The sequence below is a fragment of the Mycobacteroides sp. PCS013 genome (assembly GCF_049532645.1).
GTDB lineage: Bacteria > Actinomycetota > Actinomycetes > Mycobacteriales > Mycobacteriaceae > Mycobacterium > Mycobacterium gwanakae.
Window position 1 is genome coordinate 2405593 of the sequence record NZ_CP150131.1, and the last position, 57671, is coordinate 2463263.

General features: G+C 64.3%; 57 protein-coding genes, 2 tRNA genes and 2 pseudogenes (2 of these 61 only partly in view). 19 read left to right on the plus strand and 42 right to left on the minus strand.

The genetic code is table 11. The features are described 5' to 3' along the window. The 19 genes from kdpB to RHO23_RS11905 form a co-directional block, all read right to left on the minus strand. On the minus strand, positions 1-108 hold the 5' portion of the coding sequence (kdpB, locus tag RHO23_RS11815) for a potassium-transporting ATPase subunit KdpB (RefSeq protein WP_423489115.1). It extends 1968 nt beyond the left edge of the window; 108 of the gene's 2076 nt are visible here — the first part of the coding sequence; the start codon lies at positions 106-108; its stop codon lies beyond the left edge, outside the window. Then, positions 105-1823: a potassium-transporting ATPase subunit KdpA gene (kdpA, locus tag RHO23_RS11820; protein ID WP_423489116.1), complete on the minus strand. Its 1719-nt coding sequence runs from the start codon at positions 1821-1823 to the stop codon at positions 105-107. Before kdpA ends, kdpB begins: the two co-directional genes overlap by 4 nt. 2 nt (positions 1824-1825) lie before the next feature. Continuing rightward, entirely contained in the window at positions 1826-1924 is a 99-nt protein-coding gene (gene kdpF / locus RHO23_RS11825; protein ID WP_070933331.1) for a K(+)-transporting ATPase subunit F, read from the minus strand. A gap of 163 nt (positions 1925-2087) precedes the next feature. Then, positions 2088-2939: a bifunctional DNA-formamidopyrimidine glycosylase/DNA-(apurinic or apyrimidinic site) lyase gene (gene mutM, locus RHO23_RS11830; protein WP_064409199.1), complete on the minus strand. Its 852-nt coding sequence runs from the start codon at positions 2937-2939 to the stop codon at positions 2088-2090. Then, positions 2932-3642: a ribonuclease III gene (gene rnc, locus RHO23_RS11835; RefSeq protein ID WP_070917336.1), complete on the minus strand. Its 711-nt coding sequence runs from the start codon at positions 3640-3642 to the stop codon at positions 2932-2934. Before rnc ends, mutM begins: the two co-directional genes overlap by 8 nt. Beyond that, entirely contained in the window at positions 3639-4175 is a 537-nt protein-coding gene (locus tag RHO23_RS11840; protein ID WP_101312515.1) for a YceD family protein, read from the minus strand. Before RHO23_RS11840 ends, rnc begins: the two co-directional genes overlap by 4 nt. Before the next feature lie 10 nt (positions 4176-4185). After that, a complete protein-coding gene (gene sepIVA, locus RHO23_RS11845) occupies positions 4186-4923 on the minus strand; it encodes a cell division protein SepIVA (RefSeq protein WP_030094066.1) in 738 nt (245 codons plus the stop codon). A 106-nt stretch (positions 4924-5029) separates the two neighbouring features. Beyond that, positions 5030-5515, minus strand: a complete 486-nt coding sequence (coaD, locus tag RHO23_RS11850) for a pantetheine-phosphate adenylyltransferase (protein ID WP_030094067.1) — start codon at positions 5513-5515, stop codon at positions 5030-5032. Next, positions 5512-6072 (minus strand): HdeD family acid-resistance protein, encoded by a 561-nt coding sequence (locus tag RHO23_RS11855; RefSeq protein WP_423489117.1) that lies wholly within the window; start codon positions 6070-6072, stop codon positions 5512-5514. The genes coaD and RHO23_RS11855 overlap by 4 nt, the downstream gene beginning before the upstream one ends. A 74-nt stretch (positions 6073-6146) precedes the next feature. Further along, complete coding sequence (locus RHO23_RS11860; protein ID WP_070920182.1) at positions 6147-6617, minus strand: lipoprotein LpqH; 471 nt, start codon at positions 6615-6617, stop codon at positions 6147-6149. A gap of 56 nt (positions 6618-6673) precedes the next feature. After that, on the minus strand, positions 6674-7573 hold the full coding sequence (locus tag RHO23_RS11865; RefSeq protein ID WP_423489219.1) for a DUF4253 domain-containing protein: 900 nt from the start codon (positions 7571-7573) through the stop codon (positions 6674-6676). A gap of 61 nt (positions 7574-7634) precedes the next feature. Then, positions 7635-8708, minus strand: a complete 1074-nt coding sequence (locus RHO23_RS11870) for an oxygenase MpaB family protein (protein ID WP_217340510.1) — start codon at positions 8706-8708, stop codon at positions 7635-7637. Between the two features lie 215 nt (positions 8709-8923). Next, positions 8924-9457, minus strand: a complete 534-nt coding sequence (locus tag RHO23_RS11875; RefSeq protein ID WP_423489220.1) for a hypothetical protein — start codon at positions 9455-9457, stop codon at positions 8924-8926. Positions 9458-9497: 40 nt separating this feature from the next. Then, positions 9498-10400 carry a dienelactone hydrolase family protein gene (locus RHO23_RS11880; protein WP_423489118.1) on the minus strand — a complete coding sequence of 301 codons (903 nt, stop codon included), beginning with the start codon at positions 10398-10400 and terminating at the stop codon, positions 9498-9500. 53 nt (positions 10401-10453) lie between these two features. Further along, positions 10454-10954 carry a 16S rRNA (guanine(966)-N(2))-methyltransferase RsmD gene (rsmD, locus tag RHO23_RS11885; RefSeq protein ID WP_232783306.1) on the minus strand — a complete coding sequence of 167 codons (501 nt, stop codon included), beginning with the start codon at positions 10952-10954 and terminating at the stop codon, positions 10454-10456. 41 nt (positions 10955-10995) lie between these two features. Then, entirely contained in the window at positions 10996-14382 is a 3387-nt protein-coding gene (locus tag RHO23_RS11890; protein ID WP_070917331.1) for a pyruvate carboxylase, read from the minus strand. Positions 14383-14443: 61 nt separating this feature from the next. Beyond that, positions 14444-15013, minus strand: a complete 570-nt coding sequence (locus tag RHO23_RS11895; RefSeq protein ID WP_423489119.1) for a vitamin K epoxide reductase family protein — start codon at positions 15011-15013, stop codon at positions 14444-14446. Next, positions 15010-15783: a DsbA family protein gene (locus RHO23_RS11900; RefSeq protein WP_064409205.1), complete on the minus strand. Its 774-nt coding sequence runs from the start codon at positions 15781-15783 to the stop codon at positions 15010-15012. The genes RHO23_RS11895 and RHO23_RS11900 overlap by 4 nt, the downstream gene beginning before the upstream one ends. Before the next feature lie 22 nt (positions 15784-15805). After that, positions 15806-16852: an alpha/beta hydrolase gene (locus RHO23_RS11905; protein WP_057963687.1), complete on the minus strand. Its 1047-nt coding sequence runs from the start codon at positions 16850-16852 to the stop codon at positions 15806-15808. 35 nt (positions 16853-16887) lie between these two features. Here RHO23_RS11905 and RHO23_RS11910 point away from each other — a divergent pair, with 35 nt between their 5' ends. Then, positions 16888-17772, plus strand: coding sequence for an LLM class flavin-dependent oxidoreductase (locus RHO23_RS11910; protein WP_423489120.1), 885 nt, complete (start codon positions 16888-16890; stop codon positions 17770-17772). On the opposite strand, the gene RHO23_RS11915 is transcribed toward RHO23_RS11910, so the two are convergent. Then, positions 17756-18469 (minus strand): cutinase family protein, encoded by a 714-nt coding sequence (locus RHO23_RS11915; RefSeq protein ID WP_030094080.1) that lies wholly within the window; start codon positions 18467-18469, stop codon positions 17756-17758. The genes RHO23_RS11910 and RHO23_RS11915 overlap by 17 nt on opposite strands. A 184-nt stretch (positions 18470-18653) precedes the next feature. Further along, positions 18654-19280, minus strand: a complete 627-nt coding sequence (locus RHO23_RS11920) for a TetR/AcrR family transcriptional regulator (protein ID WP_064409206.1) — start codon at positions 19278-19280, stop codon at positions 18654-18656. Between the two features lie 58 nt (positions 19281-19338). Here RHO23_RS11920 and RHO23_RS11925 point away from each other — a divergent pair, with 58 nt between their 5' ends. From RHO23_RS11925 to RHO23_RS11935, 3 genes and pseudogenes are all read left to right on the plus strand, one after another. Beyond that, the gene (locus RHO23_RS11925; RefSeq protein ID WP_081347329.1) at positions 19339-19551 is read left to right on the plus strand and encodes a ferredoxin; all 213 of its coding nucleotides are present in this window, start codon (positions 19339-19341) and stop codon (positions 19549-19551) included. Between the two features lie 260 nt (positions 19552-19811). Next, a complete protein-coding gene (locus tag RHO23_RS11930; protein ID WP_064410383.1) occupies positions 19812-21110 on the plus strand; it encodes a cytochrome P450 in 1299 nt (432 codons plus the stop codon). A gap of 12 nt (positions 21111-21122) precedes the next feature. Beyond that, a pseudogene (locus RHO23_RS11935) lies at positions 21123-21918 on the plus strand (hypothetical protein); the annotation flags it as partial. Here RHO23_RS11935 and RHO23_RS11940 read toward each other — a convergent pair. Genes RHO23_RS11940 through RHO23_RS11950 form a run of 3 tightly spaced genes read right to left on the minus strand, consistent with a single transcriptional unit; the run spans position 21875 to position 26509 of the window. Continuing rightward, a complete protein-coding gene (locus RHO23_RS11940) occupies positions 21875-22600 on the minus strand; it encodes an HNH endonuclease family protein (protein ID WP_423489121.1) in 726 nt (241 codons plus the stop codon). The pseudogene RHO23_RS11935 and the gene RHO23_RS11940 overlap by 44 nt on opposite strands. Beyond that, complete coding sequence (gene recG / locus RHO23_RS11945; RefSeq protein WP_423489122.1) at positions 22597-24840, minus strand: ATP-dependent DNA helicase RecG; 2244 nt, start codon at positions 24838-24840, stop codon at positions 22597-22599. Before recG ends, RHO23_RS11940 begins: the two co-directional genes overlap by 4 nt. Before the next feature lie 10 nt (positions 24841-24850). After that, a complete protein-coding gene (locus RHO23_RS11950) occupies positions 24851-26509 on the minus strand; it encodes a DAK2 domain-containing protein (RefSeq protein WP_057967665.1) in 1659 nt (552 codons plus the stop codon). 169 nt (positions 26510-26678) lie between these two features. On the opposite strand from RHO23_RS11950, the gene rpmB reads away from it, so the two are divergent. Both rpmB and RHO23_RS11960 read left to right on the plus strand, forming a co-directional pair. Next, positions 26679-26876 (plus strand): 50S ribosomal protein L28, encoded by a 198-nt coding sequence (gene rpmB, locus RHO23_RS11955; protein ID WP_005056915.1) that lies wholly within the window; start codon positions 26679-26681, stop codon positions 26874-26876. An 18-nt stretch (positions 26877-26894) separates the two neighbouring features. Next, complete coding sequence (locus RHO23_RS11960) at positions 26895-27662, plus strand: enoyl-CoA hydratase/isomerase family protein (protein WP_057967666.1); 768 nt, start codon at positions 26895-26897, stop codon at positions 27660-27662. A 90-nt stretch (positions 27663-27752) separates the two neighbouring features. Here RHO23_RS11960 and RHO23_RS11965 read toward each other — a convergent pair whose 3' ends face one another. Genes RHO23_RS11965 through RHO23_RS11975 form a run of 3 tightly spaced genes read right to left on the minus strand, consistent with a single transcriptional unit; the run spans position 27753 to position 30637 of the window. Then, a complete protein-coding gene (locus RHO23_RS11965) occupies positions 27753-29003 on the minus strand; it encodes a lipase family protein (RefSeq protein ID WP_423489123.1) in 1251 nt (416 codons plus the stop codon). Further along, positions 29003-29683 carry a uracil-DNA glycosylase gene (locus RHO23_RS11970; protein ID WP_030094086.1) on the minus strand — a complete coding sequence of 227 codons (681 nt, stop codon included), beginning with the start codon at positions 29681-29683 and terminating at the stop codon, positions 29003-29005. The genes RHO23_RS11965 and RHO23_RS11970 overlap by 1 nt, the downstream gene beginning before the upstream one ends. Before the next feature lie 6 nt (positions 29684-29689). Beyond that, the gene (locus RHO23_RS11975) at positions 29690-30637 is read right to left on the minus strand and encodes a thiamine-phosphate kinase (protein WP_423489124.1); all 948 of its coding nucleotides are present in this window, start codon (positions 30635-30637) and stop codon (positions 29690-29692) included. 17 nt (positions 30638-30654) lie between these two features. Here RHO23_RS11975 and RHO23_RS11980 point away from each other — a divergent pair, with 17 nt between their 5' ends. Beyond that, complete coding sequence (locus RHO23_RS11980; RefSeq protein WP_064409214.1) at positions 30655-31197, plus strand: DUF3515 domain-containing protein; 543 nt, start codon at positions 30655-30657, stop codon at positions 31195-31197. Position 31198: 1 nt separating this feature from the next. On the opposite strand, the gene RHO23_RS11985 is transcribed toward RHO23_RS11980, so the two are convergent. From RHO23_RS11985 to RHO23_RS11995, 3 genes are read right to left on the minus strand one after another with little or no spacing between them, the layout of a single operon-like run. Beyond that, the gene (locus RHO23_RS11985; RefSeq protein WP_057963696.1) at positions 31199-32308 is read right to left on the minus strand and encodes a D-alanine--D-alanine ligase family protein; all 1110 of its coding nucleotides are present in this window, start codon (positions 32306-32308) and stop codon (positions 31199-31201) included. Between the two features lie 4 nt (positions 32309-32312). After that, the gene (locus RHO23_RS11990; protein WP_232783308.1) at positions 32313-33392 is read right to left on the minus strand and encodes a cystathionine gamma-lyase; all 1080 of its coding nucleotides are present in this window, start codon (positions 33390-33392) and stop codon (positions 32313-32315) included. A 37-nt stretch (positions 33393-33429) separates the two neighbouring features. Beyond that, positions 33430-34410 carry an NAD(P)H-dependent glycerol-3-phosphate dehydrogenase gene (locus RHO23_RS11995; RefSeq protein ID WP_030094091.1) on the minus strand — a complete coding sequence of 327 codons (981 nt, stop codon included), beginning with the start codon at positions 34408-34410 and terminating at the stop codon, positions 33430-33432. A 46-nt stretch (positions 34411-34456) separates the two neighbouring features. Here RHO23_RS11995 and cofC point away from each other — a divergent pair, with 46 nt between their 5' ends. Genes cofC through RHO23_RS12010 form a run of 3 tightly spaced genes read left to right on the plus strand, consistent with a single transcriptional unit; the run spans position 34457 to position 38203 of the window. Continuing rightward, positions 34457-35080, plus strand: a complete 624-nt coding sequence (gene cofC / locus RHO23_RS12000) for a 2-phospho-L-lactate guanylyltransferase (RefSeq protein ID WP_423489221.1) — start codon at positions 34457-34459, stop codon at positions 35078-35080. Continuing rightward, the gene (locus RHO23_RS12005; protein WP_256364554.1) at positions 35077-37233 is read left to right on the plus strand and encodes an RNA degradosome polyphosphate kinase; all 2157 of its coding nucleotides are present in this window, start codon (positions 35077-35079) and stop codon (positions 37231-37233) included. Before cofC ends, RHO23_RS12005 begins: the two co-directional genes overlap by 4 nt. Positions 37234-37282: 49 nt before the next feature. Next, positions 37283-38203 carry an NUDIX hydrolase gene (locus tag RHO23_RS12010; RefSeq protein WP_030094094.1) on the plus strand — a complete coding sequence of 307 codons (921 nt, stop codon included), beginning with the start codon at positions 37283-37285 and terminating at the stop codon, positions 38201-38203. A 68-nt stretch (positions 38204-38271) separates the two neighbouring features. Here RHO23_RS12010 and RHO23_RS12015 read toward each other — a convergent pair whose 3' ends face one another. The 3 genes from RHO23_RS12015 to leuC all read right to left on the minus strand — a co-directional run bounded on the left by RHO23_RS12015 (position 38272) and on the right by leuC (position 41134). Then, positions 38272-38907, minus strand: a complete 636-nt coding sequence (locus tag RHO23_RS12015; protein ID WP_057967672.1) for an HU family DNA-binding protein — start codon at positions 38905-38907, stop codon at positions 38272-38274. A gap of 161 nt (positions 38908-39068) precedes the next feature. Continuing rightward, positions 39069-39668, minus strand: a complete 600-nt coding sequence (leuD, locus tag RHO23_RS12020; protein WP_046254246.1) for a 3-isopropylmalate dehydratase small subunit — start codon at positions 39666-39668, stop codon at positions 39069-39071. 20 nt (positions 39669-39688) lie between these two features. Beyond that, positions 39689-41134 (minus strand): 3-isopropylmalate dehydratase large subunit, encoded by a 1446-nt coding sequence (gene leuC / locus RHO23_RS12025; RefSeq protein ID WP_030094097.1) that lies wholly within the window; start codon positions 41132-41134, stop codon positions 39689-39691. Positions 41135-41183: 49 nt separating this feature from the next. Here leuC and RHO23_RS12030 point away from each other — a divergent pair, with 49 nt between their 5' ends. Genes RHO23_RS12030 through RHO23_RS12040 form a run of 3 tightly spaced genes read left to right on the plus strand, consistent with a single transcriptional unit; the run spans position 41184 to position 42703 of the window. Then, complete coding sequence (locus RHO23_RS12030) at positions 41184-41885, plus strand: IclR family transcriptional regulator (RefSeq protein WP_030094098.1); 702 nt, start codon at positions 41184-41186, stop codon at positions 41883-41885. A gap of 9 nt (positions 41886-41894) precedes the next feature. After that, a complete protein-coding gene (locus RHO23_RS12035) occupies positions 41895-42392 on the plus strand; it encodes a pyridoxamine 5'-phosphate oxidase family protein (RefSeq protein ID WP_030094099.1) in 498 nt (165 codons plus the stop codon). An 8-nt stretch (positions 42393-42400) separates the two neighbouring features. Next, positions 42401-42703: a hypothetical protein gene (locus tag RHO23_RS12040; protein WP_423489125.1), complete on the plus strand. Its 303-nt coding sequence runs from the start codon at positions 42401-42403 to the stop codon at positions 42701-42703. A 14-nt stretch (positions 42704-42717) separates the two neighbouring features. Here the strand turns inward: RHO23_RS12040 and RHO23_RS12045 are convergent. The 5 genes from RHO23_RS12045 to RHO23_RS12065 all read right to left on the minus strand — a co-directional run bounded on the left by RHO23_RS12045 (position 42718) and on the right by RHO23_RS12065 (position 45992). Next, a tRNA-Glu gene (locus RHO23_RS12045) sits at positions 42718-42793 on the minus strand. 97 nt (positions 42794-42890) lie between these two features. Then, positions 42891-42962 (minus strand) — tRNA-Gln (locus tag RHO23_RS12050). Between the two features lie 78 nt (positions 42963-43040). Beyond that, positions 43041-44543: a glutamate--tRNA ligase gene (gene gltX, locus RHO23_RS12055; protein ID WP_423489126.1), complete on the minus strand. Its 1503-nt coding sequence runs from the start codon at positions 44541-44543 to the stop codon at positions 43041-43043. A 2-nt stretch (positions 44544-44545) separates the two neighbouring features. Continuing rightward, positions 44546-45322: a fumarylacetoacetate hydrolase family protein gene (locus tag RHO23_RS12060; RefSeq protein WP_423489127.1), complete on the minus strand. Its 777-nt coding sequence runs from the start codon at positions 45320-45322 to the stop codon at positions 44546-44548. 10 nt (positions 45323-45332) lie between these two features. After that, the gene (locus tag RHO23_RS12065) at positions 45333-45992 is read right to left on the minus strand and encodes a TetR/AcrR family transcriptional regulator (protein ID WP_030094103.1); all 660 of its coding nucleotides are present in this window, start codon (positions 45990-45992) and stop codon (positions 45333-45335) included. 114 nt (positions 45993-46106) lie between these two features. Between RHO23_RS12065 and RHO23_RS12070 the strand changes: the two genes are divergently transcribed. Continuing rightward, positions 46107-47324 carry an oxygenase MpaB family protein gene (locus tag RHO23_RS12070; RefSeq protein WP_264923317.1) on the plus strand — a complete coding sequence of 406 codons (1218 nt, stop codon included), beginning with the start codon at positions 46107-46109 and terminating at the stop codon, positions 47322-47324. Positions 47325-47377: 53 nt separating this feature from the next. Continuing rightward, positions 47378-48580: an MFS transporter gene (locus RHO23_RS12075; protein ID WP_046254252.1), complete on the plus strand. Its 1203-nt coding sequence runs from the start codon at positions 47378-47380 to the stop codon at positions 48578-48580. Positions 48581-48646: 66 nt separating this feature from the next. Here RHO23_RS12075 and RHO23_RS12080 read toward each other — a convergent pair whose 3' ends face one another. After that, the gene (locus RHO23_RS12080) at positions 48647-49660 is read right to left on the minus strand and encodes a 3-isopropylmalate dehydrogenase (RefSeq protein ID WP_030094106.1); all 1014 of its coding nucleotides are present in this window, start codon (positions 49658-49660) and stop codon (positions 48647-48649) included. Continuing rightward, positions 49657-51228 (minus strand): phosphoglycerate dehydrogenase, encoded by a 1572-nt coding sequence (serA, locus tag RHO23_RS12085; protein WP_030094107.1) that lies wholly within the window; start codon positions 51226-51228, stop codon positions 49657-49659. Before serA ends, RHO23_RS12080 begins: the two co-directional genes overlap by 4 nt. 147 nt (positions 51229-51375) lie before the next feature. Between serA and RHO23_RS12090 the strand changes: the two genes are divergently transcribed. Then, the gene (locus RHO23_RS12090; RefSeq protein WP_232783305.1) at positions 51376-52059 is read left to right on the plus strand and encodes a LysM peptidoglycan-binding domain-containing protein; all 684 of its coding nucleotides are present in this window, start codon (positions 51376-51378) and stop codon (positions 52057-52059) included. Position 52060: 1 nt separating this feature from the next. Here the strand turns inward: RHO23_RS12090 and RHO23_RS12095 are convergent, their stop codons facing one another. Beyond that, on the minus strand, positions 52061-53413 hold the full coding sequence (locus RHO23_RS12095) for an MFS transporter (protein WP_423489222.1): 1353 nt from the start codon (positions 53411-53413) through the stop codon (positions 52061-52063). A gap of 15 nt (positions 53414-53428) precedes the next feature. After that, complete coding sequence (locus tag RHO23_RS12100) at positions 53429-54025, minus strand: TetR/AcrR family transcriptional regulator (RefSeq protein WP_046254257.1); 597 nt, start codon at positions 54023-54025, stop codon at positions 53429-53431. Between the two features lie 79 nt (positions 54026-54104). Here RHO23_RS12100 and RHO23_RS12105 point away from each other — a divergent pair. The 3 genes and pseudogenes from RHO23_RS12105 to RHO23_RS12115 all read left to right on the plus strand — a co-directional run. Continuing rightward, positions 54105-55535 (plus strand): annotated as a pseudogene (locus tag RHO23_RS12105) (ABC1 kinase family protein). Then, positions 55532-56935: an ABC1 kinase family protein gene (locus RHO23_RS12110; RefSeq protein WP_423489128.1), complete on the plus strand. Its 1404-nt coding sequence runs from the start codon at positions 55532-55534 to the stop codon at positions 56933-56935. The pseudogene RHO23_RS12105 and the gene RHO23_RS12110 overlap by 4 nt, the downstream one beginning before the upstream one ends. After that, positions 56922-57671, plus strand: the 5' portion of a protein-coding gene (locus tag RHO23_RS12115; RefSeq protein WP_423489129.1) for a cytochrome P450. It continues 435 nt past the right edge of the window; 750 of the gene's 1185 nt are visible here — the first part of the coding sequence; the start codon lies at positions 56922-56924; its stop codon lies beyond the right edge, outside the window. Before RHO23_RS12110 ends, RHO23_RS12115 begins: the two co-directional genes overlap by 14 nt.

The following is a 57671-nucleotide window of genomic DNA, read 5'->3' on the forward strand; positions in this document are numbered from 1 at the left end:
CGGGTTGCGGGCCATATGCCGCGGATCTAGCTTGCGCACCGCAAGCGGTAGCGCCTTGACCAACTGGGTGGGGTCGAAGACTCCGGTACTTACTACGGTCTTGCTCACAGGACAGCCTCGGCGATCGGTCCCAGCGCCAGAGCCGGGAAGAAGGTGAGTGCGGCCACCAAGAGCACGGTGCCGGTATGCAATCCGGCGAACATGGGGCCGTGGGTATGCAGAGTTCCGGCCGACACCGGTGTCTTCTGCTGAGTGGCAAGCGATCCGGCCAGCGCCAGCGTGAAGATGATGGGCAGGAAGCGACCCAACAACATCGCCACGCCAAGGGATGCCTGGAACCAGTGGCTGGTCACCGTGAGCCCACCAAAGGCGCTGCCGTTGTTGTTGGCGGCCGAGGCGTAGGCATACAACACCTCGGAGAACCCGTGGATGGACTGCGCGGTCCCCGGATCTCCACTGTTGCCTTGATATCCCGGAGTTGTCGACAGGGCCACCGAGATTCCGGTGCCGATGAGTACGAGGGCGGGCATCACGAGCACGGACAGCGCGGCCATGGTGATCTCGCGTCGCCCAATCTTCTTGCCCAGGAATTCCGGTGTGCGGCCCACCAGCAGCCCACCGACGAACACCGCGATGATGGCCAGCACCAGAATCCCGTACAGGCCCGTGCCGACACCGCCCGGCGCGATCTCGCCGAACAGCATGTTCAGTATCAGTGCTCCACCGCCGGCGGCGGTGAAGCTGTCATGTGCGGCATCTACAGCGCCCGTGGAGGTTCCGGTGGTCGCCACCGCGAACAAGCTGGTCGCGGGAATGCCGAATCTGACCTCCTTGCCTTCCATCATGGCACCGGCCGCCTGCGCGGCGATGCCGCGCGGAGTCGACTCCGCCCAGGTGACAAAGGCCAGCATGCCGCCGAAAAGGGTGGCCATTACGGACAGGACGGTCAGGCCCTGGCGCTTGTCTCCCACCATCGTTGAGTAGCTGCGGGTCAGGCACACCGGGACGATGAGGATGGCGAGGATCTCGACGATGTTGGTCAGCGGCGTCGGGTTCTCGAAGGGGTGCGCCGAGTTCGCGGCCAGAATGCCACCGCCGTTGGTTCCGACTTCCTTGATGGCCTCCTGCGAGGCGACCGGGGCCAGCGCGATGTGTTGCGCCGTGCCGTCGAGCGCTGTCGCATCGAAATGCGTATACAGCGACTGAATGGTGCCCTGGGACAACAGGATCAGTGCGACCACAAATGACAGGGGTAGGAGAATCCTTAAACTTCCCCGCACCAGGTCAACCCAGAAATTGCCGAGTTCTCCCCCGGTCGTGGTTCGCACGATGCCGCGAACAAGTGCCACCGCGACTGCCAGCCCGACAGCCGCGGAGACAAAGTTCTGCACGGCCAGTCCAACCATCTGGGTCAGGTTGGTCATGGTGGTCTCGGGTGTGTACGACTGCCAGTTGGTGTTCGTCACGAAGGAGACCGCGGTGTTGAAGGCCACCGCAGGGCTCACCGCGCCCAGGTCGCCAGAAAGCGGTAACACACCCTGGATACGTTGCAGCAGATAGAGGAAGAGCACACTCGCGAACGAAAATCCCAGCAGCGACAGGGTGTATCCCACCCATGTCTGCTCGGTCTCCGGATCCACCCGGCCCGCGCGGTAGATCACTCGCTCGACGAGCGAATGCTTGACGGTTGATGGGCCGCTCGCGCGCAGAGAATGCGGGCCCGTGAAAACGCGCGCCATGTAGTCCCCCAAGGGGATGTACGCGATAGCGAGCACCAGAATGACGAAGCCGATCTGAAGACCGGCCGCCAGAGCGGAATTCACCGTTAGAACCTTTCCGGGTCGAGCAGTGCGACCACCAGATACACGACGAGCGCGGCCGACACGAGAATCAGCACAATGTTGGTGATGACGTCGACGGTCATCGCGCCTGCAATCCGCGCACGACGGCGACGCACAAGGCGAAGCCCACGACGATCAGGACCAGGTACCAGAAATCAACCACGCAGGAATCATGATCCCGGCCAAGGGCACTACCTGCGTTCTTTACGCGTCCCTGACGGGCGCATCGGGCCTCTTGACGCGCTATTAACGGGGTTCAACCAGCCGTTGACAGCCCGGGCAGAAGTACGACGACCGGTTCATGAAAGCCTCCCGGCGCATGGCGCGTCCGCAGCGGCGGCATGGCTCACCCTCGCGTCCGTACGCCTCCAAAGAGCGCTCGAAGTAGCCGGATTCGCCGTTCACATTCACATAGAGATCGTCGAATGAGGTACCGCCCTGTGCGAGCGCCAGACGCATGACACCGGCCGCACTGTCGAGCACCTCGGTGAGCTTGGCACGGCTCATGCCGTCGGTGAGGCGACGTCCGTGCACCTTCGCCTGCCAGAGAGCCTCGTCGGCATAGATGTTGCCGACACCGGACACCACGGTCTGATCGAGCAGCGCCCGTTTGATCTCGGTGTGCTTACCGCGCAGCCGGGTGACCACGGCCGACGCGTCGAATCGTTCATCGAGCGGATCTCGCGCGATATGGGCGACCGGCTCCGGGAGGTCGCTGCCATCGACGGTGACGACATCGGTCACCATCCAGCCGCCAAAGGTGCGCTGATCGACGAAGCTCAACACCGATCCGTCATCGAGTGTCGCGGCAATACGCAAATGCTGCGGCCGGGAAATGGGTCCGATGAGCATCTGGCCGCTCATCCCGAGATGGACCACCAGCGCCTGTCCCTCGCCCAGCGTCAACCACAGATACTTGCCCCGGCGACCGGTACCGCTGATCTGTTGTCCGGCAAGCAGTCCCGCCAGCTCGACGGCGCCTCCGGGCTGCCTGCGCACGGCCCGGTCGTGATGCACAGACGCGGATGCGATGGTCTTCCCGACGAGATGATGGTGCAGCCCACGGCGGACCACCTCCACCTCGGGAAGCTCAGGCACTTGACCCGTTGATGCCGTTCCAAGCCTCCGAGGCCGCCCGCTGTTCGGCTTCCTTCTTGGACCGGCCGACGCCCACGCCGTGCGCGGCGTCGTTGACCATCACGGTGGCGGTGAATTCCTTGTCATGATCGGGTCCCGTCGAGGTAACCGCATATGACGGTGCGCCCCAACCCTTTTCGGCGGTCAGTTCCTGCAGGCTGGTCTTCCAGTCCAGACCGGCACCGAGCTTGGGCGCGGTCTCCAGGAGCTGGCCGAACAATCGCAGCACGACCGCGCGCGCGACCTCGAGCCCATGCTCCACGTAGACCGCACCCAGAATCGACTCCATGCCGTCGGCAAGAATGCTGGACTTGTTGCGGCCGCCCGTGTTCTCCTCGCCCTTGCCGAGAAACAGGTGCGCGCCCAAACCGTTGCCGGTCAGGCCGCGGGCCACTCCAGCGAGGGCCTGGGTATTGACGATGCTGGCACGCAGTTTCGCCAAATCACCCTCCGAGCGGTCGGGATGACTGTGGTACAGCGTCTCGGTGATCGTCAGGCCAAGCACGGCATCGCCGAGAAACTCCAGCCGCTCGTTCGTGGGCAGGCCACCGTTCTCGTACGCATAGCTGCGGTGCGTGAGCGCCAGCGTCAGCAGATCGTCGCCGACCCTTACCCCAATCGCCGCGCGCAGATCGTCGTACCGATTCTCTGGGGCAGGGCTCACTGGTCGTCACCGAAATTGGCGAGTTTGGCCCAACGCGGATCGATCTTGTCGTGGTGGTGACCGGCTTCGGCGGTCGCCATAACGATGCCGCAATCGGGGCAGAGGCCCGGGCAATCGGGCCGGCACAGCGGTGCCAATTCCAGGTCGGGCACGATGGCATCGACGATGGTCTGTTCAAGGTCGACAAGGCCGTCCACAACCCGGTGTATCTCGTCTTCCTCGGTGGTTGCCTCGGTCTCGCTATCCGGGTACGCGAAGAGCTCGGTGAGATACGCATCCGCATGGCCCGTGATCGGCTCCAGGCAGCGTGAGCATTCCCCCGCGAGGTCTCCGGCGATGGTTCCGGTGACGAGAACGCCCTCCGAAACCGCTTCGACACGTAGATCCATATCCACGTCCGCGCCCTCGGGGATCGCGATCAGGTCGTTGCCGATGCGCACCGGGCTAGCGATGGTGCGCTCGATCTCCTGCATCGACCCAGGACGCCGCCCAAGCCCGAGGGCCAGGACATCAAGAACGAAAGGTCCCGGCATGAACCCAATCTTAACGCTGCACGTAGTCGTGGGTACCAGCGCCGGTGCGCAGCTGGTGACGGCCACGGCCCACCGAGCGCAGCGTGCCGTTGAGGTAGTCCTCGAACTCGGCCAGCTTGTTGTCGACGTAGATGTCGCATTCGCCGCGCAGCCGGTCGGCTTCGGCGTGGGCCGCATCGATCAGTCGGGTGGACTCGGCGTTCGCCGCCTGCACGACTTCCGTCTGGGCCACCAGGCGCTGCTGCTCCTTGATGCCTTCCTGCACGGCCTTGTCGTAGGACGCGTTACCCGAGTCGACCAGGCGATCTGCCTCGGCCTTTGCCCGGGCAACGGTGCTCTCCTGCTCACGCTTGGCGTTGGCCAGCGTGCGGGCCGCTTCTTCACGCGCCTCACCGACGGTCTGCTCAGCGTGGTTACGCGCCTCGGCAACCATGCGATCGGCCTGCGACTTGGCGTCGGCCAGTAGCCGGTCAGCCTCGTTGCGGGCATGGCTGAGTGTCTGCTCCGCATCGGCGTTCGACTGGCCGATCACCGTCTCGTGATGCTCCTTGGCCTCACGCAGCAACGCATCGCGGGCATCCAGAACATCCTGGGCGTCATCGAGCTCGCCGGGAATGGCGTCCTTGATGTCGTCGATCAGCTCAAGGACATCGCCGCGGGGCACGACGCATCCGGCGGTCATCGGAACGCCGCGCGCTTCTTCAACAATGGCGCCCAGCTCGTCGAGCGCTTCAAATACTCGGTACACGGCTACACCCTTCACGCGAGTTTCCACTGTTACCAGTGTGCCTGGTGTGACTGCTGTGACCGTGCTAGCTGACCGGTGTGTCGGCTATTTCTGCGCGGCCTGTTTTCTATTGTGCCTGGCCACGCAGTTTCCCGAGAAGTCGTTGATGAACAGAAGGAGGCAGCAACGCCGAGACATCTCCCCCGTACGTCGCCACCTCCTTGGCAAGCGAGGACGACACGAACGAATACGCGGGGGCGGTAGCGACGAAGAAGGTGTCCACACCGGCGATGTGTTTGTTCATCTGAGCCATCTGGAGTTCGTATTCGAAGTCGGTGCCGGTGCGTAGCCCCTTGACGATCGCACCCAGACCCCGCGCTCTCACGAAGTCCACCAGCAGGCCCTGCCCCGATTCGACGCGCAGATTGGGCAGATCGGCGGTGGCCTCGCGGATCATCTCGATGCGCTCGTCGATGGTGAACATGCCCGCTTTGTTGGGGTTGATCAACACAGCGACGACGACCTCATCGAACTGCGCCGCGGCTCGTTCGAAAACATCCAGATGCCCGAGGGTTACCGGATCGAACGAGCCGGGGCAGACAGCTCCCGTCATGCGGACGATTTAGTGGCCGAGCGAATGCCGATACCGCTACCGATTTGCAGTACGCCGATCACGACGAGCCAGATACCGACGACCAGCGTGAGAGTCAAGATCGAGCTGATCGGGTACACGATGAGCACGATGCCCGCGATTGTCGAGATGATTCCGCTGAAGATCTGCCAGCCCCGTCCGGGAAGTTCCTTGTCACCGACGGCCGTGATGGTGCCCGCAATGCCCTGGGCGATCCAGCCGACACCAATCCAGATGGCCAGCAGCAGAATCGAATTCAGCTCGTCCTTGAAGCACAACACACCGAGGACGAACGAGATCACGCCGGTGAGGAACAACAGAACCCTCATCCCGGCCGACGACACCGGCAGCGTGAAGGCGAAAACGACCTGAGCAATACCGGATATCAATAGGTATGCGCCGAAAGCGTATGCGGCGACCAGCACGGTGATTTGAGGCCATATCAGCACCACGGCGCCAACGATTACCGCCAAAACTCCTGATACCACCGCTGTCTTCCAGAGGTGCTTGACGAGGTCCTGCCCGACACTTGTAGTCATAGACCTAAGGGTATTTCCTCGGCAACGGTGGCGGGGCGATTCGTGCGGTGCGTTACAGACTCACCATGATTCTGTTATCTCCTGGCTGGGCAGGTGAACTCAAGTTCGAAGGTCGCGGGTGTACTCAAACCGGCGGTGGCGGTGCCGGAAATCTTGTAGGACTGCCCGGACTTGGTCACCGTCGGCTCAGTCGCACCATGCCCCGAGTTGTACATCACCGGGTGGCCATCGATGATTCCCAGGGTCAAACTCTTCAGGGTCGGGTTATCGCCCGCTGCCAGCGTGGCGGCAATCGCATCATTCTCGCTACCGATGTTCACGAAGGTCATATCGGCTGCGGTAACGCACTCGACCCGATTCTCAACCGATCTCACGACACCGTCGACAACTACACGTGGACCGGCCGCCTGGCCACCACTTGCCGCGCTCGACGCCGGATTGCTTACCGGCGAGTCGTGTCGCAAGCCTCCGCCCGACGAACAGCCGGCAAGCCACACGACGGCCGACAACGCACCACTCACCATTACTACGCCGCCGTAACGCATGTGCGCCTCCCGTTTACCCGGCCGAAGATCCGATTCAGACTAGTGCGGCCATTGCGCTAGTCCCACCAAAACTTCCAGGTTCGCGCACCACTGATCTGGCGGGCATAGGCGCTCAAGATACCCGCGCCCTGATCGATGTTGTCGGGACAGAACCCGTAGTGCTCGTAGCCGACCGCTACCGAAAGATCGGCGCCCGGCGGCCGCGTCACTTCCACGTCGATGGCGTCGAAGTCCACGCTCGTGAGCACCGCACCGAACCGGTCTTCCCAGGACCGGAGAACCGCCGCCAGCGCGGCCTCGGAGAGGTCGTAGTTCACGCCGTGTGTCCATCCCAGGGCATTGAGCGCGTCGGCCGGACGTGCCGTGGGCACCAGAATCAGCAGCGAGCCCTGCTCCAGATGATCCGCGGTCAACGGGAGTGCACGCTGGGGCGGCTGAGTGCGCTGCTCGAGCGTGATGGGCACAACCGGTACGTCGACAGCTGCAGCATTGGCAGACGAAACCTCTTTCACAAGAAAAGATTTCGCGTCAAAGGCGTCAACATCGGCGGGCTCGACAAGGTGCCGAAGGTCTTCGGCGTCTGACCATGGCCGACGCAAATCCCCACTGAGCCCACGGGAGGCCAAGGGCCACAGCCCCGTTCGATCGAAACGGCCCGCCAACCGCAACCAGAGCGATTGGATGTCAACCACCGCGGCATTGCTCACCCACGCCAGCGAACGGCCCGCTGGGCTGATGATCAGATGCCCTTCGGGCAGCTTGATACCGTCCACGCTCCACTTGGCAGCGTTCTCCGGACGAGGCAACTGACCCGCGCGTTCGGCGTGCACGGGCACCAGAAGCTCGGCGTAGGCAGGCAGATCATGCGCGGGTTCGGGATTTCCCACAATCGCGCGTGTACTCCAGTAGGCCTGACCGAACAGATACGACAGCCCGAGCACGAGGACGGCGACGATTGCGCTCAGCGATGTCCACCCTTTTGGCCCCACCCTCGCAGATTAGCTGAGTGGCCGGGCTTCAGCTGGAGGCCACCATCCCCTTCGCCTCATCTGCTGGCGCATTTTCCAGCGCAGCGCGGCGGGCGCGATTCTCCCGGAGTGCTTGCCGCGCGGACTGCAGGGTGATGTTGCGTGGATCGATCCCTTCCCGTTCGAAGCCCCGCACGGCAATCGGCAAGTAGAAGAACTTCAGCGGAAGGACACGCTCGAGAACCGCGTAGAGCCGCCTGAACATGGCTGTAAAGCGGCGCAGCATCTCCTCGTCCTCGGGGGTCCACTCCACATTGAACAGCTCCCGCACATGGGGCGGATAACTACCGACAACGACTTGCCGCCGACCCACCAGCCAGGGCCACACAAGCTTCTTCATGACCGGCGGCCACCACCGCGGCGCCACCCGGCGCTCCATGAACTGTTCCAGCATGGCCTGAGTTACCTGCGAGTTCACCAAATAGTTGCGCTCGATGTTTCCCAGATACCGTTCGAAATCTTCGTACGTGTCCGGCTGGGAACTATCGTCGACCCCCCAAATGCTGTACCACTCCTTGGATTCCTCGAATATCTGCTCCTTTATCGCGCGCGGCATGGCCCCGCCGAAATGTAGCCGCTCGATTACCAGGAGCATGTGGTGATAAAAGAAGGTGACATGCGCGAAATAGAAGGTTTCCGCATTCAAAGCATGAAACGTGCCGTCCTGCAGTGTGCCTTTCACAGATTTGTGCATGTTACGGGTCTTCAGCCCATATTTCTTCGCATCTTCCGGAGCGTCATACACCGACCCGTAAATGTACTCGCGGGATTGCTGACGCCGTTTCTTGTATATCGCGGCGCGTGCACGGAAAGAACTGTCACCAGTGAAAAGAACGGAACCCGCGGTCCCCCTGGCCATCTGCGGCCATGCACCCGCAATAGGACCCAATACCCCGCTACCGAAATACATCACGTCAAGGCGCCCCCAATACTTCCATATCAGGGAATCGGCAGGAATCGGATGCTGACAAAGATCTTTCCGTCGCAGGCTGTTATCGCCGGTAAACTCCGTCACTCTAATGTCTTCCGGGATTACCCGCTCCGGGTCGAATGTCGTTTGCATGATTTTCTTGAATGCCTTGATGCCCCGCACCACCACGTCAAACTCCTCGCGTTAGGCAATACCCACCGTCTTGACTGTGACTCACCTCACATTAAGAAGTGATGATGCTCCCGGTACCACCCAAAATCAAGGGAGGTACGGATGGTTTCGGAGCAGACCGAATCCAGGAACGTACGGGTAATTGTTAAGCGGCTTGATTGGCAATACCTGAGCGGCTAATTTCCGGGTTGATCAACGACCGGGGCCTGATCGTCCGCGGGCGGAGTCGCGGGGCACTTGCCAGTGCCGACGGGGTGCTGGTTCTGCATCGACGCCAATGTGCTGTCCGGAATGACTCCGGCGAATCTGTCGGTCACCGACTTCAGCAGGCTGCCGGATCCGCAAATCTCGTTGAGCGGTGACACCGGACTGGTCGGTGACAGCACAGGACCATCGGTCGCCAGCGGACCGCCCGACGCTGTCAGCGGACCGTTGGCCGACAACGGACCGCTGGGAGACAACAGCGGGCCTTCGGCCGACAACGGACCGCCCGGCGCTCCCAGGCCCGCGACCGGAGCCGGGAGGCCAGCGGACAAGGCGTCGTTAGCAACTGATGGGCCGACCGGAGCCTTCGCACCTCCGGGCAGCAGGTTCGCGACAGGCGAAGACACGGACGGCTCTGGCGCAGGCGGTGCCGGCGCGTCTCCGTCGTCGGCCAGCGCGACAGCGGCGGCGGCGATCGATATCGCACCGGATGCCACCGCCACCACTACCGCTCTACACCACATGGTGAGCAAGACTAAGCGCCCATCAGCCAATGTGCTGACCGAACCAGGTGGTCAGACGCTGCCAGGCATCTGCCGCCGCGGCGGGGTTGTAGCGGGGGCCGCTGTCGTTGAAGAAGGCATGGTCCGCACCGGGCTCGACGACGATGTCGTGAACCAGCTCTGCCCGCTGCAACGCCGCCGCGGCCTCATCCTTCGACGAGGTGACCCGCTTGTCGAGTTCACCGTAAAACGCGAGGACCGCCGCTTTGGACCGCGAAAAGTCCGGGTTGTCCGGAAGCGGTCCGTAGAACGGGGCGGCCGCGGCCAGCCGTGGCTCCCCCGCTGCCAGCAGCTGCCACACCAGGCCGCCGCCGAAGCAGAATCCGGCCACACCGGCGGGTTTGTCGGGAACCCGGCGCAGAATCTCGTCCACACCGGACTTCAGGTCCGCGACGAAGCGCTCCGTGGGAACCTTGCCCAGCGCCGCCGTTGCCTCGGCCGGGTCCGTGAACGTCGACGTACCGCCCTCCTCCGACAACAGGTCGATCGCCAGGGACGAATAGCCCACGCCCGCAAGACGTCCCGCGACCGAACCAACCCAGTCGTTGAGGCCCTTGTTCTCGTGAATCACCAGTACCGAGCCACGCGGCTGCGCCGCCGGTGCCCACGCCCCCTGCAGCGTGCCGTTGGGTCCGCTCCAGGTGATCGGCTCGGTGGCCACCACCTTGTCCGCACCGGGCGGCGGCGACGTGGCGACCGGCGTCGCGGTGGTGGCGGAAGTGTTGTCCGGTTTGTTCTCGCTACCGCAGGCCGCGATCAGCGCACTGGCAGCGGTGGCACCGACGCCCAGGAGCGCCAGCCGTCGGATGGCCTCCCGCCGCGTCAGCAGTCCCTCGACATGGTCCGTGGCGATCTCCTCGGCGATGTATCGCTGCAGCGGGGTCATGGCCAGAAGTGTGCGCCCGATAGGTAAACGTGCGCTGTGGATTACCTGGACAGTTACAGAGATCCCAGCTCGAGCCGTGTGCCCCCGTACTTGCGTGAGGACACCTCCCAGCCGTCCGGCCACACCGCTTCGGGCCCCGAGGCGTCGCGCTCGAGCACCACGAGGGCATCGTCGCTCACCCAGTGATCCGTCAGGCGTGACAACAGAGCCGAAACCTCCTCGGCAGAAACCGAATACGGCGGATCGGCGAGAACCAGATCGTAGGCGCGGCCAGGTGATGTCGACAGGAACGTTGATACCGCAGCCTGCCGCAGCTCGGTACCGGGCAGGTTCACCGCCGCGATATTGGCCGAGATCACCTTCGACGCGGCGGCGTTCGACTCCACGAACGTCACATGTTCGGCACCGCGCGACAGCGCCTCCAGGCCCAGCGCACCGGAGCCCGCGAACAGATCAAGGACCGCGATTCCGTCGAAGTCCAGGCGCGCCTCCAGCATGCTGAACAGCGCCTCCCGTACCCGATCCGTCGTGGGCCGGGTTCCCTTCGGCGGCACCGCGATCCGGCGTCCGCCCGCGGCACCGGCGATGATCCGGGTCAGCTGATCACCACCAGCAGGTCCCCACCCTCGACCTGAGAGGTCTCGGTCAGCGCCACCCGCGCAACGGTTCCCGCCTTGGGCGCGGTGATGGAGGCCTCCATCTTCATGGCCTCGATCGTGCCGATGGTCTCGCCTGCCGCGACCTCCTGGCCCGACACCACGTTGAGAGTCACCACACCCGCGAAGGGCGCAGGCACATGGTCTGCATTGGACCGATCGGCCTTCTCCGCACTAGCTACCGCGCTGTCGATGCTCCGGTCGCGCACCTGCACGGGACGTAGCTGACCGTTGAGGATGCACATGACGGTGCGCATACCGCGCTCGTCGGCATCCGAAATCGCCTCGATGCCTATCAGCAGCTCGACGCCCTTCTCAAGCTTGACGCGGTGCTCCTCGCCGTACCGCAGGCCGTAGAAGAACTGGTTCGCCGAAAGCCGCGACGTGTCGCCGTACTGCTCGCGGTGGGCCAGGAACTCCTTGGTCGGACCGGGGAACAGCAGGCGATTCAACGCCGCCCGCCGGGTCGCGCTGTCACCATCGAGCGCAGCCTCGTCATCGGCCGTGAGCTCAACCTCCGCGCGAGCCGCACCGCGACCTTCGAGCGCACGTGTCCGGAACGGCTCGGGCCAGCCACCCGGCGGATCGCCGAGTTCGCCGCGCAGGAACCCGATGACCGACTCGGGAATATCGAAACGACCAGGATCCGAAGCGAATTCATCAGCACTCACGCCGGTACCCACCAACGCCAGCGCCAGGTCGCCGACCACCTTCGAGGACGGGGTCACCTTGACCAGACGCCCGAGCATCCGGTCGGCGGCGGCGTATCGTGCCTCGATCTCCTCGAACTGGTCGCCCAGCCCCAGGGCGATGGCCTGCTGGCGCAGGTTCGAGAGCTGCCCACCGGGAATCTCGTGCGTGTACACCCGTCCGGTCGGCGAAGGGAGCCCTGATTCGAAGGGGGCGTAGACCTTTCGCAACGCCTCCCAATACGGTTCCAGATCACACACCGCGGTCAGGGACACTCCGGTGTCGTACTCGCTGTGCGCGGCCGCAGCCACGATCGCCGACAACGACGGCTGGCTGGTGGTTCCGGCCATGGGCGCCGCCGCGCCGTCCACCGCATCGGCGCCCGCCTGCCATGCCGCCAGATAGGTGGCCAGCTGCCCACCCGCGGTGTCATGCGTGTGCACATGCACCGGCAGGTCGAACCGCGACCGCAGCGCCGTCACCAGGGTGGCGGCCGCGGGCGGACGCAGCAGGCCCGCCATGTCCTTGATCGCGAGCACATGCGCGCCCGCGTCGACGATCTGCTCGGCGAGCTTGAGGTAGTAGTCCAGTGTGTAGAGGTTTTCACCGGGGTTTGACAGGTCACCGGTGTAACACATGGCCACCTCGGCGATCGAGCCGCCGACCTCGCGCACGGCGTCGATCGCCGGGCGCATGGCCTCGATGTTGTTGAGCGCATCGAAGATTCGGTAGATGTCGACGCCGGTGGCAGTCGCCTCACGAATGAAGGCCTTGGTCACGGTCTCCGGATACGGCGTGTACCCCACGGTGTTCCGGCCGCGCAACAACATCTGCAGGCAGATGTTGGGGACGGCCTCACGCAGTTCAGCAAGCCGCTCCCACGGATCCTCCTTCAAGAAGCGAAGCGCCACATCGTAAGTCGCGCCACCCCAGGCCTCAATCGAAAGTAGCTCGGGGGTAAGCCGCGCCACGTACGGCGCGACCGCCAGCAGACCGGTGGTGCGCACCCGGGTGGCCAGCAGCGACTGATGCGCGTCACGGAAGGTGGTGTCGGTCAGACCAACCGCCTTCTGCTCCCGCAGCGCCTTCGCGAACCCCTCGGGCCCCAGGGCCAACAGCCGCTGGCGCGACCCGTCCGGTGGCGGCACCGACAGATCGATCGCCGGCAACTTGTCATGCGGATACACCTTCGAGGGCTTGGCCCCATGAGGCTTGTTGACGGTGATATCGGCCAGGTAATTCAGGATCTTCGTGCCGCGGTCGGCCGAGGATCGGGCCGTCAGCAGCTGCGGGCGCTCCTCGATGAATGAGGTGGTGACATGCCCCGCCCGGAAGTCCGGATCGTCGAGAACTGCCTGCAGGAACGGGATATTCGTGGCGACACCGCGGATGCGGAATTCCGCGACGGCGCGACGCGCACGTGCCACCGCAGTCTGAAAGTCCCGCCCACGGCAGGTCAGCTTCACCAGCATCGAATCGAAGTGCGCGCCTACCTCGGCGCCAAGCGTTGTGCCACCGTCGAGGCGGATACCCGCACCGCCCGGGCTGCGGTAGGCCGTGATGCGGCCGGTGTCGGGACGGAAACCGTTGGCCGGGTCCTCGGTGGTGATGCGGCACTGCAGGGCGAATCCCCGTGGCGCCGGCAATGTCTCCTGGTGCAGACCAAGATCGTCGAGGGTCTCGCCGGAGGCGATGCGCAGCTGGCTCGCCACCAGGTCCACATCGGTGATCTCCTCGGTCACCGTGTGCTCCACCTGAATCCGGGGATTCATCTCGATGAAGACGTGACGACCACGCTCATCGAGCAGGAACTCGACGGTGCCTGCGCAGCTGTACCCAATGTGTCGCGCGAAAGCGACCGCGTCCGAACAGATCTTCTCGCGCAGCTCTGCGGGCAGGTTGGGCGCGGGTGCCAGCTCGATGACCTTCTGGTGACGCCGCTGCACACTACAGTCGCGCTCGTAGAGGTGGATGACATTGCCCGCGGTGTCCGCGAGGATCTGCACCTCGATATGCCGGGGATTGATGACGGCCTGCTCCAGGAACACCGTCGGGTCTCCGAAGGCCGACTCCGCCTCCCGGCTGGCCGCCTCGATCGCCTCACGCAGCTGCTCGCGTTCGGCGACCCGGCGCATGCCTCGGCCACCGCCACCGGCGACCGCTTTGACGAACACCGGGAATTCCATCGACTCGGAGGCCGTCAGCAGCTCGTCGACCGAGGCCGAGGGTTCTGAAGAGGACAGCACCGGCAGACCGGCCTCCCGCGCGGCCGCGATCGCCCGGGCCTTGTTACCCGTCAGCTCCAGCACGTCCGCGGGCGGTCCAACGAAGGTGATACCCGCCTTGGCGCACGCCGCGGCCAGATCGGGATTCTCGGAGAGGAAACCGTAACCGGGGTAGATCGCGTCGGCGCCGGCATTCTTGGCGGCCTTGACCACTTCGGAAACCGACAGATAGGCGCGGACCGGATGGCCCTTCTCACCGATCTGATAGGCCTCATCGGCCTTCAGCCGATGACCCGAGTTGCGGTCTTCATATGGGTAGACAGCGACGGTTTCGGCACCTAGTTCGTAGGCTGCACGAAATGCCCGGATCGCAATCTCACCGCGGTTGGCGACAAGAACCTTCGAGAACATAGTCACAGACCGTACCGTGAGGATTCAGCGAACGCGCGTCCGCTGAACTTCACAAATCGGTTCAGACGAGTGTGATCCAGTAATCCCAGAATCGCTCGAGGATCGCCAGGATCACCGCGGCGAACCAGAACGCCACCAGCGACCATCGCCACTGATGCAGAATTCTAACCCAGCGCTGAGATCCCAAGGGCCGCAAGGCAATCGAAGTACTCACGACAAACAGCGGAATCGTCACCGACCAGACCACCATGCAGTACGGGCACAACGCGCCGATCCGGTACAGGCTCTGGAATATCAACCAGTGGACGAAGACCGCCCCGAGTAACGAGCCGATGGCCAGACCGCCCCAGTACCAGCGCGGCAGCTCCACCTTGGCGACCGACAGGACTCCCGTCACCAGCACCACCGTGAACGCCACGATGCCGATGAGCGAGTTGGGGAAGCCGAAGGCCGAGGCCTGTTCGGTCGTCATCACCGAACCACAGGAAATGATCGGATTCAGGCTGCAGGACGGGACGTACGTCGGATCGATGAGGATCTCGATCTTCTCAACGGTCAGCGCCAGCGCGGCGGCCAGTCCGGCCACCCCGGCGACAAGGACGTACCAGGCGGTCGCGGGACGAAGGGTCACGGCAGGCCCGGAACGGGTCCGGTGATGTCCGTGACGGCCTTGATCAGGTCAGCGGGGGTCGTGCCCTTCCCGATTTCCCAGTCCTTGCCGTTGATCCGAATGGTGGGGGTGGCCTGGATGTTGAGCTTCGGGCCCAGTTCCTTGACCATGTTGATGTACTTCTTGTCCTTGATGCACTTGGAGACCGAGTCCGACGCACCCACGCTCTTGGCGAGGTCGGTCAGCCACTTGTCGTCGTGCCAGGTCTTGGCGTTGACCTCATCGGGCTGATTGTTCGGGTCATAGAGCGCTGAGTGGAACTTGAGGAACAGCTCCGGGGACTGGTCAGCCACGCAGTAGGCCGCCGCCGACGCCCGCGACGAGTAGTCGCGCTTGAGCCGGGGCACGTCCAGGATCCCGACCATGTCGTAGTCCGCGCGCACCGCACCGGTGTCGATGAGCTTCTTGACGGTAGGCCCGAACTCCTGCTCGAACATGGCGCAGGCCGGGCAGATCGGATCCTCGATCAGGGTCAGGACCACCTTGGGCTCGGTGGTTCCCTCTTTGGTGACGAGCTTGGCGGGGCCGGGGGTGACCACCTCGACTGCCTTCACCTCACCCGCGGGCGGAGCGGGCGGACCCGGGTCCTTCTTGTTCTTGACGACGATGAAACCGACCAGCCCCGCGGCGAACAGCACGACGATCGCCGTGAGTGCGATTTGAATCAGCTGGCTTCGGCGCTGCTCCGCCTTCTTGAGGTCGTAGCTAGGAGGTTGCTTCGGTTTGGCCACGCGAACAGCCTACCGGGCAGAATTAGCGAGACAGGTGTGCGCGCAAGGCCGACGTCAGCTCGTCCACCGCAGCCGCAGGCGCGCCGCGCAGCCGGGCCATGTTGTAGAAACCGTGTATCAGCGAACCCTGTACCCGCAGGTCCACCGGCACTCCGGCGGCCCGAAGCTTCGCCGCGTACTCGTTGCCCTCATCGCGCAATGGGTCGAAGCCCGCCGTCGTGATGAGCGCCGGGGGCAGTCCGGAAAGGTCAGCGGCCAGAATCGGTGACACTTGGGGGTCGGTCTTCTCGACGTCGGACCCGTCCAGATAGTGACCTTCGAACATGTCCATGGCCGCCTTGGTGAGGAAGAAGCCCTCGGCGAAGAGATCGCGTGATGGCCTGCGCACGGTGAAGTCGACGGCTGGATAGATCAGGAATTGCAGCAGCGGCAGTTGCGCCCCGGTGTCGCGTGCCTGTTGCGAAACGACGGCGGCCAGGTTGCCGCCGGCGCTGTCGCCGCCCACCGCGACCCTGTCCGGGGTGGCACCGAGCTCATTGGCATGTTCGACAGCCCACAGATAGGCCGCCAGGCAGTCCTGGGCCGCCGCGGGTGCCGGATGTTCGGGAGCCAGCCGATAGTCCACTGACAGCACCGAGACGCCCGCGTCGCGGCAGGTCTGCCGGCACGCCTGGTCGTGTGTCTCCAGGTCGCCGATCACCCAGCCGCCGCCGTGGAAGAACACCAGCACCGCACCCGTGTCTTCGACAACCGGCCGGTAATGGCGGACCGGGATAGGCCCGGCCGGGCCCGGAATGGAGAAGTTGCGCACCTGCCCGACGGGGGTGCTGAAGGACAGCAAGGCCGACTGCTTACGGATGTTGGCGCGACTGTCTTCGACGTCCTCGCCCTTGGTGATCTCCCCCTCTCCCAGCAACGCCATACCGCGCAGCAGCAGCTGGGTCGACGGGTCGAGAATGTTGCCGTCGATGATCACCTGGCGGCCTGCTGCCGCCCTTCGAACGGGGATCGGGATATGCGGTGTCGCGGCGGTGCTGACACGCAGGGCGAGGTCACGTAACAGGCTCACGACGTAACCGTAGCGAGTGCTCCTAGGCTGCCGGTATGGATATCGGCATTGCCCTGCCCTTTATGTGCCGGGAGTACACCCGTGAGTCGACGATCACCTGGGCGCGCCTCGCCGACGAGGGGCCGTTCTCCACGATTTCCTCGGGTGAACGAATCTCGTATCACAACCAAGACATGTGGGTGACACTCGCGGGTGCGGCGGCGGTCACCGAGCGAATCCGGATACTCGCGAATGTGTCTGTGCTGCCGGCATATCCGGTGCCGCTGGTCGCCAAACAGGCGGCGACGCTGGATGTGTTGTCCGCCGGCAGGTTCACCCTGGGAGTCGGGGTCGGTGGCCGCGAACACGATTACCGCTCGCTGGACGCATCCTTTGACCGACGCCACCAGCGCCTCGATGACCAGGTGGCCGAGCTGCGGCGGCTGTGGCGGGGTGAGCCCCCGTTCGAGGGTGCCGACCCGGTGGGACCCGCACCCGTTCAACCCGGTGGTCCACCCATCGTCGCCGCCGCGATCGGCCCGAAATCATTGGCCCGCGCGGCACAATGGGCCGACGGCATCACCGGGTTCAGTGTCTCCGGCTCGCCGGCAGAGCTTGCTTACTCGGCAGGAGCGGCGCGCACGGCATGGCAGGAAGCCGGACACGCCGAACCGCCGCTGCTCTCAAGTGGCTGCTTCTACACGCTGGGCATCCCCGACGCTGAGTCCGAACTCAAACAGTTCACCAGTGACTACCTGGCCATCTTCGGACCGCAGATCGCCGAGAATGTTCCGAAAACGTTGACCAATTTCGACGCCGACGCATTGAACCGCACCCTCGACGGAGCACACGAGGCCGGGCTCGACGAATTCATCCTGGTGCCGGGGGCATCCGATATCGCCGTGATCGAGGCGACGATCGAACTCATCGAGAAGCGCTAGCCGACTCCGCCGTCGAGGCGATCTGCCGGGCTGCGAAGTCGGCAGCCTGGTTAGTCATCCCATTGTCTCCGTACGAACCGTGGGCGGCGTTGTCGCTGCCGTCCGCGGAGCAGATCGGGTCCTCGGGGACGCACATGTCGACCGTTTTGTCCGCGTACAGGTGCCCGATGTTGATCGGCGGAGCCGTGTTGTCGATGCGCTGCAGGAATCCCGTGGAGGGCTTACCAAACAGCGCTACCGCCGCGACGTGGTCGGCGACCTCGGGCGGCATCGGCCCGGTGATCCCCTCCGGCAGCTCGAACCCCGGGGGCACCGCGTCGGCCGTGGTGTAGGCGACAACCGCAGCACCCTGCGAGAATCCGCCCATCACGATCTTGGTGTTGGGGCACCGCGCGGCAACATCTTTGACCCGGTTACTCGCGTCGATCACACCGTCGGCCGCAGTGGCAAAGGCCAGGGAGGCCGGGTACTCGACGGGATAGACCTCCACCGACTTGCCCTTGGTCCGCGCCCGCAGCGCGGACACGAATGCCTCTCCCGTTCCACCGACACCCGGCGGCTCAAAAGTGCCTCGCGCGAAGACGATCTCAACGTCGGGACACGCAGCAGCTGCCGCGGACGGCATACCGACGGGCGAACCAATCAGGGCGCACATGACCACAACGGCAAGTAACCAGCCCCACCGAACTCTCTTCATTAACGACCACCACCTGTTCGGGCTTCAGTCCCTGTCTACCACAGATTCAACGGTTGTGGACAGGTCTGCGCTGCCTCACGGATGGCCTTGGCCGAACGCTCATCGATCGAAAGATGTTATCCACGAACCACTTCCGCAATGAACGACCGAGGCAGGACACGCCAAGAGAAGGGCAGCGCTCGTGCTAATCCGTCACCACACGCGCCGCTGCCAACACCGGCAGGAAGTATGTGACGGCGAGATTCCTTGCCTCCTCGTCTGTGTCCGCACGAAGGACCTTCGACGGAGCCAACAGCAGAGTCGCGGTAATTCGCATGATCAGCTCGGCAGCCTGCTTGGCACCCTCTTCCGGATACCCGTCCCCCATCAACCGCATGACAAGAACGGAAAGTGCCAGCTGGTAATTGCCGTGTTCGGTCTCGAACAGTCTCATCGACATCGATTCGGCCTCGTACTCCTTGAGCGCCGCAACCACCGGGTTCACCCGGCATTCACGCATTCCGGTAACGAACACCTCAACAACCTGGTCTTCAACCTTGTCACCCGGATCCAATAACGGCGCCAACGTGAGAAAGAACTGGAGCACCTCCCGGCCGACGACCGCGGACACCATGTCGTCCTTATCGCCGCATCGGCGGTTCAGAGTCTGTCGAGAAACCTTGGCCCGCTTGGCTATATCTGCCACCGCTGCCCGACGGAACCCGTGCGCGACGAACTCTGCACGTGCAGCATCAAGCAGCCGCTCACGCTCCTGATCCTCTGGGGCGGCCTGCCCCGAAGACCACTGCGTCCACATTGCGCCTAGATCCACGACCGATCATGTTACCTCTTGACGTAGAGACACTGTTACATCTACAGTCCAATGTCTCATGAGTGGACAAGCCTTCTCCGTAACCGTCGACGGGGACATCTGTATGGGGGCCGGCTATTGCTACGGCTCCTATCCGCAGCTGTTCACCGAAAACGCAGATGGCACGAGCCTCCCGCGGGACACAACCAGCACCGGATCGCTTACAGACGCATCGAAAGCCAGCCAGATCTGCCCCTCAGGGGCAATCGAAATCCACCGCGGAAAGGACTGATGTTGACCGCTACTGCGGCCCAGTGCCCGGAACATCGTCATAGCAGCGATGCAGAAGCAGACGAAGTTCGACCTCCATCGGTCACACCACCCCTGTGGGCCACCGGACGCCGCGCCGTGATCGCGTCGCTGAAGGACGATCCATTCTGGCCGACCCGCAAGCCGCTGCGCGCGTCCTTCAGTCTGGTCACTGGGTGGGGCCGCGACAGACCGATTCCACCCGGCCCAATCGGACTTCCCTTCATCGGCTCTGCAATTCCCATGGCGCGCAACCCATACAAGTACCTGCAGGACTGCCATCGCAGATACGGGGACATCTACCGGGTACCACTGCCGATACATCCGCTGGTCCTCGCCAACCACCCTGACCTGGTGAGCGAGTTCATGGAGAACACCGAGCTCAAATACAGCATGTCGGCCCCACTCCAGGGTCGGCGGCTTCAAAAAGCCGTAAGGACTGTCGGCTGCCCAGTTCAAGTCCTCGAAGGCCAAGCGCTTCGTGATAGGCGCAAAAAGCTCATGCCCATGTTCGGCAAAAAACATCTCTCAGTCGTCTCGGACAAGTTCGTCGAGGTGTTCACGGACCGCATCGACCGATGGCTTGCGGTTGCCGGCACCGGCCGGGAGGTGAATCTTCAGGCAGAGTTGCCGAAGATCGTGCTCCCGGCATTCATGTACGCCATGTTCTCGACGAGACTTTCCGATGATGAAGTGCTGCATGCTGACACGGCGACTCGATCCGTTATGCGTGCCATCGCGTCTGGACTATTTCTGGCAACTCCGCCAAACATTCTTCCGTCGCTCAGCAAGGAAAATCTGACGGTCTCCGGGGTTCATCTCATGCGGACCGTTCGTCGAATGATCCGCGATCGACGTGCCAATCCAACCGATGATGCAGACCTGCTTAACATCTTGCTCGCGGCACGCAACCACAGCAACGAACCGCTCACTGAGGTCGATGTGTACTCGGAGATCATGTCCGCGATTGGCGGCGGTTACGAGACGATAGTCGCGTCGATGTCCTGGACGCTAGCCCTACTGCTGCAACATCCGGAACATCTGGAACGTCTCTACGACGAGATCACCGTTCTTAACGGCAACATGCCAACTCCCGAAGACCTACCAAAATTACCTTGGGCGCGAGCATGTTTCGATGAAGGTCAGCGGCTTCAGGGTTCGCCGATCAACCCGAGGTACGCAATGGAGGACACTATTCTTGGCGGCTACCCCATCCCCAAATACACATTGGTCGCAAGCTCGCTGTACGTGGTTCACCGAGATCCCCGGTGGTGGGGCGAGCACGCTGAAACATATGACCCGATGCAGTTCTTCGATCAGAGTCGAGTAAACGCACGTCCGCGCCTGGCATTCCAGGCCTTCGGCGCCGGGCCGCACCACTGCATGGGGACCGGGATGGCCTACATGATGGCTCAATACCTGTTGGCCATCATCTTTCAGCGTTATCGCCTGCACCTGCGGCCAGGGTGGCAACCACAACAACTCTTCAGCCTGTCGACATTGGTCAAGGGCGGCGTGCCCGCCACCATCACCAAGGCATAAGAAAGGAATCGCATGACGAACACCGAGGCACGAAAAGTTGACGCATACCACCCCGGCTGGGGAACCAAAGCCCCTGCAGGCCGTGTCTATCCACCAGTCGCCGAATCCGAAGCACTCATCGAGCCGTTCCTGCGACGATGCAGGGATCAGGAGAACATGTATGTTGCCGCAGGCTTTCCGCTGGAGGGGATTACGGACTTCTGGGGCGCGTGGTTCGCAGCCTGGAATGAGGACTCGCCCGAAGCCCTTGAGGAATGCTGGACGCACGACCTGGTGTGGACCATTTCCAGTACCGGTCAACTCGAATACCACGGGCGCGAAGAGACGGTAGATCTCGCGAGGTTTGGATACCTGTTTGCCCGTGAACTTGGCTTTTACCCTTGGGATGGAACGGACACGCACCTGCCGTACTACGACTTCCTCGACGGCCAAGTGCGGGCTGCATTCCCATACAGTGGCGCAACACGAACATTTTGGCACAGCGCAATCCCCTGGCCACGTAAACCTATTCGTGGGTGCGGAGTCGACCGCTATCTACTTCGCAAGGAAGGGAATCGTTGGCGGATAGCCCGCATCGACACCGACCAAGACGTATCCGCACCACTCCTGCAGATGCTGCCGTTTGCTGATGCGTCAACACGTTTCATGGCATGGCTGGTACGGACCCTTCCTAACGTGGGTCGCAGGCTTGGGTTGTATGACAAAGAATCCCTCTACAGCCGTGAATACGCCGCTAGCCGACGGGCTAGAGATCTGCCGCAGAGTTAAAGACCGGGTAATCCGTGTGGACAGGTCTGCGCTGCCTCACGGATGGCCTTGGCCGAACGCTCATCGAGCGAAAGATGGTATCCACGAACTACTTCCGCGAATTGCATGGAGTACTGGCACCAGAATGCTTTGTTTGGCGGCATCCAGTTCGCGGGCGGCTGATCTCCCTTGTCCTTGTTCGCCTGGCCCTGCACGGCGATGAGATTGGCGGGGTCATTGGCAAAACGCCAACGCATGGAGGGTTGCCACTCACGTGCACCCATGTCCCATGCGTACGCCAAGGGAACAATGTGATCGATCTGGACGGCTTCTCCGCTCTTCGGGCCACGGGCGAAACCCACCATTGCTCCCGTGTAGGGATCGTGCAGCATTCCGGCACCGACTGCATTGGGGCATCTGGTGGTGTACACGAAGCTCTTGTCCGCCAGATCGCGATTCAGGATGTCGTTGCGCGTGTCGCAGCCGTTGTGACCGCCCGGGGCATCGGTGTCATCGGACCACGCATCGCCGAACTCAACACGCTGATAGTCCTTGCCGCGCACCCTCTTGGGCACCACTATCACCCCGGCCAGTGGATCGACGCCCGGAGCGAGTGTCGGAATATTCGATTGCCCGGCAACAGCATTGGCACGCTGCAGCCGATACCGCGCCGATACCTGATACGCCACCACCACTGCGATCGCCGCCGCGATGGCGACGACGAGAATGGTGCGATTCCTCACGACTTGTCCAGGTACTCGATCTGGTCGGCGATCAGGAAGCGCCGGGCCATGCCCGCCAGCGCGGGTTGGCTCGTCAATTCGGGATCCTCGGCGCACGCCCGCACGGCCATATCCCGGGCGGTCTCGATCATGTCGCGATGATCCATCAGTGACAGCAATCGCAGATTCACCGCGCGGCCAGACTGGTCACGCCCCAGCACATCGCCCTCGCGGCGCTCCTCCAGGTCGAGTTCGGCCAGGGTGAATCCATCGAGAGTGTCCTGTACCGCACGTAGCCGCCGTCCTGCCGAACCTGCTGGGCTGCAAGGGCTTACCAACAGGCACAGGCCCTTGTTGCCGCCGCGGCCCACACGACCGCGCAACTGGTGCAGCTGGCTGATACCGAACCGGTCCGCATCCATGATCAGCATCACGGTGGCATTGGGGACGTCCACACCGACCTCGATCACGGTGGTACAGACCAGAACATCGATCTCACCCGCGTTGAATGCCGTCATGACGGCGTCCTTCTGCTCCGACGGGAGCCGGCCGTGCAGCAGCCCGATGCGCAGCCCCGGAAGCAGCGAGCCACGAATGGTCTCGTACAACTCCGTGACGGGGACGGGCGGTGGGCGTTTCTCCTCGGCCTCGTCGGGACCACTGTCCTTGTCATCGGCATCGATCCGGGAGGCCACCACGTAGGCCTGCCGCCCGGCAGCCACTTCCTCGGCGATCCGTTCCCAGCCGCGCGCCAGCCAGCCCGGCTTCTCGCGGGTGAACACCGCGGTGGTGGTGATGGGCTGGCGCCCGCGCGGCAGCTCCCGCAGTGTCGAAGTCTCTAGATCGCCGAACACGGTAAGCGCCACCGTGCGCGGAATCGGGGTGGCGGTCATCACCAGCAGGTGCGGCACAATGCCCTCGGGAGCCTTGGCCCGCAATCGATCCCGCTGCTCAACACCAAACCGGTGCTGCTCGTCGACGACCACCAGACCCAGATTGTGGAAATCCACCGAGTCCTGCAACAACGCGTGGGTTCCGATGACGATGCCGGCCAGTCCGGTCGCCACGTCGGCCTTGATCTGCTTCTTGAGCGCCGGTGACATCGAGCCGGTCAACAGCGCGATGCTGGTCGCGTCGTCGGGAGCCCCCAACTCGCCTGCAGTGGCCAACGATCCGAGCATCGCACGCAGCGATCGGGCGTGCTGAACCGCGAGCACCTCGGTGGGCGCCAAGAGCGCGCACTGGTACCCGGCATCGATCGCCTGCATCATCGCGAGCAGCGCGACGACCGTCTTACCCGAGCCCACCTCACCCTGCAGCAGCCGGTTCATCGGCTTGACCCCGGCGAGATCGGCACCGATCTCGGCGACAACCTGCTGTTGACCCTCGGTGAGCTCGAAAGGCAATTGGCTCAGTAGGTCATCACGCAGCTTGCCGTCGGCGGGCGGCATCGGCGGACCCGCCGACCCGACATCACTGCCGCGCCGGATGGCCAGCGCCAGCTGCAGACCCAGCGCCTCATCGAATGCCAGGCGCCTGCGTGCCTGCTTCTGTTCGGCGGCGTCCTCCGACATGTGGATCTTGCGCAGGGCTTCATCGAGGGACATCAGGTTGTGCTCTGCCAGAACAGCGTCCGGGAGCGCCTCGGGCACCGGATCAAGCTGCGCCAGCACCTGGTCGATACAGCGGTAGATGTCCCAGCTTTCCAGATTCTTCGTCGCGGGATAGATGGGAAACACGTTGCGCTGGAATGCCGAAATGGCAGTGGACGCGTCCCGCGCGCTTCCGGCGATACCGCGTAGCGCCGTACTCCCCCGCGTCGTGGTGGTGCTCTCGCCGAGCGCGGTTTCCAGCACCAGGTAGTCGGGATGAGTCAGCTGGGGTTTACCCCGGAACTCCCCCACCGCTCCGGAAAGCATCACCCGGTTGCCCACCTCAAGATCACGTTTCACCTTGTGCGGATGAAAAAAGGTGGCCTGCACGGCATGTGGGGCGCTCCCCAGCATGACCGCGAGAAACTGCCCCTTGCGGTTGCGCATGCTCTTCAGCTCTGCCGAGGTGATGAACCCCACCAACGTGGTGTGCTCACCGGGTTTGGCCCGCTCTCCGTCCTGCTCGTCGCGCAGGCTGAAGTCGGTGCTGTACCGGCGCGGGTAGTGATGGAGTAGATCCTCGACTGTCAGTAGGCCGAATTCGGCCTCAAGAACATCGGATGCCTTGTGTCCCAATACATGATCGAGACGATCGGAAAGTTGCGCCATCTATACCCTGTCACTCCACGCCGATGTGAACGACATCGGTGTGTTGCCCGGTGCGGTAGATCATCACCTCGACACCGCCATGGTGCGATCGGGTGTGCTCGATCAGCGCCTCGGCAAGAGATTCATCCACCTGGTCCGACAGCAGGATCGTCACCAGCTCTCCACCAGAGGACAACATGATGCTCACCAAAGCCTTTGTGGCATTGGCAACTTCATGGTTCAGAACCAGCACCTCATCGCCGATGATGCCCATCGCATCTCCCGGCTCGCAGGTTCCCGACCAGGTGAGAGCACGCTCGGTGGCCACCCGCACCAGCCCGAATCGGGTGGCCCCGGCCGCACGCGCCATGGTGTAGCTGTCGTCGACGGCCATCCGCTCAGGATCGTGCACCGCCAGCGCCGCCAACCCCTGCGCCATGGACGCCGAGGGCAACGGGATGACCGTGATCCCCCATCCACGGGCCGCGGCACAGACCGCCACCAATTCCTCGGCGGCCATCAATCCGTTGGGCAGCACCATGATCTGATGCGCGCCGCTGTCGACTACCGCGTCGAGGAGACGTTTGGCACTCGCCGGAGGTTCGTCGACGCGCAGGACCTGCGCACCCTCGCTGGAGAAGAGTGTGGCCGCGCCGTCGCCCTCGGCCAGCGCCAGTACCCGGCGGTGCCGGTGCCGTCCATCGTGGTGTCCCCCGCCCACATCACCGCGCAGCGATGAGATCTGGATGGATTGCGGAGTGCCGAATTTCATCCCGGCCTCGATGGCGGCCCCCGCGTCGTTGACGTGTGCGTGTACCGAATACCCCATGTCGCCGTCTCCGGCGATGGCGATGGAATCGCCCATCCCGTCGAGCTGCGTTCGCAGGTCTGCGATCTGCAGCTCATCACAGCCGGATAGCAGGTACATCACCTCGAACTCGGGCGGCAGTTCCCGTGGAGGGTCCAGGTTCAGTCCGCCCGAGCCACGGCCGGGCCCGGCCACCCACACCTGTGAAGCCGCGTTCTTCGGTGGTGATGGGCTGTACTCGCGGCGAGTGGGCAGTTCTCCGGCCACCACTGACACCAGGGCGTCGAGAATGACGACAAGGCCGCGAGCGCCGGCATCGACTACACCGTTATCGGCGAGGATGTCGAGCTGCTTGGGCGTCTTCTCCAGGGCCGCCACCGCGGCGTCGGCGGCGGTGCTGACAAGGCCGGCGAGATCATCAGTAGGCGTGCCATCGGCGACGCGGTCCGCGGCCTCGGCGGCGGCGGCCAGGACCGAGACGATGGTGCCCTCGACGGGAGTGCTCATCGAGGCGATCACGAACTGCGAGGCCTGCCGCAGCGCCCGGCGCACCACCTCGGCGCCGATGGCGTCCTGATCGGCGGCGGCATCGGCGATCCCCCGCACAATCTGCGACAGGATGACCCCCGAGTTGCCGCGGGCGCCGTGGACTGCGCCCCGGGCCAGCGCCGCGGCAACCTGTGCGACCGTGGCGCCATCCCCCAGCGCCTCGGCGGCGTTCACCGCCGAACGCATGGTGAACAGCATGTTCGTGCCGGTGTCCGCATCGGCGACCGGAAACACATTCAGCCGGTTGATCTCGTCACTGCGGGTGATCAACCCCTCGACGGAGGCGCGCGCCCAATTGAGCAGCGCAGCGCTGTCCAATACCGAGAGCTGCATGTGAGAAAGCCTATCTACCGATGCTGACAGTGTCTGACGGTCTTCCCCCGAAGAGCTCATCTACGGCCATTTTGGTGTTCACGGGCCGGTCAAGCTATTCTTGCAGGGTTGTGGGCCACCCTGACTGAACAGGTCGTTGGCCGGAATCGCGAGTTTGAGGAGTTTCACTATGGCTGCCGTCTGCGACGTGTGCGGCAAGGGACCCGGCTTCGGCAAGTCGGTTTCGCACTCGCACCGGCGTACCAACCGTCGCTGGAACCCGAACATCCAGACGGTTCACGCCGTCACCTCTCCCGGTGGCAACAAGCAGCGCGTCAACGCCTGCACCTCCTGCATCAAGGCCGGCAAGGTCGTCCGCGGCGCCTGATCGCGTCCGGAACCTGCCGTGTCGTCTGATTACGTCGCCGTTCACAACGGCGTTCTGCACATCACCATCGCCACTGCGGCGGCTGGTACCTCGCTGGACTTCGCGGGAGTAGACGCTGCGGTTCCGGTCTTGCAGAATCTGCCCGCCGAGGTCGGCGCCATCCTGCTGACCAGTAGCGGACCTAATTTCTGTGCCGGCGGTAACGTGCGCGATTTCGCCGGTGCCGAAGACCGGGCGGCCAAGCTCAACGATCTCGCCGGCCGGCTGCATGCCTTCGTGCGCGCGGTAGACGCCGCCGATCGTCCGGTGGTGGCCTCCGTGCACGGGTGGGCTGCCGGTGGCGGGCTGAGCCTGGTGCTACTGGCCGATATCGCCATCGGTGGCGAGTCGACCAAACTGCGAGCCGCGTACCCGGGCATCGGATACTCCTCTGACGGTGGCATGTCCTGGGCGCTGCCCCGCGTCGTCGGCAAGGCCCGCGCCGCCGACATTCTGCTGACCGATCGCGTTGTCGAGGCGCCCGAGGCGCTGTCCATCGGGCTGCTGAGCCGCGTCGTCGCCGACGACGAGGTGCAGAACACTGCCGTGGCCGCCGCCGAGAAGCTGGCAGCCGGTCCGCGCGAGGCACAGAACCGCATCCGTCGTCTTCTGCGCCTGAGCGCGAACAACACCCTGGACGCACAGCTGGACCTGGAGCAGGCCAGCATCGCCGAGGCCTCGGTCAGTCCGACGGGTATCGAGGGTGTCAACGCCTTCGTGGGCAAGCGCAAGCCCGTCTGGCCCTGACCTAGCGAGCCCATCACCCCGAGCGCATACCAGGCGCATGGGTTTCGCTCCGATCGCATACACCAGGTATGTACTCGGCGAGCCGCGTTCTCAGCCCTGCAGTTTCTTACGAATCCAGTTCACAACCCACGGGATCGCGAGCATGTCCGCGGTGATGTGCTCACCGGGCAGAGCCCAGTAGTCCACGTCGGCACCGTTGGCGCGCCAGGTATCGCGCAACGCCAGAGCTCCCGCTTCGGGGATGAACAGATCGCCGACCGCCTTACTGCGCGAGCCGTGATACAGCAGCACCGGCATCGTCGGGGTCAGGTCACCGGGCCGGTTGGCGCGGATAACGTGTTGCCCCAGCTCCGATTCGAACGGTGCCTCGATCGCCGAGAGCAGGTCCAGGTCGAATCGCAGCAGACCCGCAGCGGCCAGCGGTGGCTGCGGCAAATTCTTGGCCCGGATCGCACAGTAGAGCGCGAAATCCCCGAAAATGGTCGCCAATTCCGGGAATTCACGAGCCTGGCCAATGGTGGCGGCGGCGAAGAGCCCCGCGCCGACGCCTCGATTCATGCTGCCGTGCAACAGCGCGTAATCGGTGGGGGTCCCTCCCGCCGCCGCGGCCGCGATGCGCAGCTCGGGTGCATAGGACGGCTGCAGCTGTGCGGCCCACACCGTGGCGATGGCCCCACCGCTGTATCCGTGCATCACGATCGGCGAATCGGCGAGATCGGGCCGTTCCGAGAGCATTCCGCGTACCGAGTCCAGTACCGCGTGCCCCGCCATCTTCCCGGCCGCATACGACATCCGGGGGCCTTCATGATCCGGAAACAGCACGGCGTAGTTCTGCGCGGACAGGAAAGGGAACATCGGCGGATTGTCCCGATACCAAAGGTGCGCCAAACGATACGACGGCGTGAACTTGAGCCCCAGGGAGTTGATCGCCTGGTTGCGTACCACCACCGGACGTGAACCGGGACCATGCCACGGGCGGTCCGGCTCGATCAATGCCGCAGTCACGGGGACGGCATTACCCGCGGTATCGGTGGAGCGCACCATGATCCGCTGCATGGTGGCCTTGCGCAACGGAAGCCGGGGCGAGACCCTATCGGCGCGAATGACCTCGCCGGGTGCCAGCAGGCTCAGATCGCCCGGGTCGCTGTAGAAGTCGTCACCGTCGATCGGTGTCGGCAGGATCGCCGAGTACGGGTCCGCCCGTTGCTCGTCGGTGAGGTGGCGCACCGCCCAGGCATTGAGCCGGTCGACCACGGCCGGAGTACGCAGCGCGGTCCCGCCGGTCGCCAGGGCCGCTGTCAGGCCACCCACGGCGGTCAATGCACCTGTAGACCAACGCATTACGGCAGCCGCCAATCGATCGGTTGGGCACCCAATCCGGCGAGCAGCTCGTTGGCCCGGCTGAACGGTTTGGAGCCGAAGAATCCGCGCGAGGCGGACAGCGGTGAGGGATGCACCGATTCGATGGTGGGCACACTCGCGCCCAGCATCGGCTTGAGTGTCGCCGCGTCACGCCCCCACAGAATGGCGACCAACGGCGTGTTCCGCGCGACCAGCGCCCTGATCGCACATTCGGTCACCGTCTCCCAGCCCTTGCCGCGATGGGAGGCCGGGGTGCTCGGCTGCACCGTCAGCACCCTGTTCAGCAGCATCACCCCCTGCTGTGACCATGGCGTCAGGTCGCCGTTGGCGGGCTTGGGCAGACCGAGATCGCTCTGGTACTCATCGAAGATGTTGGCCAGGCTGCGCGGCACCGGTCGCACGTCGGCGGCCACCGAGAAACTCAGACCCATCGCATGCCCGGGCGTCGGGTAGGGGTCCTGTCCGACGATGAGTACCCGGACATCGGCCAACGGATAGGTGAACGCGCGCAGCACGTTTGCCCCGGCGGGGAGGTATCCGCGGCCCGAGGAGTTCTCGTCGCGCAGGAACTCCCCCATCTTGGTCACCTGATCGGCAACGGGTCCCAGTGCATCGGCCCAGCCGGGGTCAACCAGCTCGGTGAGAGGTCGGGCGGTCACGGAGAGTCAACTTAGCCGAAAAGAATCCCACCCGGTCGCCCGAGTCCAGGGCGCGCCGTCAACCGTCACACCCGTTTGCCCCGCCGTCACCTGACCGATAGGTATCCAGCCCGCGGGGACCTCATCGGGAAAGGTCGCGACCAGGGCATGCTCCTCGCCGCCGGTGAAGATCCACTCCCACGGGTCGGCACCGAGCAGCCCCGCGGCGCCCGCCAGCGGCACCAGATACGGCTCCATGTTCGACGAGCTCAGGTCGATGCGGACCGCGCTGGACTCCGCGATATGTCCCAGATCGGCCACCAGACCGTCTGAGACATCCGTCATGGCCGTCGCTCCGGCCCGTGCGGCCACCGCACCCTGCCCATACGGTGGTGACGGCACCAGGTGGACCGCGCGGAGCTGCGGGAACTCGTCAATACCGTCCTGCCACAGGCGGAGTCCTGCCGCCGAGGTACCCAGCGCACCGCAGAGGGCAACCGTGTCTCCCACGGTGGCCCCGCCGCGGGTCACCGGGGCACGCCCCTGCAGGTCGCCGAGCGCGGTCACCGAGATCACCAGCTCGCGCGAAGCCACCAGATCTCCGCCCGCGACCGATGCCTGCACCCGCGCCGCTTCGGCCCAGATTCCCTCGTTGAGCTGGTCGAGGAACGCGACGTCGGTTTCGGCAGGCGCACCCACCGCGACCACAAAGGCCGTGACCCGTCCCCCCATGGCCTCGATATCTGCAGCGTTCTGCGCCACTGCTTTTCGGCCGATATCCGACGGCGATGACCAGTCGAGGCGAAAATGTCTGTCCTGCACCAACATATCCGTCGACACCAGAACTCTGCTGTCCGGCGCGCGGACCACAGCGGCATCATCGCCCGGGCCGAGCTGGACGTCGGCACCGGGCACACGACCCGCTGTGAGCCGGCTGATCACGCCGAACTCGCCGGTATCGCCCAGATTTGGCACTCGGTTAGTGTAGGCCCGTGCAATCCGAAGACGGCCCGCCCCGCAAGCTCCTCATCGGTATCGCCATTTTCGGCGCGGTCGCAGCGTTGGCTGTTCTCTTCGGTGTCCTGAAATTCGCACAGTTCCAGGACGATAAGAAACCCATGGCTATCACCAATATCCCCGCGCCTCAGGCTAATTCGCCACTCTGCGTGGATATGACCAAGGCATATCCGGACAGCATGGCGGGCGACTGGAAGCGGGCGCAGATCGTCGAACCCAAACCACCCGCGGCGGCTGCGTGGCGCCGGGGCCAGGATTCTGTGGTCGCACGCTGCGGTGTGGACCGACCGGCCGAGTTCACCGTCGGCACCTCGGTCGAGCAGATCAACGGGGTGCAATGGTTTCGGGTCACCGATGCCGCGGTGGGAATCACCACCTGGTTTGCCGTGGATCGCGGCGTCTACATCGCCGTGACCATGCCCGACGGTTCGGGCACGGAGCCGTTGGTCGAGATGTCCGACGCCATCGGCAAGGCGCTGCCGGCCGTCAAACCCGATCCGCTGCCACTACCCCGCTGAATCAGCGCAGGCCAGTACCCCGCGCCAGCGCGGTGCGCACCATCGCATCCAGCAGCGCCGGATAGTCGACACCGGTGGCCGCCCACATCCGGGGGTACATCGAAATCGTGGTGAATCCGGGCATGGTGTTGATCTCGTTGATCAGCGGGCCGTCCTCGGTGAGGAAGAAGTCCACCCGGGCCAGACCCTGACAATCGATCGCCCGGAACGCCGCCACCGCGAGCTCGCGGATCTGATCGCTCACCTCGTCGTCAACCTTGGCGGGCACGTCCAATTCGGCGGTGTCATCGAGGTACTTGGTCTCGAAGTCGTAGAACCCGTCTTCGCGACCACGTACACCCTCGACCCGAATCTCACCGAGCACGCTGCCACGGATATCACCGTCGGGGAACTCCAGCACTCCGCACTCGAGTTCGCGTCCGACGATGGCGGCCTCGACGATCACCTTGGGGTCGAACTGGCGCGCATGGGCAATCGCGGCAGGCAGTTCCTCCCACGCGGTGACGCGCGAGACACCGAATGACGAGCCCGCCCGGGCAGGCTTGACGAACACCGGCAGTCCCAGATCCTCGCGCTGCTCCGCGGTCAGCGTGGCATCACGCGGACGGATCACGACGTACTTGCCGACGGGCAGCCCCTCAGCGGCCAGCAGTTTCTTGGTGAATTCCTTGTCCATACCGGCCGCGCTCGCCAGCACGCCCGCGCCCACATAGGGCACTCCTGCCAGCTCCAGCAGGCCCTGAATGGTGCCGTCCTCGCCGTAGGGCCCGTGCAGCACCGGGAACACCACGTCCACGGAGGCCAGCACCTGTCCTGCGGCGCTCGAATCAACGTTGACCAATTGGCCCGCGCGACGCGGATCGGTGGCGAGCAACAGCTCGGTACCGGAGGCGTCGGTGACCTGCGGCAGCGTGCGGTCGCTGATCGCCAGCTGCGCCGGGTCGCCATCGGTCAGCACCCAGCCACCCTCTGGGGTGACACCTACCGCCACCACCTCGTACGCATCCTGGTCGAGGTTGCGCAGAACGCTGCCGGCGGACACGCAGGAAATCGCGTGCTCACTACTACGTCCGCCGAACACGAGCGCGACCTTGATCCGGGAGTCGTTCACAGTGTCAGACCGTACCGGCTGCGAGCGCGGTCTCAATGTCGGCCAGCAGATCGTCGGTGTCCTCGATACCCAGGGAGATCCGTGCGAATCCTTCCGGAACCGCGTCACCCCAGCGCGCCCGGCGATCCACCGAGGTGTGCACGCCACCAAAACTCGTCGAAGCGGCCAGTAGCTCGCTGGCACGCACCAGCGCATGCACGGCGTCGGCACTGGCCAGTTCGATCGATACGAGGGAACCGAACCTGCTCATCTGGGCGGACGCCACGGGATGGGAGGGATCGCCGGCAAGCCCGGGGTATCGCACCGACACCACACTGGGGTGCTCACCCAGCATCGTCGCGAGTGCGAGCGCGTTCTGGCACTGACGTTCGAATCGCAGCCCGGCGGTGGCGAGGCTGCGCGCACCCAGCCAGGCCTCGAACGGACCGAGGATCGCCCCGGCGCGCGATCGTTCCTGTAAGACGGCCGACAGCAGATCCTCGCGCGACCCCGCGACGTACCCGGCGATCAGGTCACTGTGACCGGAAAGCGCCTTCGTCGCGCTCGCGACCACCAGGTCGGCGCCCAACTCCAGCGGCAGCTGACCCATCGGGGTGGCCGTGGTGTTGTCCACCACCAGCACGCCACCGCGGGCGTGCGTCTCACGGGCCAGCAGAGTCAGGTCCACCACATCCAGGCGCGGATTGGAGGGAGTCTCCGCCACCACCACATCGGCCTGCGCGGCGGCGGCCACGATCTCGTCCGACTTGGCAGCGATCACATTAATACCCAGCGCTGCAAGGTTTTCCGTGGCATAGCGCCGCGTCTGATAGTAACCGTCCTCCGGAACCACCAGCGTCTGTCCGGGGCGGACCAGCGCACGTAACGTCGAGGCGATCGCACCCATACCCGAGCCGAACACCAGCGCGCTATCGGCGCGCTCCAGCGCCGCCAGACCCGATTCCCATTGTCTCCAACTGGGATTGGATGCGCGCCCGTATGTGTCCAGAGAGTCGTCCTCGGGCACCGGCAGATGGTAGGCAGAGGCGAATACCGGCCCCGCGAGAAAAGGCTGCCCGGCAACAGGTTCGGCGGTGGCGGCCACAACGGCCCGGGTCGATATCCCTGGCTCTGGCATGTGCTTACTCCGGTTTGGTACTGCGCCCTAACAACTGCGCGACGGCATCGGTGACGCTCAGTCCGCGATGACAGACGCCATGAACAGCTTCGGTGAGCGGCATCTCGACGTCATAGCTCGATGCCAACGCCAGGATGGACTCACAGGAGGTGACTCCCTCCGCGACCCTACCGCCGGCGGCGTTACGTGCCTCCTGCAGCGTCTCACCGCTGCCCAGCCGCATGCCGAAGGTCCGGTTTCGCGAGTGCGTCGAGGTGCAGGTGGCCACCAGGTCGCCGACCCCCGCCAGACCCGCAAGCGTGGTGTGGCTGGCGCCCAGCGCCAGCCCCAGCCGGGTGATCTCGGCCAGCCCGCGCGTGATGATGGTGGCTATCGTGTTCTCCCCCAACCCGACTCCGGCGGCCATGCCACAGCTCAGGGCGATCACGTTCTTGCACGCGCCCCCCACCTCGCAGCCGACCACGTCTGCGTTGGTGTACGGGCGGAAGTAACGCGTGGAGAAGGCGCGCTGCAGGGCGACGGCCCTGGTCGAGTCGGTGCACCCGATGACGGTGGCCGCGGGCTGGCCCGCCGCGATCTCACTGGCCAGATTCGGGCCGGTCAGCACCGCAACCCGACTGGGATCGGTGCCCAGCACCTGAGTGACGACCTGACTCATCCGCATGAGCGTGCCGACCTCGATGCCCTTGGCCAGGCTCACCACCGAGGACCCGGGTTCGATGAGGTCGGCCCAGGGGGTCAGGTTGGCACGCAGAGACTGCGACGGCACCGCCAACAGCACAAGGTCGGCGCCCTGCAGGGCCTCTTCGGCCACTCCCGTGGCGACTATCGACGCGGGCAGATCCACATCGCTGAGGTACACCGAGTTCCGGTGCGTCGCATTGATCTCATCGGCTAGTTCGGATCGGCGTGCCCACAACCGCACATCGTGTCCGGCGTCGGCAAGCACCTTGCCCAACGCGGTCCCCCAGGAACCAGCACCCATCACCGCAGCCGTGGCCATGGCAGACACCCTAGCCGGGGCTGGCACCATGGAGTACGTGGGCAGACAGGCTGGCACAGACTTCGGCGTGATCATCGCGGTCAAGAACTTGGCGACCGCGAAGAGCCGCCTGGCGCCTTCCCTGCCCGCACCCGAGCGGGAACGGCTGGTGCTGGGCATGCTGACGCACGCCATCTCGGTGGCCTTCTCCGCCGCCCGAACCGTGGCGGTGATCAGCCCTGATCCCGCGGCCAAGGCGGCGGCCGGCGAGGCCGGGGCCCGGTTCATCTTCGATGACACCCCTGAGGGCCACCCTGACCCGCTGAACAACGCGTTGCGCAGCGCCGCTACCCAGCTGCGGGCGGCATCGCCGAATCTTGTTGTGTTGCAGGCCGACCTTCCCGCGGTGACGGCCCAGGAATTCGCGGCCGCGATGCAGGCTGCCCGCAGCCATGCGCGCAGCTTCGTCGCCGACCGGCACGGCACCGGCACGGCTGCGCTGTTCAGCACCGACGGCGAGCTGAATCCGCTGTTCGGAATCGATTCGGCACGGCGACACCGGGATTCGGGGGCCGCCGAGCTCACCGGCGATTGGCCCGGTTTGCGCTGTGATGTGGACACCCCGGAAGATCTGAGCGCGGCCCGTGAACTGGGAGCAGCGCTGCCGCTCTGAGTCGGGCCGATAACTCTATGATCACAAGGGTGACCACACCCAGCGTTCCTCCGGCCGCAACCACGATCGCGTCGGGTGAGGAGCTGCCCGAAGACCGGTACCTCAACCGGGAGCTCTCGTGGCTGGATTTCAACGCGCGCGTGCTCGCTCTGGCCGCCGACGAATCACTGCCGATCCTGGAGCGCGCCAAGTTCCTGGCGATCTTCGCCTCCAATCTGGACGAGTTCTACATGGTCCGCGTGGCCGGCCTGAAACGCCGCGACGAGACGGGCCTCTCGGTGCGTTCGGCCGACGGCCTGTCGCCGCGTGAGCAGTTGAAACTGATTGGTGAGCGCACGCAGGAGATCTCGGTCCAGCACGCCCGCGTGTTCAGCGAGTCGGTACGGCCCGAACTCGCCGAGAACGGCATTTTCGTCGTCACCTGGGCGGACCTGTCGGAGAACGAGCGCAGTTACCTCTCGTCTTATTTCACCGACCAGGTCTTTCCGGTGCTGACCCCCTTGGCCGTCGACCCGGCGCATCCGTTCCCTTATATATCGGGCCTGAGCCTGAATCTCGCGATCACCGTCCAGGTTCCCGAGACAGGTGGCCAGCACTTCGCCCGAATCAAGGTGCCTGACAACGTCGATCGATTCGTCAGGCTGCGCAGTCCGGAGGGCGCCGAGGCCGCGCAGGCGGCCCACACCGCCCGCTTCCTTCCCATGGAAGAACTCATCGCCGCGCATCTGTCGGCGCTGTTCCCGGGTCTGGAAGTCGTGGAGCACCATGCATTCCGCATCACACGGAACGCGGATTTCGAGGTCGAGGAAGATCGGGACGAAGATCTTCTGCAGGCACTGGAACGTGAATTGGCTCGTCGCCGGTTCGGCTCACCGGTTCGGCTCGAGGTCGCCGACGATATGACCGAGCACATGCTCGAGCTGCTCTTGCGTGAGCTGGATGTGAATCCCGGCGATGTGGTGCAGGTACCGGGCTTGCTCGACTTGTCCTGCTTGTGGCAGGTCTATGGCGTGGACCGTCCCGCACTCAAGGACCCCACGTTCGTCCCGGCAACCCACCCCGCGTTCGGTCAGGGCGAGACTCCGAAGAGCATCTTCTCCACCCTGCGCGACGGTGATGTGCTTGTTCATCATCCCTACGACTCGTTTTCCACCAGCGTGCAACGGTTTATCGAGCAGGCCGCGGCCGACCCTCAGGTGCTGGCCATCAAGCAGACGCTGTACCGCACCTCCGGCGACTCGCCCATCGTCAATTCGCTCATCGACGCCGCCGAGGCCGGTAAGCAGGTGGTCGCCCTCGTCGAGATCAAGGCGCGCTTCGACGAGCAGGCCAATATCAAGTGGGCCCGGGCCCTGGAAGATGCCGGCGTGCACGTGGTCTACGGCTTGATCGGCCTGAAGACGCATTGCAAGACCGCACTGGTGGTGCGCCGCGAGGGGTCCGCCATCCGTCGGTACTGCCATATCGGTACCGGAAACTACAACCCGAAAACCGCCCGGCTCTATGAGGACGTCGGCCTGCTGACCAGCGCCCCGGAGATCGGCGCGGACCTCACCGACCTGTTCAACTCGCTCACCGGGTATTCACGGAAGGTGTCCTACCGCAACCTGTTAGTGGCACCGCACGGAATTCGCGCGGGGATCATCGACCGCATCGACCAGGAGATCGCAGCTCATCGGGCCGGGCAGGATGCCCGCATCCGAATGAAAATGAACGCGTTGGTGGACGAGCAGGTCATCGATGCGCTGTACCGGGCATCGCAGGCCGGTGTTCCCGTCGAGGTGGTGGTGCGCGGGATCTGCGCGTTGCGACCTGGCGTTCCGGAATTCTCCGGCAACGTCACGGTGCGATCCATTCTCGGCCGGTTCCTTGAACATTCGCGCATCATTCACTTCAACGCCATCGATGAATTCTGGATCGGCAGCGCCGACATGATGCATCGTAATCTGGACCGACGGGTCGAGGTGCTTGCACGCGTCACCGATCCGAAGCTCACCGCACAGCTCGACGATATGTTCACCTCCGCGTTGGACTCCCGGACCCGCTGCTGGGAGCTGCAGTCCGATGGTCAGTGGTTGGCCTCGCCTGCGGACGGCGAGGAGGTGCGCGACCATCAGGTCGAAATGATGAAACGGCACCGCTCACATACCTGAGCTAGCCCAGGTTCTTCCGGCTGAACAACTCTCCCCCGAAGGAGCTTTCGTGCCCGATCCGACGACGCGGACCGGTGCTGCGGTCCTTGCTGCCGGAGCCGCACTCTGGCGGTACAAGGAAGACACTGCCGGAGCCATCGAAGTGGCGCTGGTGCACAGGCCACGGTACGACGATTGGTCATTACCGAAGGGCAAGCTCGATCCCGGTGAGACGGCGGCCATCGCCGCCGTCCGCGAGATCGCCGAGGAGACCGGATTCAGCGCCCGGCTCGGCAGACGATTGCCATCGGTGAGTTACCCGGTGGCCCAGGGAACCAAACGCGTCAGATATTGGGCGGCACAGGCTTTGGACGGGAAGTTTGAAGCCAACAATGAAGTCGATGAGATTCAGTGGATGTCGGTGGCGCGGGCGATCAAGACGGTCAGCTACGCCGTTGATCGGAAAGTGCTGCGAAATCTCGCAAAGCACGAAATTGACACTCGGACATTGATCATTGTGCGCCACGGAAAAGCGGGGCGAAAGGAACGCTATTCCGGCGATGACACGCTGCGTCCGTTGGACAAGAAAGGCCGCGCCCAGGCCGAAGCGCTTACCAGTCAATTACTCGCATTCGGCGCCAGCGCCATTCACGCTGCCGATCGATTGCGCTGTCGACAGACCGTCGAACCGCTTGCCGAGGAACTGAACACGGTGATCTATAGCGAGCCCGCACTCAGTGAAGAGGCCTACTGGGCTGATCGAAAGCGTGCACATCGCCGAATTCTCGAAATCGCCGGGTCGGATGGCATCCGGGTGGTATGCACTCAGGGACGGGTCATCCCAGACCTCATCCAATGGTGGGCAGATCGCGACGGTGTCCGCCCCGATAAGTCACGTAACCGCAAGGGCAGCATGTGGGTGCTGTCGATGCACGGCCAGAAACTGCTGGCCGCAGACCATCTGGACAGCCCGCTGCCTACCGGCGGCTAGCCGCCAACACTGCCCCCAAAAGCAACATCGGGCCCCACCCTGAGGTGGGACCCGATGTTGTCTTGAAACTACTTGCGGCCCTTCTTGGCAGGAGCCTTCTTGGCCGGAGCCTTCTTGGCGGGAGCCTTGGTCGCAGCCTTCTTGGCAGGAGCCTTGGTCACGGCCTTCTTGACGGGAGCAGCCTTCTTAACGGCGACTGCCTTCTTCACGGGCGCCTTCTTGGCGGGAGCGGCCTTCTTGACCACTGCCTTCTTCACCGGCGCCTTCTTGGCGGGAGCAGCCTTCTTGACGGCGACTGCCTTCTTGACCGGGGCGGCCTTCTTGGCGGGAGCCTTCTTGGCCGGGGCTGCCTTCTTGGCGGCGGCACGCTTCGCCGGGGCGGCGGTGGAGCCACGCTTCACAGCGGGACCGTCGGCCGGAAGCTTCTGCGAGCCAGAGACAACCGCCTTGAACTGTGCACCGGGACGGAACGTCGGAACCGACGTCGGCTTCACCTTGACGGTCTCACCGGTACGCGGGTTGCGGGCGACACGTGCGGCGCGGCGACGCTGCTCGAAAACGCCAAAACCGGTGATGGTCACGCTCTCACCCTTATGCACGGTGCGAACGATGGTGTCGACGACGTGCTCCACCGCGGCGGTGGCTTGCCGGCGATCCGAGCCCAATTTCTGTGTCAGAACGTCGATGAGCTCTGCTTTGTTCATGTAAAACCCTCCGAAGCCAGTGGTCCACTTTGAACCGACTTCGAACACGGTAAACCCAACTGCACCTGATTTCCAAGTGCCACGCGTAATTTCGGCAAAATTCTCTAAGCCTTTTGCCGACCTAAAAGGAATGCCCTTGGCCCCCAAGGGCACCCAATCAGCTACTCGGAGGGCTCCAAAGTGCGGGGTTTGAACTCCGGCCGAGAGGCCTCGAAAGCTTCGATTTCGTCGACTTTTCGCAGCGTAAGGCCTATATCGTCCAGTCCTTCGAGCAGCCGCCACCTGGTGTAGTCGTCAATCTCAAACGGCACCACCGCCGTTCCGGCGGTCACTGTCCGATCGTCAAGATTCACAGTGAGTTCCAAACCAGGATTCTGCTCGATCAGTTTCCACAGCAGCTCGATGTTGGACTGATCCACCAATCCGGCGACCAGACCGGCCTTACCGGCGTTGCCCCGGAAGATGTCTCCGAAACGGGACGACAGTACTACTCGAAATCCGTAGTCCATCAAGGCCCACACGGCGTGCTCGCGGGACGATCCGGTGCCGAAATCGGGCCCGGCGACAAGCACGCTGCCCCGGTTGAACGGCTCCTGATTGAGAATGAACGAGGGATCGGCACGCCAACCGGCGAAAAGACCGTCCTCGAAACCCGTTCGGGTGACACGCTTGAGGTACACCGCCGGGATGATCTGATCGGTATCGACGTTGGAACGACGCAGCGGCACACCAATTCCGGTGTGAGTGTCGAATGCCTCCACTATTTCCTCTCCCTGCTGGTCTAGAGCGCGGATTTTGCCAAATCAGCTGGCGATGAGAGCTTTCCCCGCACCGCCGTGGCCGCGGCGACGGCCGGTGACACCAAGTGGGTACGGCCGCCCTTGCCCTGGCGGCCCTCGAAATTCCGGTTCGAGGTCGACGCGCACCGCTGCCCGGGAGACAGCTGGTCAGGGTTCATCCCCAGACACATGGAACATCCCGCCTGGCGCCATTGAGCGCCCGCGGCCGTGAAAATCTCACCCAGTCCCTCGGATTCGGCCTGCGCACGCACCCGCATCGAGCCGGGAACAATGAGCATGGTGACCCCTTCGGCCACCTTCTGGTCCCGCAGTACGTCGGCCACCGCGCGCAGATCCTCGATCCGCCCGTTGGTGCAGGACCCCACGAACACGGTGTCCACCGGGATCTCACGCATCGGGGTACCCGGGGTGAGATCCATATAGGTCAGCGCCTTCTCGGCCGCCAGCCGCTCCTCCTCATCGGCCATCAGCTCCGGATCAGGCACATCCGCGCTCAGGGGCACTCCCTGCCCCGGATTGGTGCCCCAGGTGACAAAAGGCGTCAAAGTACTGGCATCGATGTGCACTTCGGCGTCGAACTGAGCGCCCTCGTCGGTGCGCAGCGAGTCCCATTCGGCCACAGCGGCATCCCACAGCTCCCCCTCCGGGGCGTGCGGACGACCCTTCAGATACGCATATGTCGTCTCGTCGGGGGCGACCATGCCCGCCCGCGCACCCGCCTCAATGGACATATTGCACATAGTCATTCGGGCCTCCATCGACATCTCTTCGACGGCCTGCCCGCGGTACTCCAGGACATAGCCCTGGCCGCCACCGGTGCCAATCTTGGCGATCACCGCCAAAATGACGTCCTTGCTGGTGACGCCCGTCGGCAGGGGGCCGTCGATGTTGATGGCCATGGTCCGAAAGGGCCTCAGTGGCAAGGTCTGCGTGGCCATCACATGCTCGACCTCGGAGGTCCCGATGCCCATCGCCAGTGCCCCAAATGCCCCATGTGTAGAGGTATGGCTGTCGCCGCACACGACTGTGGTGCCCGGCTGAGTCAAGCCCAGCTGCGGTCCGACCACGTGCACGATGCCCTGTTCGGCGTCGCCCATCGGGTGCAGGCGGATGCCGAATTCTTGGCAGTTGCGCCGTAGCGTTTCCACCTGAGTGCGCGACACCGGATCAGCGATCGGCTTGTCGATGTCGATCGTCGGCACATTGTGGTCTTCGGTCGCGATCGTCAGATCCGGCCGGCGCACCTGGCGCCCGGCGAGCCGCAGGCCGTCGAAGGCCTGTGGGCTGGTCACCTCGTGGACCAAATGGAGATCGATATAGATGAGGTCTGGCTCTCGGGCCTCACCCTCACCGGTTCCGCGTACCACTACGTGGGAGTCCCAGACCTTCTCTGCCAGGGTCCGGGGCTGTTGGACACTAGTCATCATTGGCTCCGTGCTCATTGCGTCTCATTATTTGGAACGCTAGTATCGTTCCGTGAGACAGCATAGCGGTATCGGCGTCCTCGACAAAGCGGTGCAGGTCCTGACGGCCATCGGCGACTCCCCCTGCGGGCTGGCGGAATTGTGCGAGCGCACCGGGCTCCCCCGGGCCACCGCTCACCGGCTGGCGGCGGGGCTGGAGGTCCACCGACTCCTCTCCCGTGACGGTGACGGGCAATGGCAGCTCGGCGCCGGGCTGACCGAACTCGCCGCACATGTGAACGATCCGCTGCTCAGCGCCAGCACCCAGGTGCTGCCGAAACTGCGTGAGATCACCGGCGAGAGCGTGCAGCTCTACCGCCGCGAAGGCACCGTCCGCATCTGCGTGGCGGCACTCGAACCACCAGCGGGGCTTCGCGATACCGTGCCGGTCGGATCACGCCTGCCCATGTCCGCCGGATCAGGTGCCAAAGTTCTGCTTGCCCACAGCGACACCGCCACCCAGGCCGCGGTGCTGCCCGGAGCGACATTCACCGAGCGCGCTCTGGCCGACGTACGCAAGCGCGGTTGGGCGCAAAGCGCCGCCGAACGGGAGGCGGGGGTCGCCAGTGTATCGGCGCCCGTTCGCGACCGGCACGGCAATGTCGTTGCGGCGATATCGGTTTCCGGCCCCATCGATCGGATGGGCCGGCGGCCGGGCGCTCGCTGGGCCGCCGATCTCGTGGCCGCATCAGAGGCGATAACAGCCCGGCTTTAAGCTCCGAAGATGGGAACCAACCAGCGCTCGCAGATCGTCATGTCTGACGAAGAGATCACCGCGTTCATCAACAACTCACGCAACACCACCATGGCGACCATCGGCGCCGACGGGCAGCCGCACCTGGTGGCAATGTGGTACGCGGTGATCGACGGCGAGCTGTGGTTCGAGACCAAGGCCAAGTCGCAGAAGGTGGTCAACCTCAAGCGCAACCCCACCATCACATGCCTCATCGAGGACGGACTCACCTACGACACCCTGCGCGGCGTGGCGATCGAGGGCCAGGCAGAAATCGTCGAGGACCCGGACAAGCTGTTCCAGGTGGGCGTCAGCGTCTTCGAGCGGTACACCGCCCCGTACACCGAAGAAATGAAGCCATTTGTCGAGACGATGCTCAACAAGCGCATCGCGGTCCGGGTGCGCCCTACCCGCATTCGGTCCTGGGATCACCGCAAGCTCGGCATGCCCGCGATGCCCGTGGGCGGGTCGACGGCGCCGCAGCAGTAGGCACGGCGGTGGGCCGGCTCGCGCGCGATGCGTTCGACTCCTTCCGTGAGGGTCTACGCCATAAGAAGATCAAGCGGCCATTGAGCGATGCGCTGGTCCACCACCTCAGTTCTGGCGAGATGTCCGGAGAGCAGGGCGACCGGATCCGTGAATTGTGCGCCGAGACCCTCGACATCGAGGTGGACGTCGCAAAGGCCGGCGCGCATCAAGCACGCAAATTTGTGATCTGGACCCTGCGTAACCGCCATCCGGAGCTGACCGAGGAAGCACTGCGGATGTTAGGTGACTACCGCTCCGAGAGGTGGCGCTAGCTTCGAAGAAGAGCTGGTACCCCCGATGGGATTCGAACCCACGCTACCGCCGTGAGAGGGCGGCGTCCTAGGCCGCTAGACGACGGGGGCTAGAACATTTCCGTGCAACGCGCGTGGCGCGCAGACTTGACAGTCTAGCTCACCGGTATGCATCACACCAAATCACTTGTCGTGCAAATGATTTGCGCTGGGGTACCAGGACTCGAACCTAGAATGGCGGTACCAGAAACCGCTGTGTTGCCAATTACACCATACCCCATTGGCCTCGCAGAACCGCAGGTCAGCGCGCTGACAGCGGACTTTGGAGCCGACGAGCAGACTACCAAACCAAGGGCGATTAACCCGAATCGGTTTGACCCTCTACCTCATTTTCCCAGGTCCGAGCGTTTCTCAGCCGCTGCAGGGTGCGTTCGGAACCCAGCAGTTCCATAGATTCGAACAGCGGCGGGCTCACCGTCGCACCGGTGACGGCGACACGCAGCGGCCCGAACGCCTTCCGGGGTTTGAGTTCGAGTCCCTCGATGAGCGCGCCCTTGAGCGCCTCCTCGATCGCAGGTGTGGTCCAGGCCTCGACGGACTCCAGCGCACCGATCGCCGCATCCAGCACCGGCAGCGAGGCCTCCCCCAGTTCCTTGCGGGCCGATCCCGGATCGATGGCATAGACATCGTCGTTGAGGAACTTCAGCAGCCCCCAGGCGTCGCCCAGCACCACAACCCGCGTCTGCACCAGATCCGCCGCCACCGCGAAGGCGCTGTCCTCAAGTCCGAGCTCGTACCCGTGGGCGGCGAAGAAGGTCTGCAGCCGCGCCACGAACTCCTCCGGGGCCAACAGCCGGATGTGCTCGGCGTTGATGGCGTCGGCCTTCTTCTGATCGAACCGCGCCGGATTCGAGTTGACGTTGGCGACGTCGAAGGCGGCGACCATCTCCGACAGGCTGAAGATGTCGTGATCGTCGGCTATCGACCATCCCAGCAGGGCAAGGTAATTCAGCAGCCCCTCGGGGATGAACCCGCGGTCGCGGTGCAGGAACAGGTTGGACTGCGGATCGCGCTTGGACAGCTTCTTGGTGCCCTCGCCGAGGACCGACGGCAGGTGCGCGAACACCGGTATCGAGTCGGCGACTCCGATCCGGATCATGGCCTCATACAGGGCGATCTGGCGCGGTGTCGACGGCAGCAGATCCTCACCGCGCAGCACATGGGTGATCTTCATCAACGCGTCGTCGACGGGGTTCACCAACGTGTACAACGGATCTCCGTTACCGCGGGTCAGCGCGAAGTCGGGCACCACACCCGCGGCGAACGTGGTCTCCCCACGCACCAGGTCGTTCCAGGTGATGTCGTGATCAGGCATCCGCAGTCGGACAACAGGGTTGCGACCTTCCGCGTGGAACGCCGCACGCTGCTCATCGGTGAGGTCGCGGTCGTAATTGTCGTATCCGAGCTTTGGATTGCGTCCCGCGGCCAGATGGCGCGCCTCCACTTCCTCCGGCGTGGAGAACGACTCGTAGGCCTCCCCCGCCGCCAGCAGCTTGCGCACCACCTCGAGGTGCAGCTCCTTGCGCTGCGACTGCCGGTACGGCGCGTACGGCCCACCGACCTCGGGCCCCTCGTCCCAGTCCAGGCCCAGCCACCGCAGGGCGTCCAGGATCGCCAGATAGCTCTCCTCGCTGTCGCGGCCCGCATCGGTGTCCTCGATACGGAATACGAAGTCGCCTCCGCAGTGTCGCGCATAGGCCCAGTTGAACAGCGCGGTCCGAATCAATCCGACATGCGGGGTACCGGTCGGCGAAGGGCAGAAACGTACCCGGACCTTGCCAGATCCAGTGGTGTCACTCATTGTTACTTAGCCTTCCGCACAACAGGATTGGACAAAGTGCCGATACCTTCGATGGTGACGCTCACGGTATCTCCGTCGACGACGGGGCCGACGCCCTCGGGTGTTCCGGTAAGGATCACGTCGCCGGGCAGCAGGGTCATCACTGCCGACACCCACTCCACGATCGTGCCGACATCGTGCAATAGCAACGAGGTTCGGCTGCTCTGCCGGACTTCGCCATTGACCTCGGTGCGGATGGCCAGATCCGAGGGATCAAGATCAGTGACAATCCACGGCCCCAGCGGGCAGAACGTGTCGTGGCCCTTGGCTCGTGTCCACTGCCCGTCGGCGCGCTGGTGATCGCGCGCGGAGACGTCGTTGCCGATCGTGTACCCCAGAATGACCTCGGCCGCCCGGGAGGCGGGGACGTCCTTGCACGGCCGGCCGATCACGATCGCCAACTCTCCCTCGTGGTGGACCTCGGATGCGCTGGGCGGCAGCTGAATCGGCAGACCCGGACCAATGATCGAGGTGTTGGGCTTGATGAAGATCACCGGCGACTCCGGTGGGGCACCACCCATCTCGGCGGCATGGGCGGCGTAGTTCTTGCCCATGGCCACCACCTTGCTGGCCAGAATCGGCGCCAGCAGCCTGACGTCGGCGAGCGGCCACTGGCGCCCGGTGAAAGTGGGCGTCCCGAAGGGATGCTCGGCGATCTCCCGGGCGGTCTCGGTGCCGTCATCTCCCTCGATACTGACGAAGGCGACACCATCTGGGCTGGCAATACGTCCTAGGCGCATTTACATGAGCCTAGTTGCCGGGCTTTGCACCTTCCTCGGCATCCTCACGTTGGTCCTCCCGGATGTTGGCGCGAGTGACCAACGCCACCAGAAAGTCCTCCAACCGGTCGTGGGTGATATCGAGTTCCCCACGAAACCACGTGGTGACCAAGTCCAGTCCGCCGGACACCAGCGTGAAGGTGGCCAGGTCCAGATCGGGGTCCAGCGCATCGTCGGCGGGAAGCAGCACGCGGCCCTGATCGGCCATCACCTGTGCCAGCGTCTTGACCAGATCGCGGCGGCGGGCCGCCAACCCCTCGGTGGCCTGCGATTCCACCAGCAGCCTGCCCCGACGCGGGTCGGCGGTGAGAAATCGCAAGCCGCTACCGATGGCCGCACGGGTGCGTACCACCGGATCCTTCGACGTCGAGCTCTTCGCGATGGCCTCGATGATGGCTGCCGATCCCGCCAGCATCTGTTCATCGAGCATCGCGAGCACCAACTCATCGGTGCTGCGGAAGCTCTCGTAGAAATACCGATCGTTGAGCCGGGCCTCGGCACATACGCCGCGCACCGTCAGCCCCTTCACGCCGCCACCGGCGACCAGATCCAACGCGGCGTCCAGGAGCGCCGCGCGTCGTCGTGCGCGTCGCTCGCCGGAAGTGGCACCGCCATAGGTCCGGGATGGCATCCGCCGATTGTCGCACTTTGGTCCTTGACCTCACGGCATTTTCTGGTGATGATTCTCACCAGATGGTGAGACGTGTCACCAGATGGCCCGTTCAACGAGGAAAGGACCTCATTCATGGCTTCGAGCTGGCAGAAGCTCCCCAACCCGCCGCAGCTTCGCGAGTTCCCGTTCAACGTGTTCACGCGCTTCCTGGCCGGACGGGACATCCGCGCGACCGCTGAGCAGCGGGAGACCTTCCGTCAGTACGCACACGTCGGCGACCCACTCGCCGATGCAGTGGTCGCGATGTTCGCGCGTTTCCCGGCGGGCCAGGGGCGACGGATGTTCGAGATGGCATTGGAGTCCGGCATCGAATCGGTCGACAATCCCCCCGAGGAACTCGTCGCGTTCTTCACACAGGTCGATGCCCGGCCGTATTGGCTCGACGACGCGAAGCTTGAGCTGGCCGCGCGGGTCAGCATGCGCACCGGAGTGGTGGGCCTGGGCCTGGCACTGCCCGGCCTCGCCCTCACCGGGGGCTATCTCTCGTCCCGCGCCGACAAACCCCTGGTCGGTACCGGCAATCTGAATCTGCAGGCCGCGGCCCCGCGCCGGCTGCACGAGACGGCGCAATGGCTCATCGATGTCACCTCTCCCGGTGGACTCGAGCGATTCGCCACCGGTTTCAAGGGAGTGTCTCGAGTCCGTCTCATGCACGCGCTGGTGCGCGGCGCCATGAACCGGCGCGATGACTGGGATTATGAGAACTGGGACACCCCGATCAACCAGATCCAGCTGGCGGGGACGCTGATGCTCTTCTCGCTGGCCAATCTGGCGGGATGCCAGGCCATGGGCATGAGTTTCTCGGACACTGAGCGCGAGGCGGTCTTCCATTTCTGGCGATATGTCGGGCAGCTCATGGGAATTCACCCCGAACTCGTCCCCACCAGCGAGGAGGACACCTGGCGGTTGTTCTGGCTGGAGGCCGATACCGAGTTCCTGCCCGACGAGGACTCATACTCGCTGACGCAGGCGCTACACCGGTCCATGCCGGACGAGCCCGCGTTCATGCGGCTTTCCCGCGCCTATCTTTCGTCCTACAGCCGCCTCATCCTCGGCAAGACACATGCCGATCACCTGGGGCTTATCGACAGCAAGTCGATGCAGGCCGCGGTGCTGGGGACGTCGGTGGTCAATTGGTTCTTCGAACGCCGCAATGTCTTGCCCGGCATGACCCGCCTCAGTGAGGAATTCGGTCACTTTGCGCGGCGTCAGATCGTCTCGCGCGGCATGGCGCAGACCGGGGGCGATCGCACCTACCGGCAGCACGACAAGCTCGCGACGGCCAGTTAGCAATTCCCATATATTGAGATAGTAGTTCAACAATTTGAGATAGATGTGGAACCATGGCACTCATGGTTCGTGTTGATGAGGTTGGTACAGCACGCCGTTGGGCAATGCTGGCCATTTCCCTGGGGTCCACCGCCGCCGCCAATGTCTTCATCAACGGTGTGGCATTTCTCATCCCCGCCTTACACACCGAACGCGGCCTGGATCTCGCCAACGCGGGGCTGCTGTCGGCGATGCCCAGCTTCGGGATGGTGCTGACACTCATCGCATGGGGCGCGCTCATCGACAGATTCGGTGAGCGGATCGCGTTGGTAAGCGGTCTGGCGCTGACCGCCCTGGCCGCGTTCGCCGCAGCCGAGGCACCGTCGTTGGTGCTCACGGGCGTCTTCCTACTGTTGGGCGGTGCGTCTGCGGCAGCGTGCAACTCGGCCAGCGGGCGCGTGGTGGTGGGGTGGTTCCCGCCGAGCCAGCGGGGCACGGTGATGGGCATCCGCCAGATGGCGCAACCACTCGGAGTTGCGCTGGGCGCCCTGGTGATCCCCCGCATCGCGGAAAGCCACAGTGTGGCAACGGCATTGATCTTCCCGGCGGCGGTGTGCGCGGTGTCCTCGGCGATCTGCCTGGTGGGCATCATCGACCCGCCGCGACCACCGCGCTCGGAAGCACCCGAGGAACACCTGTCCAACCCATATCGCGGTTCGCGGGTGCTGTGGCTGATCCACGCGGTGTCGGTGCTGCTGGTGGTTCCCCAGGTGGTCGTGTGGACCTTCACCCTGGTGTGGCTGGTGACCGACAGAGGGTGGAGCATCGGCGCGGCCAGCATCATGGTGACGGTGGCGCAGCTGGCCGGCGCGCTCGGCCGGGTTGCCGCCGGAATGTGGTCTGATCGTTGGGGTTCACGTATGCGCCCGATCCGGGCCATCGCGGTGGCCGCGTCAGCCGCCATGGCGCTATTGGCTCTCACCAATCAACTGGACTGGTCCATCAGCGTCGTCGTCATGCTGGTGGCGTCGGTGATCACGGTGTCCGACAACGGTCTGGCGTACACATCGATCGCGGAAATCGCGGGACCGTTCTGGAGCGGCCGCGCCCTGGGCGCACAGAACACCGGCCAGCTGCTGGCCGCCGCGGTGGCACCGCCGGTTTTCGGGGCGATCGCCACGGCGGTGGGATTCTCCGCAGCCTTCGCCGTGTGTGCGTTGTTCCCTTTGGCCGCTGTCGGTTTGGTGCCGGTGAAGCTGGAGAAACCCGCCCAATAACGCCGAATGCGAGCCTGACGCGATTTTCCGGCTGGATTTCCGCGTGAGGCTCGCACTCGATCAGGACTACAGGAAGCTGGCGATCCGATCGCCGGTGGCCGAGGTGGACAGCTTCTCCGCGCCCCGGGTGGCCAGGTGCTGTTCGACAGCCTTCTCCACACGCGCCGAGGCTTCCTTCTCGCCAAGGTGATCCAGCAGCAGGGCCACCGACACCACAGCGGCGGTGGGATCGGCGATCCCCTGCCCCGCGATATCGGGCGCACTGCCGTGCACCGGCTCGAACATCGAGGGGTTCTTACCCGAACCGTCGATGTTTCCGCTTGCAGCCAAACCGATTCCACCGGTGACGGCGGCCGTCAGGTCGGTGATGATGTCGCCGAAAAGGTTGTCGGTGACGATGACGTCGAACCGGCCCGGGTCGGTCACCATGTGGATGGTGGCGGCGTCGATGTGCTGGTAAGAAACCTGCACGTCCGGGTGCTCGGTGGCGACTTCGTCGACGGTCCGCGTCCACAACGAACCGGCGTACTTGAGCACGTTGTTCTTGTGCACGAGCGTCAGGTTCTTGCTACGGGCCTCGGCGCGCTGGAAGGCGTTGCGCACCACACGCTCGACTCCGAAGCGGGTGTTGAGACTGACCTCGGTGGCGACCTCGTGTGGGGTCTCTACGCGGATGGCGCCGCCGTTGCCGGTGTACGGCCCCTCGGTGCCCTCGCGCACCACGACCAGGTCGATGGCCGGGTTACCCGCCAGCGGACCCGTCACGCCCGGGTACAGCTTGGCGGGGCGCAGGTTGATGTGGTGATCGAGTGCGAATCGGGTGTGCAGCAGCAGACCGCGTTCCAGCACTCCGCTCTGCACCGAGGGATCACCAATGGCACCAAGCAGAATGGCGTCGTGCCCGCGCAGCTCGTCGAGCACCGAATCGGGCATGAGCTCACCGGTGGCCAGGTACCTGCGGGCACCCAGGTCGTATTCGGTCTTCTCGACACCGGGCAGCACCGCGTCGAGCACCTTCACCGCCTCGCCGATGACCTCGGGGCCAATGCCGTCGCCGGCGATGATCGCAAGCTTTGTCATGAAAGATCCACCAGCTCAAGGGTTGTCGCACCCACGGCAGCGCGGATCTCATCGAGTACGGCATCCGGGGCGCTGCGGTCGATACGCAGGATGATGGTGGCCGCCTCGCCCGAAGCGTCCTGGCTCAGCTGCGCGGCCTGGATGTTGACGTCTGCCGAACCCAGCACGGTGCCGATCTTGCCGAGGGCACCGGGCACGTCGGCGTAGTTGATGACCAGGTTCTCGCCCTCGGCACGCAGGTCGAAGTTGCGTCCGTTGATCTGGACGATCTTCTGCACCTGCTGCGGGCCGGACAGAGTGCCCGCCACATTGATCACCGAACCATCGGCGTACACGGCGCGCACGTCGACAACGCTGCGGTGGTTGGGGCTCTCGGTGGCCGTGCTGATCTCCGCACTCACGCCACGCTCCTCGGCGATCGACGGAGCGTTCACGAAGGTCACCTGATCCTCGATCACCGACGAGAAGAGTCCGCGCAGCGCGGAAAGCTTCAGCACCGCAACGTCTTCGGAGGCCAGTTCGCCACGGACGTCGACCGACAGCGAGGTGGGCAGCTGCTCGGAGACGGCCCCGATGAGCACACCAAGCTTGCGGACAACCTCAAGCCACGGCGCGACCTCTTCGCTGACAACTCCCCCGCCAACGTTGACGGCGTCGGGCACGAATTCGCCTGCCAGGGCCAACTTCACGCTTGCCGCCACATCGGTACCGGCGCGGTCCTGGGCCTCGCTGGTCGAGGCGCCCAGGTGCGGGGTCACCACAACCTGGTCGAGCTCGAAAAGCGGGCTGTCGGTGCACGGCTCGGTGGAGAACACGTCGAGCCCGGCGCCGCGGACGTGACCGCTGCGGATCGCGTCAGCCAGGGCGGCCTCGTCGATAAGCCCACCGCGTGCGGCGTTGACGATGATGACGCCCGGCTTGGTCTTGGCGAGGGCTTCCTTGCCGATCAGACCCGCGGTCTCCGGGGTCTTGGGCAGGTGCACCGAGATGAAATCTGCCCGACCCAAAAGTTCGTCGAGGGTCAGCAGCTCAATGCCGAGCTGGGCGGCGCGAGCGGCCGAGACGTAGGGGTCATAGGCGACGATGTGGGTCCCGAACGCGGCAAGGCGCTGCGCGAACAGCTGGCCGATGCGGCCCAGGCCCACCACACCGACCGTCTTGCCGAAGATCTCTGTGCCGTTGAACGACGAACGCTTCCAGGTGTGCGCCTTGAGCGAGGCGTCGGCGGCCGGGATCTGCCGCGCGGTGGACAGCAGCAGGGTGACGGCGTGCTCGGCAGCGCTGTGGATGTTCGAGGTGGGTGCGTTGACCACCAGGACACCGCGTGCGGTTGCGGCCTTGACGTCGACGTTGTCGAGTCCGACGCCGGCACGCGCGACGATTTTGAGCTTGGTGCCGGCAGCCAGTACCTCGGCATCCACGGTGGTCGCCGAACGCACCAACAGCGCGTCAGCATCGGGTACCGCGGCCAGCAGTGCGGGACGATCCGGGCCGTCGACCCAGCGCACCTCCACACCATCACCAAGTGCTTCGACGGTCGACTGGGCAAGTTTGTCGGCAATCAGCACGACTGGACGTTCGCTCACGTCGCCATAGCCTAGTGTGCCGCCGTAAGCGGCGGACATCACAGTCGCCGACAACCGTGGTCGTGGCCCGCCATATCGAGTAGCGCACTACTCGCGACCCAGGATGCGCGCCCGGATGACGCTATGCGCATGACCGAAACACATGTACTACCTGTCAGTGGCCCATACACGGTCCGCAGTGGTGACACCCTGTGGAAACTGTCCGAAATGTTCTACGGCGACGGACGCCGCTACCGCGTGATCGCGGTGGTCAACGATCTGTCCGATCCTGATCTCATCGAGGTGGGGCAGGAACTTGAGATTCCGTACGTCACCTATCGCTACCAGGTCAAGGCGGGTGACACCAAGGGCTCAATCGCCGAACATTTCTACGGCAGCTTCTCGATGAGTGGGGTGTTCGAAAGCCCCAGCGGTGTATCGCAGCGCGACCTGATTGTCGGCGAATGGCTGCTGATGCCGGACCTCGCCAACGTGGGACATCACACCGTGATGCCGGGCGAGACGCTGCAGGTGCTCGCGGACCGCTGGTATGGCGATTGGACGCTCTGGATCGTGATTGCCATCGCGAATCAGCTCAGCGGTGACGATCCGGAACCCGGCTCCGTGCTGATCCAGCCTCGGCTCAACCGGCGCCACACCGTCGTCTCCGGCGACACACTCTGGAAGCTGGCGCAGCAGAACTACGGCGACTACAACACCGCACGGACACAGATCGCGGTCCAGATGGTGGCGGCCGCCAACCTCATCGAAAACCCCGATCACCTTTCCGTGGGGCAGGTCATCTACTTCCCCTCGATCGACCTGGGCAGCTGAATCAGACCTCGGCGAGATCCACTCCACGGGTCTCGCGCGCGGCGAGCAATGCGACGAATGTCAACACACCGGCGATCGACAGGTAGACCCCTACCCATGCGACGCCGAAGTCGTGCACCAGCCAGGTGGCGATGAACGGCGCGACGGCGGCTCCGATGATGGAGGCGAAGTTGTACGCGATCCCCGACCCGGTGTAACGCACGTTCGTGGGGAACAGCTCGGGCAGCAGGGCGCTCATCGGGCCAAAGGACAGGCCCATCAATGCCATTCCCACACTCAAGAACACCAACATCATCGGCTTGTTCACCGTCGAGGGGTCGAGGAACCAGCCGAACGACAGCCCGAACACGATGATCCCGGCAGTGAACGTCAGCAGCACCGGTCTGCGGCCGTACCTGTCGGCCACCCGTCCGGATATCGGCACGCACGCCGCCAGGAACAGCACCGAAATCAGCTGCATCTGTAGGAAATCGACATAACTGATCGCGAGCTTGACCCCGGACTTGTCGACCACCTTCCCCGTTCCGTACGACGCCGCCCAGGTCGTGACGACGTAGAAGATCGTGTACGTGGCCAGCATGACGAACGTGCCGATCACCAGCTGGCGCCAGGAAGTCTTAGCCACCTCGGCCAGCGGCGCGCGGACCTTCTTGCCCTCGGCGACTGCCTGGGTGAAGACGGGCGTCTCGGTGAGTTTGAGCCGGACATAAAGGCCGACAACCACAATGACCGCACTGGCCAAAAACGGGACTCGCCAGCCCCAGGACAGGAAAGCATGGTTGGCCGCAGCCGTCTTGGCGTCGAAGCCCATGACGAGCATCAGCAACAGGAAAGTGCCGTTGGCGAAGAAGAATCCGATCGGGGCGCCCAACTGGGGCCACATCGCCGCCCAGCCCCGCTTCCCTTCCTCGGCGGTTTCGGTCGCCAGCAGCGCAGCCCCCGACCACTCCCCGCCCAATCCCAGACCCTGACAAAAGCGCAACAGCGAGAGCAGCGCGGGCGCCCAGTAGCCAACGGCGTCGAAGGTGGGCAGCAGCCCGATCGCGAAGGTCGCCACCCCCATGGTCATCAGCGATCCGACGAGGGTGGCCTTACGGCCGATCCGATCGCCGAAATGCCCGAACACCATGGAGCCGACGGGGCGGGCAACGAAAGCCAACCCGAACGTCGCGAACGACGACAAAAGCGCCGCGGTGTCATCCCCCTTGGGAAAGAACAACGTTGGGAACACCAGCACCGCCGCGGTGGCATAGATGTAGAAGTCGAAGAACTCGATACTTGTACCCACCATGGAGGCGACGACGATCCGGCTGCGCGGTACCGCAGACTCAACGGGCACGGTCGCCGGTGTCATGGCCACCGGCGGAGACTAGCGCAGCGATTCGATCCTGGTAGCCAGTACAGCCGTCCATTCCGCGATGTAGTCCTCGTCGGCGATGGCGGCGGTCGGCGCCCGAAAAACCGTACTGGTCGCACGCTTGCCCAAAAGTGCGTTGACGCCCAGCGCCCCAATCGATTCCGCTTGCGCCTTGCCCATGTCCGGGGCCCAGCCATGCACCCAGTCGGTGAGCTCGGCGTAGAGGCCATCGAAGAGTGCGGCATAGGCGGTATCGAGCCGGGCCAGGTGACCGGCCGGAACACTCGATGCGATCTGCAGCAGCTGCGACTCCTCATCGAGCACGGTCAGCAGGTAGCGACCCATCATGGTGAGTTCGTTACGCAGGTCACCGAGTCCACCAAATAGCGCGCGAATGTCACGCATCGCGCGCCGGCGATCGAGCTGACGATCGATGCCCGCCTCCAGCAGCGCTTCTTTGGACTTGAAGTGGTGATAGAGCCCGCCTGATCCGGGAGTAAGACCGGCCGCCTTCTCGATCTGGGCGACGCTAGTCGCCTTGTACCCCTGCTCGCCAAAGAGCCTCATGGCCTCGGCGACCAGGCGTTCTTTTGTAGAAATCTCAACCATTGACGTCTCCCAAGTAATCACTTAGTGTCACTCAGTGAGTACTTTAACAGCTGCTCTGGCTCACCGGTAGGAGGTAGTCATGACAGAGGACCTGGTTCCCCGGGGCCGCATCCGGCGCACGATGCCGCTGGCGGGATTCACCGCCCGGGCCGCGGGCGGCCGACTGGTCGCAGGCTTGCGCGAGAAGGCCGGAGACACCGGCGCCGTGGACCGCTTCCATGAAAAGACCGCCGAGCGTTACACCGAACTACTCGGGCACTCCAAGGGCGTCCTGATGAAGGCCGGCCAGATCTTCTCGAGCATCGACACGAGCGCGATGGGTGATGGGCGCATCTCGCCGTACGAGCGAGCGATGGCCAAGCTGCAGACCCAGTCGCCGCCCATGGACCCCGCGTTGGCACGGAGCATCGTCTAATCCGAGCTCGGGCTCTCGGTGGACAAGGCATACGCCGAGTTCACCGACGAGCCGATATCTTCGGCATCCATAGGTCAGGTTCATCGCGCGGTCCTTCACGACGGCCGCGAGGTCGCCGTCAAGATCCAGTATCCCGGTGTAGCCCAGGCCATTCAGGAAGATCTCGCCAACACCGAACTCGTCACGACCTTCCTGCGGACCTTCCTGTCCCTGCTCGGTCGCAGCGTCGCCATTGACCTACGCGCGACGGCCGAAGACATTTCGGAACGGATCGCCGAAGAACTCGACTATCGCCGCGAGGCCGCCAACATCGCCTCATTCCACGAGCTGTTCCGTGGGCATCCCTTCATCCGAGTCCCCGAGGCCGTGCCGGAGCTATCCAGCGACCGGGTACTCACCATGACCTACGTGGACGGGATCGGCTGGGCGCAGGCTCAGCAGTCCAGCCGTGAACTCAAAGACACGTGGGGAGAGGCGCTGTGGAGATTCAGCCTCTCCCCTCTACAACACGCCTCGGCGTTCTACACGGACCTGCACCCGGGGAACTACCGGTTCGGCCTCGACGGATCGATCGGGATCGTCGACTTCGGGTCCGTGAAGATCATTCCCGAACGCCTGCGCCTGGCATGGATACAAATGATCGTCGCCAACCTGCAGAAAAGAATCGGGGACCTGCACTCGATCATGACCGAAGCCGGGTTCATACCCGCCGGATCCACCATGACGACCGATGAAGTGCACCGGTGGATGGACCAGAACAATCCGGATGTTGTTGGTCCGCAACCTGTTACCTATACGGCCCAACTGGTCAACCGGAATATGGCCACCCTGGACACCAGCAGCCCGAACTCACTGTCTGCACGCATCGCGCTGCCGCCCGATCTCATCTACTTCGTCCGGGTTCCGCTGGGTGTGCGGTCAACCCTGTCCAAATTGGGTGCCACGGTGGACGCCCGCGCAGTCGTCGAAGACATGACCGGTGTCGCCGAGCCCACCACTGCGCTCGGGGTACGACATGTGGCATGGGTGCGGGAGCGCGGGCTGCCGTTCGGATTGGAGCCGCGAGACCCGTCAAAGATTGGTGTCCAGCTGTGAGCGACAATCCCATCCCGCGCGGCCGAATCCGGCGCACCATGCCGCTGGCCGGCTTCACCGCCCGAGCCGCAGGCGGGCGACTCGTCGCGGGCCTGCGCGAAAAAGCCGGGGACACCGGCGCCGTCGAACGGTTCCACGAACGCACCGCCGAGCGCTACACCGAACTACTCGGACACTCCAAGGGCGTCCTGATGAAGGCCGGCCAAATCTTCTCGGTCGCCGATATCGCATCCCACGGCTACAACCAGCTTTCCCCATATCAAAACGCCTTGACGCGCCTGCAGGCTGACGCACCGCCCATGCATCCCTTGTTGGCACGCCAGGCCCTCGAAGAAGATCTTGGGAGATCCGTCGAAGAACTCTTCTCCGAATTCAGCGATGATCCGATCGCCGCGGCGTCGATCGGCCAGGTGCATCGAGCGACCCTTCGCGATGGCCGCCCCGTCGCCGTCAAGGTCCAGTATCCCGGTGTGGCACAAGCCATCGAGCACGATCTATCGAACGCGGAGCTGATGGCCACTTTCCTGCGCTTCGCAACAGGTATTGCCGGGCCGCGGCCACAACTGGACCATCGACTCATGGCCGACGAGGTGGCCGCACGCATCTCCGAGGAGTTGGACTATCGGCACGAAGCGGCGAATATCAGGGCCTTCGCGGCGCTCTACGCGGACCATCCCTTTATCCGGATACCCGAGGTGATATCTGAAGCGTCCGGCAATCGGGTGCTCACCATGACCTATCTGGACGGCCTGGATTGGGTGGCCGCACAACGGGCGGACCAGGACCTCAAAGATGTTTGGGTGGAGACGATCTGGCGTTTCAGCACCGGATCATTTCGGCACGCGAATCTGTTTCACGCCGACCCGCATCCGGGCAACTATCGGTTCGGGATGGACGGGTCCGTCGGTTTTGTCGACTTCGGCTGCATCAAGGTGGTGCCCGAGTCCTTGCGCTATCGGCTCGTGCAGATGATTCGCGCGGCCGCCGAGGAACGCCGCGAAGACCTACGCCAGCTGATGGTCGATGCCGGATATTTCGCCGCCGACTCCCCGCTGTCAGCTCACGATGTCTTTCAGTGGCTCGGGGCAACCGTGCAGGACATCCGGGGCCCTCAGCCGGTGACATTTACCCGCGAGATATCGAACAGCGCGACCCGTTCCCTGCTGAACTTCCAGACGCTGCATCAGATGTCGATACCCAGCGACCTGGTGTTCCTGGCCCGGATCAATCTGAACATCAGCGCGCTCTCGGCAACGCTCAACGCGACGGTGCACACGCACGCGCTGCTCGATGATCTCGATGGTGTGGCCGAAGCCATTTCCCCGCTAGGTAAACAGCATGTCGGATGGGTCCGCGAGCGAGGCCTGCCCTTCGGATTGGATCACCATGACCACGGCTGACCCCATCGCACCCCGGATTCCCTGGGATTCAAGGGATCCCTACCGCTACTACGAAAACCTGCGGGCCCGCGGCGACGTGGTCTGGGACGAGAATGCCGGAACCTGGGTGGTTCTGGGTTACCACCCGGCCCGCGAGGTACTGGGTGGCACCGGATGGTCGAGCGATCCCCTCGCCAGCCCGCAGATGCGGGCCTCGGCCCCCGAGTACCTCGACCTGTCCGACTTCGGCAGAAACATGCTCTTCGTCGACGGACCCGACCACACCGAGCTCAGGGGCGCCGTCCGCGACGTATTCACCCCGGGGTTCATCGCCGGCCTGCGCGAAGGCGTGCAATCCATCACCGCTCAGGTCGTCGAATATCCGCAAGCTGGAGAAACTTTCGACTTCATGACCGATATCGCCCTGCCGTTGCCGATCGCGATCATCGGCGAGTGGCTCGGCCTGGACGATGCGGCGTCAGCCGTCCTTCGCCAGGAGTCGCCGGTCATCATCCAGATGCTCGGGGCCTTCGCCGACGTCGAGACTGTCCTGGCCGGCACCTCCGCGGGCGCGACCCTCGCTACCGAACTTCTGCCGCTGGCCGCGGACCGCCGCGTACACCCCGGAGACGACCTTCTCAGCCTGATCGCATCCGATATCAACCTGTCGCTGGAAGACGTGGTCACCATGGCGTTGATGATCGCCATCGCGGGTCATGAGACGACGGCAAACCTACTGGGCGCGAGCATGCTTCGA

What these genes read in the sequence shown, in the direction of transcription:
- kdpF (WP_070933331.1), bottom strand. Translation starts at nt 1,924, where the DNA reads ATGACCGTCGACGTCATCACCAACATTGTGCTGATTCTCGTGTCGGCC.
- RHO23_RS11840 (WP_101312515.1), bottom strand. Translation starts at nt 4,175, where the DNA reads ATGCCGGGACCTTTCGTTCTTGATGTCCTGGCCCTCGGGCTTGGGCGG.
- coaD (WP_030094067.1), bottom strand. Translation starts at nt 5,515, where the DNA reads ATGACGGGAGCTGTCTGCCCCGGCTCGTTCGATCCGGTAACCCTCGGG.
- RHO23_RS11855 (WP_423489117.1), bottom strand. Translation starts at nt 6,072, where the DNA reads ATGACTACAAGTGTCGGGCAGGACCTCGTCAAGCACCTCTGGAAGACA.
- RHO23_RS11860 (WP_070920182.1), bottom strand. Translation starts at nt 6,617, where the DNA reads ATGCGTTACGGCGGCGTAGTAATGGTGAGTGGTGCGTTGTCGGCCGTC.
- RHO23_RS11870 (WP_217340510.1), bottom strand. Translation starts at nt 8,708, where the DNA reads ATGCAAACGACATTCGACCCGGAGCGGGTAATCCCGGAAGACATTAGA.
- RHO23_RS11880 (WP_423489118.1), bottom strand. Translation starts at nt 10,400, where the DNA reads ATGACCCCGCTGCAGCGATACATCGCCGAGGAGATCGCCACGGACCAT.
- RHO23_RS11890 (WP_070917331.1), bottom strand. Translation starts at nt 14,382, where the DNA reads ATGTTCTCGAAGGTTCTTGTCGCCAACCGCGGTGAGATTGCGATCCGG.
- RHO23_RS11910 (WP_423489120.1), top strand. Translation starts at nt 16,888, where the DNA reads ATGGATATCGGCATTGCCCTGCCCTTTATGTGCCGGGAGTACACCCGT.
- RHO23_RS11915 (WP_030094080.1), bottom strand. Translation starts at nt 18,469, where the DNA reads ATGAAGAGAGTTCGGTGGGGCTGGTTACTTGCCGTTGTGGTCATGTGC.
- RHO23_RS11925 (WP_081347329.1), top strand. Translation starts at nt 19,339, where the DNA reads ATGAGTGGACAAGCCTTCTCCGTAACCGTCGACGGGGACATCTGTATG.
- RHO23_RS11930 (WP_064410383.1), top strand. Translation starts at nt 19,812, where the DNA reads ATGGCGCGCAACCCATACAAGTACCTGCAGGACTGCCATCGCAGATAC.
- recG (WP_423489122.1), bottom strand. Translation starts at nt 24,840, where the DNA reads ATGGCGCAACTTTCCGATCGTCTCGATCATGTATTGGGACACAAGGCA.
- RHO23_RS11950 (WP_057967665.1), bottom strand. Translation starts at nt 26,509, where the DNA reads ATGCAGCTCTCGGTATTGGACAGCGCTGCGCTGCTCAATTGGGCGCGC.
- rpmB (WP_005056915.1), top strand. Translation starts at nt 26,679, where the DNA reads ATGGCTGCCGTCTGCGACGTGTGCGGCAAGGGACCCGGCTTCGGCAAG.
- RHO23_RS11965 (WP_423489123.1), bottom strand. Translation starts at nt 29,003, where the DNA reads ATGCGTTGGTCTACAGGTGCATTGACCGCCGTGGGTGGCCTGACAGCG.
- RHO23_RS11995 (WP_030094091.1), bottom strand. Translation starts at nt 34,410, where the DNA reads ATGGGTGCTGGTTCCTGGGGGACCGCGTTGGGCAAGGTGCTTGCCGAC.
- cofC (WP_423489221.1), top strand. Translation starts at nt 34,457, where the DNA reads ATGGAGTACGTGGGCAGACAGGCTGGCACAGACTTCGGCGTGATCATC.
- RHO23_RS12015 (WP_057967672.1), bottom strand. Translation starts at nt 38,907, where the DNA reads ATGAACAAAGCAGAGCTCATCGACGTTCTGACACAGAAATTGGGCTCG.
- leuC (WP_030094097.1), bottom strand. Translation starts at nt 41,134, where the DNA reads ATGATGACTAGTGTCCAACAGCCCCGGACCCTGGCAGAGAAGGTCTGG.
- RHO23_RS12035 (WP_030094099.1), top strand. Translation starts at nt 41,895, where the DNA reads ATGGGAACCAACCAGCGCTCGCAGATCGTCATGTCTGACGAAGAGATC.
- gltX (WP_423489126.1), bottom strand. Translation starts at nt 44,543, where the DNA reads ATGAGTGACACCACTGGATCTGGCAAGGTCCGGGTACGTTTCTGCCCT.
- RHO23_RS12060 (WP_423489127.1), bottom strand. Translation starts at nt 45,322, where the DNA reads ATGCGCCTAGGACGTATTGCCAGCCCAGATGGTGTCGCCTTCGTCAGT.
- RHO23_RS12065 (WP_030094103.1), bottom strand. Translation starts at nt 45,992, where the DNA reads ATGCCATCCCGGACCTATGGCGGTGCCACTTCCGGCGAGCGACGCGCA.
- RHO23_RS12070 (WP_264923317.1), top strand. Translation starts at nt 46,107, where the DNA reads ATGGCTTCGAGCTGGCAGAAGCTCCCCAACCCGCCGCAGCTTCGCGAG.
- RHO23_RS12075 (WP_046254252.1), top strand. Translation starts at nt 47,378, where the DNA reads ATGGCACTCATGGTTCGTGTTGATGAGGTTGGTACAGCACGCCGTTGG.
- RHO23_RS12080 (WP_030094106.1), bottom strand. Translation starts at nt 49,660, where the DNA reads ATGACAAAGCTTGCGATCATCGCCGGCGACGGCATTGGCCCCGAGGTC.
- RHO23_RS12090 (WP_232783305.1), top strand. Translation starts at nt 51,376, where the DNA reads ATGACCGAAACACATGTACTACCTGTCAGTGGCCCATACACGGTCCGC.
- RHO23_RS12095 (WP_423489222.1), bottom strand. Translation starts at nt 53,413, where the DNA reads ATGACACCGGCGACCGTGCCCGTTGAGTCTGCGGTACCGCGCAGCCGG.
- RHO23_RS12100 (WP_046254257.1), bottom strand. Translation starts at nt 54,025, where the DNA reads ATGGTTGAGATTTCTACAAAAGAACGCCTGGTCGCCGAGGCCATGAGG.